Annotated in this window: 38 protein-coding genes and 1 pseudogene (1 of these 39 only partly in view); 14 read left to right on the top strand and 25 right to left on the bottom strand. The window is 42.4% G+C overall.

The window, feature by feature from the left end; translation table 11 throughout:
* Positions 1-219, bottom strand: a 219-nt coding sequence (locus JZ787_RS13105; protein ID WP_346312553.1) for a CoA-transferase, incomplete at its 3' end; no start/stop codon positions are given.
* Between the two features lie 275 nt (positions 220-494).
* Here JZ787_RS13105 and pcaU point away from each other — a divergent pair.
* Positions 495-1,319, top strand: coding sequence for an IclR family transcriptional regulator PcaU (pcaU, locus tag JZ787_RS13100; RefSeq protein WP_062034306.1), 825 nt, complete (start codon positions 495-497; stop codon positions 1,317-1,319).
* A gap of 105 nt (positions 1,320-1,424) precedes the next feature.
* On the opposite strand, the gene JZ787_RS13095 is transcribed toward pcaU, so the two are convergent.
* The 11 genes from JZ787_RS13095 to JZ787_RS13045 form a co-directional block, all read right to left on the bottom strand.
* Complete coding sequence (locus tag JZ787_RS13095) at positions 1,425-2,237, bottom strand: DUF4198 domain-containing protein (protein WP_218288144.1); 813 nt, start codon at positions 2,235-2,237, stop codon at positions 1,425-1,427.
* A gap of 92 nt (positions 2,238-2,329) precedes the next feature.
* A complete protein-coding gene (locus JZ787_RS13090) occupies positions 2,330-3,139 on the bottom strand; it encodes a hypothetical protein (protein WP_346312552.1) in 810 nt (269 codons plus the stop codon).
* A 64-nt stretch (positions 3,140-3,203) separates the two neighbouring features.
* Positions 3,204-5,450, bottom strand: a complete 2,247-nt coding sequence (locus tag JZ787_RS13085; RefSeq protein ID WP_168158578.1) for a TonB-dependent hemoglobin/transferrin/lactoferrin family receptor — start codon at positions 5,448-5,450, stop codon at positions 3,204-3,206.
* A gap of 564 nt (positions 5,451-6,014) precedes the next feature.
* Complete coding sequence (alr, locus tag JZ787_RS13080; RefSeq protein WP_346312551.1) at positions 6,015-7,241, bottom strand: alanine racemase; 1,227 nt, start codon at positions 7,239-7,241, stop codon at positions 6,015-6,017.
* Positions 7,242-7,297: 56 nt separating this feature from the next.
* Positions 7,298-8,797: an amino acid permease gene (locus JZ787_RS13075; protein WP_346312550.1), complete on the bottom strand. Its 1,500-nt coding sequence runs from the start codon at positions 8,795-8,797 to the stop codon at positions 7,298-7,300.
* A 403-nt stretch (positions 8,798-9,200) separates the two neighbouring features.
* A complete protein-coding gene (gene astE, locus JZ787_RS13070) occupies positions 9,201-10,178 on the bottom strand; it encodes a succinylglutamate desuccinylase (RefSeq protein ID WP_346312549.1) in 978 nt (325 codons plus the stop codon).
* A 21-nt stretch (positions 10,179-10,199) separates the two neighbouring features.
* Positions 10,200-11,540, bottom strand: a complete 1,341-nt coding sequence (astB, locus tag JZ787_RS13065; protein WP_346312548.1) for an N-succinylarginine dihydrolase — start codon at positions 11,538-11,540, stop codon at positions 10,200-10,202.
* Positions 11,541-11,563: 23 nt separating this feature from the next.
* On the bottom strand, positions 11,564-13,033 hold the full coding sequence (astD, locus tag JZ787_RS13060) for a succinylglutamate-semialdehyde dehydrogenase (protein ID WP_346312547.1): 1,470 nt from the start codon (positions 13,031-13,033) through the stop codon (positions 11,564-11,566).
* Positions 13,033-14,064, bottom strand: coding sequence for an arginine N-succinyltransferase (astA, locus tag JZ787_RS13055; protein ID WP_346312546.1), 1,032 nt, complete (start codon positions 14,062-14,064; stop codon positions 13,033-13,035). Before astA ends, astD begins: the two co-directional genes overlap by 1 nt.
* A 13-nt stretch (positions 14,065-14,077) precedes the next feature.
* The gene (locus JZ787_RS13050) at positions 14,078-15,295 is read right to left on the bottom strand and encodes an aspartate aminotransferase family protein (protein WP_346312545.1); all 1,218 of its coding nucleotides are present in this window, start codon (positions 15,293-15,295) and stop codon (positions 14,078-14,080) included.
* Positions 15,296-15,372: 77 nt separating this feature from the next.
* Positions 15,373-16,647 (bottom strand): Glu/Leu/Phe/Val dehydrogenase, encoded by a 1,275-nt coding sequence (locus tag JZ787_RS13045; protein WP_171253722.1) that lies wholly within the window; start codon positions 16,645-16,647, stop codon positions 15,373-15,375.
* Between the two features lie 203 nt (positions 16,648-16,850).
* Here JZ787_RS13045 and JZ787_RS13040 point away from each other — a divergent pair, with 203 nt between their 5' ends.
* The 3 genes and pseudogenes from JZ787_RS13040 (at position 16,851) to JZ787_RS13030 (ending at position 18,308) form a co-directional block, all read left to right on the top strand.
* Positions 16,851-17,273 (top strand): Lrp/AsnC family transcriptional regulator, encoded by a 423-nt coding sequence (locus tag JZ787_RS13040; protein WP_004981435.1) that lies wholly within the window; start codon positions 16,851-16,853, stop codon positions 17,271-17,273.
* 178 nt (positions 17,274-17,451) lie between these two features.
* Positions 17,452-17,790: pseudogene (locus JZ787_RS13035) on the top strand (hypothetical protein); the annotation flags it as partial.
* A 92-nt stretch (positions 17,791-17,882) separates the two neighbouring features.
* Positions 17,883-18,308: a hypothetical protein gene (locus tag JZ787_RS13030; protein ID WP_218288151.1), complete on the top strand. Its 426-nt coding sequence runs from the start codon at positions 17,883-17,885 to the stop codon at positions 18,306-18,308.
* 219 nt (positions 18,309-18,527) lie between these two features.
* Here the strand turns inward: JZ787_RS13030 and JZ787_RS13025 are convergent, their stop codons facing one another.
* Positions 18,528-19,976, bottom strand: a complete 1,449-nt coding sequence (locus JZ787_RS13025; RefSeq protein ID WP_346312561.1) for an NAD-dependent succinate-semialdehyde dehydrogenase — start codon at positions 19,974-19,976, stop codon at positions 18,528-18,530.
* 16 nt (positions 19,977-19,992) lie between these two features.
* The gene (gabT, locus tag JZ787_RS13020) at positions 19,993-21,255 is read right to left on the bottom strand and encodes a 4-aminobutyrate--2-oxoglutarate transaminase (RefSeq protein WP_346312544.1); all 1,263 of its coding nucleotides are present in this window, start codon (positions 21,253-21,255) and stop codon (positions 19,993-19,995) included.
* Positions 21,256-21,833: 578 nt separating this feature from the next.
* On the opposite strand from gabT, the gene JZ787_RS13015 reads away from it, so the two are divergent.
* A complete protein-coding gene (locus tag JZ787_RS13015; RefSeq protein ID WP_346312543.1) occupies positions 21,834-23,336 on the top strand; it encodes a PLP-dependent aminotransferase family protein in 1,503 nt (500 codons plus the stop codon).
* Between the two features lie 414 nt (positions 23,337-23,750).
* Entirely contained in the window at positions 23,751-25,196 is a 1,446-nt protein-coding gene (locus JZ787_RS13010; protein WP_058952237.1) for an amino acid permease, read from the top strand.
* Between the two features lie 116 nt (positions 25,197-25,312).
* On the opposite strand, the gene JZ787_RS13005 is transcribed toward JZ787_RS13010, so the two are convergent.
* Positions 25,313-26,539 (bottom strand): heparin lyase I family protein, encoded by a 1,227-nt coding sequence (locus tag JZ787_RS13005; protein ID WP_346312542.1) that lies wholly within the window; start codon positions 26,537-26,539, stop codon positions 25,313-25,315.
* A 500-nt stretch (positions 26,540-27,039) separates the two neighbouring features.
* Between JZ787_RS13005 and JZ787_RS13000 the strand changes: the two genes are divergently transcribed.
* The 5 genes from JZ787_RS13000 to JZ787_RS12980 all read left to right on the top strand — a co-directional run bounded on the left by JZ787_RS13000 (position 27,040) and on the right by JZ787_RS12980 (position 32,365).
* Positions 27,040-27,735, top strand: a complete 696-nt coding sequence (locus JZ787_RS13000; RefSeq protein ID WP_346312541.1) for an alpha/beta hydrolase — start codon at positions 27,040-27,042, stop codon at positions 27,733-27,735.
* A 549-nt stretch (positions 27,736-28,284) separates the two neighbouring features.
* Entirely contained in the window at positions 28,285-29,745 is a 1,461-nt protein-coding gene (locus JZ787_RS12995; protein ID WP_262470453.1) for a cytochrome ubiquinol oxidase subunit I, read from the top strand.
* Positions 29,738-30,742: a cytochrome d ubiquinol oxidase subunit II gene (gene cydB, locus JZ787_RS12990; protein ID WP_346312540.1), complete on the top strand. Its 1,005-nt coding sequence runs from the start codon at positions 29,738-29,740 to the stop codon at positions 30,740-30,742. Before JZ787_RS12995 ends, cydB begins: the two co-directional genes overlap by 8 nt.
* A 14-nt stretch (positions 30,743-30,756) precedes the next feature.
* Positions 30,757-30,879 carry a hypothetical protein gene (locus tag JZ787_RS12985; RefSeq protein ID WP_004694789.1) on the top strand — a complete coding sequence of 41 codons (123 nt, stop codon included), beginning with the start codon at positions 30,757-30,759 and terminating at the stop codon, positions 30,877-30,879.
* Positions 30,880-30,958: 79 nt separating this feature from the next.
* A complete protein-coding gene (locus JZ787_RS12980; RefSeq protein ID WP_346312539.1) occupies positions 30,959-32,365 on the top strand; it encodes a PLP-dependent aminotransferase family protein in 1,407 nt (468 codons plus the stop codon).
* Between the two features lie 133 nt (positions 32,366-32,498).
* Here the strand turns inward: JZ787_RS12980 and JZ787_RS12975 are convergent, their stop codons facing one another.
* The 6 genes from JZ787_RS12975 to JZ787_RS12950 form a co-directional block, all read right to left on the bottom strand.
* Entirely contained in the window at positions 32,499-33,425 is a 927-nt protein-coding gene (locus tag JZ787_RS12975) for an HPP family protein (protein WP_346312538.1), read from the bottom strand.
* Positions 33,426-33,443: 18 nt separating this feature from the next.
* Positions 33,444-34,154, bottom strand: a complete 711-nt coding sequence (locus JZ787_RS12970) for an LrgB family protein (protein ID WP_346312537.1) — start codon at positions 34,152-34,154, stop codon at positions 33,444-33,446.
* Entirely contained in the window at positions 34,147-34,563 is a 417-nt protein-coding gene (locus tag JZ787_RS12965; protein ID WP_234951298.1) for a CidA/LrgA family protein, read from the bottom strand. Before JZ787_RS12965 ends, JZ787_RS12970 begins: the two co-directional genes overlap by 8 nt.
* Before the next feature lies 1 nt (position 34,564).
* Positions 34,565-36,217, bottom strand: a complete 1,653-nt coding sequence (locus JZ787_RS12960; protein ID WP_346312536.1) for a nitrite/sulfite reductase — start codon at positions 36,215-36,217, stop codon at positions 34,565-34,567.
* A 69-nt stretch (positions 36,218-36,286) separates the two neighbouring features.
* Complete coding sequence (locus tag JZ787_RS12955) at positions 36,287-37,108, bottom strand: hypothetical protein (protein ID WP_234965404.1); 822 nt, start codon at positions 37,106-37,108, stop codon at positions 36,287-36,289.
* Between the two features lie 294 nt (positions 37,109-37,402).
* Positions 37,403-37,864, bottom strand: a complete 462-nt coding sequence (locus tag JZ787_RS12950) for an Lrp/AsnC family transcriptional regulator (RefSeq protein ID WP_346312535.1) — start codon at positions 37,862-37,864, stop codon at positions 37,403-37,405.
* Between the two features lie 108 nt (positions 37,865-37,972).
* Between JZ787_RS12950 and rarD the strand changes: the two genes are divergently transcribed.
* Complete coding sequence (gene rarD / locus JZ787_RS12945; protein ID WP_346312534.1) at positions 37,973-38,878, top strand: EamA family transporter RarD; 906 nt, start codon at positions 37,973-37,975, stop codon at positions 38,876-38,878.
* A gap of 159 nt (positions 38,879-39,037) precedes the next feature.
* Here rarD and JZ787_RS12940 read toward each other — a convergent pair whose 3' ends face one another.
* On the bottom strand, positions 39,038-39,949 hold the full coding sequence (locus JZ787_RS12940; protein ID WP_346312533.1) for a LysR family transcriptional regulator: 912 nt from the start codon (positions 39,947-39,949) through the stop codon (positions 39,038-39,040).
* Positions 39,950-40,045: 96 nt separating this feature from the next.
* Here JZ787_RS12940 and JZ787_RS12935 point away from each other — a divergent pair, with 96 nt between their 5' ends.
* Positions 40,046-41,299 (top strand): MFS transporter, encoded by a 1,254-nt coding sequence (locus tag JZ787_RS12935; RefSeq protein WP_346312532.1) that lies wholly within the window; start codon positions 40,046-40,048, stop codon positions 41,297-41,299.
* Positions 41,300-41,312: 13 nt separating this feature from the next.
* Entirely contained in the window at positions 41,313-41,648 is a 336-nt protein-coding gene (locus JZ787_RS12930) for a gamma-glutamylcyclotransferase family protein (RefSeq protein ID WP_346312531.1), read from the top strand.
* 127 nt (positions 41,649-41,775) lie between these two features.
* Here the strand turns inward: JZ787_RS12930 and JZ787_RS12925 are convergent, their stop codons facing one another.
* The 3 genes in view from JZ787_RS12925 to mdcG are tightly spaced (each overlapping or abutting the next) and all read right to left on the bottom strand, a layout consistent with a single transcriptional unit that may run on beyond the window.
* Entirely contained in the window at positions 41,776-42,693 is a 918-nt protein-coding gene (locus tag JZ787_RS12925) for an acyltransferase domain-containing protein (protein ID WP_346312530.1), read from the bottom strand.
* Positions 42,671-43,549, bottom strand: coding sequence for a triphosphoribosyl-dephospho-CoA synthase MdcB (gene mdcB, locus JZ787_RS12920; RefSeq protein WP_346312529.1), 879 nt, complete (start codon positions 43,547-43,549; stop codon positions 42,671-42,673). The genes JZ787_RS12925 and mdcB overlap by 23 nt, the downstream gene beginning before the upstream one ends.
* On the bottom strand, positions 43,527-43,826 hold the 3' portion of the coding sequence (gene mdcG / locus JZ787_RS12915; RefSeq protein WP_346312528.1) for a malonate decarboxylase holo-[acyl-carrier-protein] synthase. The gene runs 381 nt beyond the window's last position; the window shows 300 of its 681 coding nt (coding positions 382-681); its start codon lies beyond the right edge, outside the window — the gene reads right to left on this strand; it ends in the stop codon at positions 43,527-43,529. Before mdcG ends, mdcB begins: the two co-directional genes overlap by 23 nt.

Genomic DNA, 43,826 nt, shown 5'->3' with positions numbered 1-43,826 from the left:
TTTTTTCACGGCACCTGCTTTGAGGAGCTTGGCTAAACCATAGTCACCATTACCAGCATTGTTGCTAACGATGGTGAGATCTTTAATGCCGAGTTGAATTAAGCCATCGATCAGTTCAGCAGGCTGTCCTGCTGTACCAAAACCACCAATCATGATGGTTGAGCCGTCGGTGATTTGGGAGAGCACTTCCGCGAGGGATGCCGCGCTTTTATCTATCATTAGATAACTCCATTGTGCATCATGCAAATTTGAAAAGGCGCGGAAAACTAACTTATACTGGAGGATGATTCAGCTAAAACCACATTCCCTAGTTTTTTAGTTCGATTTCCTTATCTGTTCATTTTTTATAATTTCTCCACTTTAGGATAGATAGTGATCATAGGTTTTGTTCGATGATCGAACAAAATTCCCGTATATCGAACAAAACCTGATTATTTCACTCTGATTTCACGTTATAGTAAAAATAATAAATAAAAATGGATAAAGGGAACACGATGGAAGAAGCAACTGAGACAACAGAAAAGTGTCTTCAACACAAAGACAATAAAAAAACCATTCGACATGAAGATTTTGTCGCAGGTATTAGTAAAGGCATGGCCATTCTCGACAGCTTTGGTACTGATCGACATCGTTTAAATATCACTATGGCAGCAGAACGCACAGGCATGACCCGTGCTGCAGCGCGACGCCATTTACTCACCCTTGAATATTTAGGCTATCTAGAATCTGATGGTCATTATTTTTATTTAACCCCTAAAATTCTTAAGTTTTCAGGCTCTTACTTAGGTGGAGCACATCTTCCTAAAATTTCACAACCTTTGCTGAACCTGCTCACCAATCAAACCTCACTCATTTTTTCCGTTATGGTTCTCGATGGCTATGAAGCCATTACCATTGCACGCAGTGCCGCGCACCAGCAAACGGATCGTGTCAATCCTTATGGCCTGCATTTGGGAAATCGTTTACCTGCACATGCGACATCGGCAGGCAAAATTTTACTTGCCTATCTAGATGATCAGGAACAGTGTGAATGGCTGAATCAATATCCGTTACAACGCCTAACCAAATATACCCATACCAACAATGAAACGTTTCTGGCCTTATTGCATGAAATTCGAGAGCAAGGTTGGTGCTACTCATGTGAGGAACATGAATTGGGCGTACATGCTCTTGCCGTTCCAATTTATGGGCAACAGTTAAAGGTGGTTGCAGCCTTAAATATTGTTTCCCCTACCATGCGCACAACCAAAGAGTATTTGATTCAACACATACTGCCATTACTACAAGAAACCGCACGCGAACTACGTAATATTCTTTAAGGTTTAAAAGAAAATCACGCAGTCCTTATCATATATAAGTCTATGATTCAGCCGAGAGGAGCTAGAACAGCTTTCTGTGAATTTCCTCTTTGTTTTAGCTTAATTTTAAGGGTTTACGTATAAGCTCAAAATCGTTCTATAGATCTGAGCATTGGGTCGAATCTTTTCAGACTGTTCTGGTGAGGTAATAGTGACAAGGTACTGCCCGACCGCTGAAAATGGCAAAGTGACTTCACCTGAACCATTGGTCTGCAACTGGATCGCTTTTTCAGCCTTTCCCAATGTTGTGGCTTGTTTTTCTAGTGTGACCTGAAAACCTGATGCAGCTTTATTACCCAAATTCAATTTCACTCTGAATGGAGTTTTTAATGAAATTTGATTTGGATGTCCTGAAAACTCCAATATTAAACCTTGTTGCGTGGGGTCTTGCTTCACCGCACTATATTGTTGCTTAGAAAAATAACTCAGCAACTGATCAAAACGTTGCACAGTAAACTGCTGGGTTTTCGCTTGTACTTCACTTGGAGTCATAAAGTGACGTTCAGCCAGTGGCGCTAAATCTTCAGCTTTTGCATCTAAGACACGTAACCAACGCTGCCCCACTTTTGCATATTTAAGCTCGCCTGTTCGGAGCCCAGTAACTGTATAAGTTCCTGCTTGATCCGTTTTCACATCAGCCAAACTTAAAGCTTTACTATGACTCAGAGTTAACTCTTGAGTTTCACCCTTCGGCGTGAGTACTTTAAAGTTAAAGCCTTTAATCGCCACTTCCGAGTCAAAGGCTTGCTCTGCAAATCCTGCCAAAATTGCAGTGTTCCCACCTTCCACCACATAACTGCTTGGCGCCACAAAGGGTGCATGTGCCCAACCATTTGCGACCAAGATACTCAGTAAGCAAGCCAAACCTATTTTTTTCATCGTTGATATTCCATTGATGTATCATTGTCCATCGTCAACCAAATCAGTTTTCCCTTTAAGCCATTCATAGATGGCTTAAAGGTATGGCCTGTTTATTGAGCTGAGGCTTGCCCTACTTTTTTCGCATACTGTTTAATATCGTTTGCTTGAATGGTGGTTTTACCCTTTGCAATGGCTTTGAATTGCTGTCCTGCAATCTCCTGCATTTGAGTTGTACCCGTCGCCAAATTACGGTCAAAACGTTGCATAAACTCATCGACATATTCTTGTTCAGTCACAATCAAATCTTGATTGGTATCGGTCTCGAAATATTGTTTATCGCGCGCTGTTAGATAGTCACCCAAAGTCACATAATTTTTACCCTGACCATATTGCGCGATAAACTCATTCACATTACTTGGCATCGGCATTGAAATCGGTAATTTGGCACGGAAACCATCATGTGTTCCTGTATTTGCCCCAGCCAACTTTGCATCTTCAGCATTAATCAAACCATCTTGGTTCTGATCGAAACCATCAAAAGTCTTTTCACCAGAGGCTTGGAACTCTTTCAACGTCAACTTTTGATCCTTGCTTTTATCTAAAATACCATAACGGACATGCGCCTGTTTTAATGACATTTCACGTCGTTGCTTAAGTACAGGGGCTAAACGTGCCTGTTCAAATTGTGCAAACTGTTCGGCTGTCACTTTTTTAGTATTCGCAAAAAGTGCGGCATAATCCTGCGTATATTGCTGTGTTACCAGTGCAGCACTCGGTTGTTTATTTTCTGGGTGATAAAGCGCATGAATGGCATAAGCTTGTTGGTATGTATCCGTTTGTGCTGTTTTGTCTGCAGCTAAAATACTCGCTGAAGCACTGAGCATAACGATGCCCGTTGCCAATGTAGTCATAATTTTCATGGTGATTTCATTTCCTGAAGGTTAAATTTGCTAGACGGAATCTCAGTTCTATCTAGCTTTGAAATTAGTATTTAAATTCGATACTTGCGACAATATTACGACCCGGTTCTGCAGCACGATCGATCAGACTGGCTTGGTTCGTTCCTGTAATGGTGCCCACTGCGGCATAGTCCCAATACGTCTTATCAAAGATGTTATTCACCGCCACGTTCAACTTAGTGAACTTATTCATATTCCAGTAAGCTGAGAGATCAAACACGGCATAACCTGCAACAGGTTGATACTCCACGTCATCTTGGTAGGTACTCACATCTTTAGATGCGATTTTGTCCCCGACCGCAGTTGCAGTTAGACCTAAACCAAAGACTTTATCTGGGTGGTCATAAGCAAAGGTGAGGCTGCCCTTTTCAGGTTGTACTGAATTCACCCCACTTTTCAGGCCATCTTTATTTTTTGCGGTGCCTTTGGTTTTACCTGCCACTAAAGCGAGGCTAAATCCATCCGAGTGTGGAATAAATTGACCCAAATCAATACGTGTAGACAGCTCACCGCCCCAAATTTCGGCATTGGCTAGGTTTTCTGCACGGTAGTAACCATAAGGATATTGTGGTGTGGTGTCATAGTTGTGGTAATCGATGAAGTCACTGTATTTGGTATAAAAACCTGTGACATCAAACTTGATACCATCAATTGAAGTATTTCTCAGTCCAATTTCAAATGCATCACTGGTTTCTTCATCAAGATTCGAGTTACCAATCACGATATAACTTGGATTGCCTGCGGTGGTTTGATAGATGCCGCCTATCTCAGTAGGTGATGGAATACGTGTACCGCGGGTGTATTTAAAATAACTGTAGTTTTCAGGAGTAAATTGATAGCTGGCCGCAAAACTCGGCGAAACATAACTAAAGTCACGTGCTTGGACATCACTATAGCTCGAAGAATCTGGTCGATACTCCTGACGTTCAAAACGAAGCGATGGTGTTAGGGTTAAGTCATGACCAAAGAGCCCCAAACGAATTTCATCTGAGAAATAGGCTGCATAACGCTTTAACTCAGAATCCAGTAAGTAACCATCTTGATAGAGGGTTGGCAGTGTTGCACCATTGCGTAAATCGACTTTGGTACTGGAATAATCTTTTTGGTCGACCGCAAGGCCATATTTTAAAGTCTGCTGCTCTAAGTTCTTCGATGCATCAAACTTAATCCCTGTATTTTTTTCTTTATAAGTGGTTGAGAAATCACGTTTCGTATTCGCATTATTCATGAATGAAGTCGCGGTTTCGTTATTTGATTCCTGATACCAAATTTTGCTTTTCAGCTGATCAAATAGCACCAATGTCTCAGGTTTATAAATATGTTCAAGACTAAATTGGGTACGATCTATGTCCTGCTGCTGGGTGGCATCGCTTTTATAATTACTAAATAAACTGGCACTAATGTCTGTGGTATCGGCACTTTTACGATAGAAATCTCCTGTCAAATTAAACTGATGCTGATCGGAGAGCGCCCATACAACTCGGCCCAATACTGCATCAGAGCTCCAATCCGTTGGGAATGCTTTGGTTTTCGAGTTAGGTTTTGTTTCATGTCCATCACGATGAGCATAAGCAACTAAGGCTTTCACCTCATCGTTGCCTACCGCCCCTGTTACCGAACTTAACCATGCTTCATCCGCAGAGCTATAGCCTGCTTTTGCAGTACCCGCAATGGTTTTTCCATCCACCAAATAATCTTCTGGAGATTTGTTTTTAAATGAAACGCGTCCACCGATTCCGTCAGTAGATGCATCTGTTGTTCCGGAAACAATATCTACCGAGCTAAACATTTCAGGCTCGATATAATCACGACCTGCACCACGTTGACTCATACTATTAGGCGGAACATAAGAGCTGACAGTCGCTTCGGCAATATCAACCCCATCAATATCTAAGCCAATACGGTTGGCATCAATCCCACGAATGTTATAACCACTGGTTCCAGTTCCATCGAAAAATGTGCCACTGCCCGCAACTGAAAATGGCGCTTGTACCAAAGGCAAGTACTTCACGATACTTGCCATATCGGTCACCCCAGTTTTATCTAAATTTTCCCGATTAATCGTTGTCTTAGAAACTGGGGCTTGATCTTCATGTTCAGCATAAACCGTAATCTTTGGAAGTGAGGCTGAAACTAAAACATTGTCTTGTGCAAAGCTCTTAGAACTCAAACCTGTGGTCATGAGCACAGCCAAACATAATGATAAATAGCAAGGTCGGAGGTTCAAACTTTTAACTTCGTCGCCCGAAAATTGCGACTGATATTGCTTCATACTCATGCGGTTAAACCCACCTCTTAAATGATATTGATAATCATTACACACAATTCAAATTACTTTTCCATGCACTCAAGGACGGAGGCTAGGAAAGATAATTGATATAGGGACACTTAGTGGATGCGAATCATAATCAATTAGATTATTATTTACAAATAGTATTTGCTTTTATTTTATTTTTCCAGCGAATCAGACTGTTCAAAAATAGTTTTTGATTTCAATGCTTAACTCAAGCCGAGTGGCTTCTCGATCGATTTGTATACAAAAAAAAACCTCAAACTTTAAACCCAATATCGAGCGTTTAAAGCAAAAAATAATGGGGCGCTATCATCAAATCCAAGAATCTCAATACAGTTCAACTCCACCCTTAAACTTCAAATCATCGATGCTAGAAATGAAAAGGCAGTGCATATCAACATATGCACTGCCTTGAATAAAACCGTCAGTTCATTCTTAAAAACAATATTTTAATCATTATTAGACACTGGAATAATGCCCAAACCAAACGATGATTTTGTCAGTAAGGCGGTCAAAACAACAGAGTCTCCCCCCTCTTTTACTCTACCGAACCACAACTTTCGGATTCGAGTTACCCCACATGGTGTAGACATCTGCCAGCAAAGCGCCATTATATTCTTCCAAATCACTTTGCTTCACTGTTGCACCCCCTTGTTCGCCAAACAGGACCACTTCATCATTGGCACGAATATCTGGAAAATCAGTGACATCCACCATGGTAGTATTCATGGAGGTGCGCCCGACTACAGGCACTTTATGCCCACGAATCAGTACGTAGGCTTTATTACTAAATGCACGTCGATAACCATCTGAATAACCAAGCGGCAAGTTCGCCAATAGTGAATCTCGCTTCAAGGTATACGTTTGGTCATAGCCAACTGTTGTGCCTTTCAAATATGCATTGACTGTTGCCACTTGAGTTTTAAAGGTCATCAGCTTTTTATATTCAACTCGATCTGGCAGGCTGTCACCATAAATCACACCGCCTGCACGCACCATATCTAGATGTGACTCTGGAACCGTTAAGGTCGCAAAAGAATTTGCAGTATGTAAAGTCAGCGTTTCTTGCTTTAATTTGGCTTTTTTAATCAACCAGTCCGTTTGCTGGTTAAAGACCGCCAAACGTTCACGTACATATTTCTCATCTTCCACAGCATAATGCGTCATGATGCCCACCAGCTTTAAATTTGGCAGTTTGGTCATGCGTAGCGCTTGCTGTTTACCTAGTGCACTGTTCAGCTCTAAACCGTTTCGATCCATCCCCCCTGCATTTAAACCCAAATGATACGCAAGGGTTAAACCTTGCTGTTTGGCCCATACTGAGAGGCGCTGTGCTTGTTCATAGTTCCCCAACAACTCTTCCATATTTAAGGAAGTAGCATTTTGGATTTCTTGATCAGTCGCAGCACGTAGTCTTAACAGCCTTCCCTGATAACCAGACTTGCGCACCATCGCTGCTTCGGCATTACTGGTGATGCCGACACAGGGCACATTAAGCTTAATAATACTCGGCATCAACAGTTCAATCCCGTGACCATAAGCATCGGCTTTCATGACCGCACAAATCTGGCTTTTGTCCTGTAATTGCTGTTGTAAGGTCTGAATATTCTGCTCGAAGGTCTGCACATTAATTTCGACCCATGCATTGGCCTGTGGTGCTGCCACTTGTGTCGCTGAAAGATGTGACGTCAATAATGGTGCGGCAAAACTGCTCTGTATATGTAGTAATCCAGCACCCAGCATGCATGCCCAAAGTGTCGCTTTTTTCAAAATAAATCCCTCTGTTTTTCGATAAAAATAAAGGGGGAATATTCCCCCTCTGCTCCTTAATTATTTTCTGGCATTTCATCCTGTTCAATGCGGCGACCATGGGTCAAAATCCAGTTACGCTCAGCATATTTTTTCGTTTTATAGTAATAAGCAATACCCAGTCCAATAAACCAAATTGGTGAGAACGCCAATGAAATCATGGTGTCATGATCGAGCGCCAAAATCGCGACCACAAAGATTAAGAACAACAAGGTAAACCATGCCATAAAACGTCCACCTGGCATTTTATACGCCGACTGTTCATGCAGTTCAGGCGCTTTTTTGCGATAAGCCAAGTACGACAAAATAATCATGGCAAAGGTGAAAATACACAAAATCGAAGTGAAGGCTGAAATGATGATAAATGCCGTCATGACATCAGGCACAATGAACAAAATTGAAGTACCCACCACCACACAGAACATCGAGAACATTAAGCTCAATACAGGCACTTTGCTTTTCGACAGTCGAGCAAAGCTTTTCGGTGCATCTTTTTCTACCGCTAAACCGAACAACATACGACTGGTGGCAAACACGCCACTGTTCGCTGAAGACATAGCAGAGGTTGCCACGACAAAGTTGACAATACTGGCTGCTGCGGGCAAACCAATTAAAGTAAACATTTCAACAAATGGACTCTTGTCTGGTGAAATCTGCGACCAAGAAGTGACTGCGATAATACAAACCAAAGCACCGATATAGAACAATAAAATACGTAATGGAATTGAGTTAATCGCGCGTGGTAAAGCATGATGCGGATCTTTGGTTTCTGCTGCTGTAGTTCCCACCAATTCAATACCGACAAAGGCAAATACCGCAATTTGGAAACCAGCCAAGAAGCCCGTTAAACCATAAGGGAACAGTGACTCTTTCTCGACCACATGGGCTAAAGACGCTTTCACACCATCTGGAGAGACGAAACCAATCGTAATCAGATAGACACCGACCAACAGGAACATAATGATCGCGATAATTTTAATTAAAGCAAACCAGAACTCCACTTCACCAAACAGTTTTACCGCAACAAAGTTCAATAAAGTCAAAATGGCAATGGAGGTGAAGGCGGGTATCCATGCGGGGAGATCGGGATACCAAAACTGTGCATAACCTCCAATCACAATCACATCTGCAATTGCGGTGACAATCCAACTGAGCCAGTACGACCAACCCAAAAAGAACCCTGCCCACGGCCCCAAATAAGCTGTTGCAAAGTCTGCAAAAGATTTGTAATTGGTATTAGAAAGCAGTAGTTCCCCCATCGCACGCATGACGAAGAAGAAGAAGAAGCCAATAATGAGGTAAGTTAAGATGATCGAAGTACCTGACACAGCGAGTGTCTTGCCCGACCCCATAAAAAGACCTGTACCAATGGCACCACCAATCGCAATCATCTGAATATGACGATTGGTCAGTGAGCGTTGCAGTTGTTCTTCCTCAACTGACTCGTAATGATGTCCACCCAGTAAATCACCGTCTAAAGGCTCTTTTTGTTGATGGGTCTGTTTTCCATTCATCATGTTTTTACTCCAATTTACAACCCAATAGGTGTAAATATGGGACTCAGATTTAGATAATTCCTTATTTCATCTCAGTCCAAAATTAAGCTACATATTATTTTTCAATAACATTAATTTTTATTATTCAGCGCCACACTATTTATCTCTTTATGGCGGCAAAATAATACTCACACAGGCTGCAAAACCTATGCCTAATTTAATTATTTAATATTAAAAAACAATAGCTTAATAAAAACACAACGCAAAATCATCCATCGATTATAAGTACCCTTATGATCGACAGATGAAAATATTGAATTAATATTTTTCTCAATATCCATATATTCAATTCCATTGAAAATTAATTTAACGACTTAAGTTCGATAAACCACCATCATCACATTTAATAAATTGACTAAAATCATCAAGGATGAACCTCAGTTAATATCAGCCCTGCTCTTAATCCCTTTTTCACTTGAGTATTCGGAAATAAAATTCGAACCTGCTCAGGTGCAGTCACATACGGTTTGCCCTGTTGCAGAGCAATCACGGCATCGGTTTCGAACACGGAAAAATTAGGCGCAGAATCTGCCAAATTAAGCTGGAAGTCATCTTCAGTTTTGATGATCGAATCAACGACTCGAAAAGTTTGAATTGCTTGTTTTTGACGGATAGGTAAGGACTGTTCACTCACCACGGTGCGAAGCACATGATTAATCGCGGCGAAAGCTGCCAAATCATTTTGTCCAAAGGGTTTGGCATGACCAAGTTCGAGTGTCGAACTGGCTGCTTGAAACTGAGCGCTGCTAAAGTGCGTAAAGGTGCGACCTACTGCATTGTGATACACCAAGGCATCCAGTTCCGCAGCTTTTAGGCTGTCCAGCATCACCGCATCATAGTCATGGATTTGATATGGAAATAAGGCAAAAGTCGGCAACAAAGATGGGCGAATTGCAGTGTGCAAATCGTAATGATAGCGTCGCACTTGAGCTGGACTATCATTAAAAAAAGCGGTGACGATCTGTTCTAAGACCGCCACCCGCTGCGCTTCAACTGTGTCGTTAAATTGTTGATAAGCCCCGCAGAACATGCGGTTTATATCATTTTCAACATAACGTTGCCCTGCGCGAATCGCGATAGGGTTACCTAAAATCAGTAATAACTTAACCTTGAGCTCTACTGCCCCTGCAAACAAATCTTGACTCAGCTGCGCCAACAACTCGATTGGCGCAGTTTCATTGCCATGCACACCTGCGGAAAGCACGACCGCTTTTTCATAAGCCTGTTTCGGCGTAAAAGATAAAACACCTTCAGCCAACCATTCCCAACGAAAATCATGCTGTACGCCCTGCGCTACAGTCGGGACACGTTGTGCTAAAACATCACCTAGAAAATCTATCATCTGCTTTCCCTGCACGATTGCTTAACGTTGGAAGTGATACACCGAACCTAAGTTCAAAATTTGCGTCAGTTCATCTAACGCAGTACGGCTTTCAATCAGTAATTGCGGGTCAGCCAAATCTTGCTGAGCCAGCTGGTCGCGGTAGTACTGATCCACCCACGTATTTAAACGGGTAAACAAGGCATCATTCATAAACAGGTTTGGATTGATCGCGTTAAGCTCTGTTTCATTCACTGCTACACGTAAACGTAAACATGCAGGACCACCGCCATTGCGCATACTTTCACGCAGGTCAAACACCTTAATGTCATCAATCGGCGTACCCATTTGGATCATGTCGTTTAAATAACCCCACACTGCTGGATTTTGACGTGACTCTTCAGGCACCACAATGCTCATCCCGCCATCGGCACGCGTGAGCAATTGGCTATTGAACAAATAGGTATTCACCGCATCTTTCACAGATACACGCTGATCAGGCACTTCAATGGACACGAATTCTTGACCCAAGCGCGCCATTTTTTCGCGAATTTCTGCCAACGCTTCCGATTGATTCAAAAATGCATGCTGATGGTGAAACAGGACGTTTTGGTTACTTACCGCAATCACGTCGTTGTGGAAGACGCCTTGGTCAATCACATCGGGATGCTGCTGTACAAACACCGTTTGTTCCGCTTTGAGTTGGTGTAAACGTGCCACTGCCTCACTCGCCTCACGCGACTGGCGTGCAGGATAGTGTTTCGGACCAATACCACCACCGAGGAACTGCTGACCATAGACAAACACTTGCACGCTGGCTTGATCATAAGCACCGCCTAAACGGTTATGGTTCGCCGCACCTTCATCACCAAACAAAGCCACTGGTGGCAGCGCTTCGTGATGTGCGAAGTGGCGTTCATCCTTAAACATGGCCGCCATCACGCGTGATGTAGTATCGTGTTCAATAGAACGGTGGAATTTGTTGTTCAAATTCGCCGCTGTAAAATGTACACGACCATCTGCGCTGTCTGCCGACGGTGAAACCGTCGCCGCATTGGCTGTCCACATACAGGATGCTGAACTCAAAGCGGATAACAATGCAGGCGAAGTACGCATCGCTTGTTCAATCACGCTATGGTCATCCCCACGGAAGCCCAATTTGCGCAAAGTCGGCACATGTGGGCGTTCTTGTGGTGCAAATACACCTTGCTTTAAGCCCATGTCGGCCAAAGCTTTCATCTTTAACAGACCTTGCTTGGCAGCCAACTTTGGGTTGGAAAGATTATTTTGGTTTTTGGTTGATGCTTCGTTTCCAAAGGACAATCCCGCATAGTGATGCGTTGGACCGACTAAACCATCAAAATTAATTTCATAGCCTGACATTTCTAAACTCCCTTTTTGTCGACTTACAGCACAATGCCTGGCGATAATTTTTCAGGTAAACTTACCTGCTGACTTTCCAGTGATGCCATTGGCCATGCGCAGTAATCTGCGGCATAGAAGGCACTGGCACGATGGTTTCCTGATGCACCTACACCACCAAAGGGTGCAGCACTTGACGCGCCTGTTAATGGTTTGTTCCAGTTCACAATGCCTGCACGCGCTTCAATCAATAAACGATCAAACAGCTCACGGTCAGGTGAAACTAGACCCACCGACAAACCGAATCGAGTGGCATTCGCTAGTGCCAAAGCCTCATCGAAATGGTCATAACGATAGATACAGCTCAATGGGCCAAAATATTCTTCATCTGGCACATCGCTGACATGGGTCACGTCTAAAAGACCCGGACTTAACAAGCTGCTGTTGGCATCCACTTGAGTCACGGGGAGCAGAACTTGAGCCCCTAAATCGATCAAGCGTTGTTGTGCTTGTAAAATTTGCTGTGCAGCATGTAATGAAATCACACCACCCATAAACGGTTGTGGCTGAGCATCCCACTGACCCACGACCAAGTTACGGCTGACTTCAACCAAACGTTGAATGAAGGCATCACCTACAGCACCATTTTTAATGATTAAACGGCGTGCACAGGTACAGCGCTGACCCGCTGAAATAAAGGCAGATTGAATAGTTAAGTTCACCACCGCATCAATGTCGGTAATCTCGTCGATAATTAATGCGTTGTTACCGCCCATTTCTAGAGCGAGAATTTTTTCTGGAGCACCAGCCAATTGTTTATGCAGGTGGTAGCCTGTATTGGCACTGCCTGTGAACAGCAAGCCGTCAATCTCATGTGATTGCGCAAGTGCCTCACCTGTACTACGACCACCTTGCACCAAGTTCAACACACCCGCAGGCAAGCCTGCTTCTTGCCATAACTTCACGGCTTCTTCTGCGGTCCACGGCGTCAATTCACTTGGTTTAAAGACCAAAGTGTTCCCTGCAATCAGCGCAGGGACAATGTGACCATTCGGTAAGTGACCTGGGAAGTTATATGGGCCGAATACAGCCAACACACCATGCGGACGGTGACGTAAAGACGCTGCACCATCTGGCATTTCCGTCAGACTTTCACCTGTACGTTCGTGATAAGCACGCACTGAAATCGCCACTTTAGCAATCATCGACTGAACTTCAGTCAACGTTTCCCAAATCGGCTTACTGGTTTCACGACTAATAATCGTTGCAAGCTGTTGTTTGTTTTGTTCTAACAAGCTGGCAAATCGTTGAATAATTTCAAGGCGCTCAGCTAAAGGACGGCGTGCCCAAGCGGAAAAGGCTGCACGTGCAGACTGACAAGCCTGTTCAACTTGCTCAGCCGTCGCTTCTGCACCGTGCCAAATTGTGTCTTGCGTAACTGGATCGAGTTTGTCCCATACTGCACCTTGCGCTGGAGACCATGTCCCGTTTATATATAAATTCCCTTGTGACATTATTTTTGCTCCATCTTATCTAAAGGCAGCATACGAATACTTTGCCCTGCTTGCACACCAAGGGCATGCGCTTGTTCTACCGTTAAACTTAAACTGTCAGACTCAGCCGCATGCTGAATTAAAATCGCGCGATAGTCTTGATAGCGATCATTCGCCACCAAATAACGCCCTGCACCTTCTGGTACGCTATCGACAATTTTGACGGCACAAGTGTGACTTTCTTTGACTGCACGCAGGCTACTGACTTCCGCTTCAAGCGTCGGGCCTGCATCGAAAATATCGACATAACCTTGGTAACACAGCCCTTCTGACTCCAACACACGAGAGGCAGGAACAGTCTGAGGATGCACCTGTGCAATCACTTGTTGCGCGGCCATCGGCAGTAAGTCGATATACACAGGAAAACGTGGCATCAACTCTGCAATAAAGACTTTTTGCCCAATACCGCTGAGATAATCCGCAGTCGAGAAATCCATATTGAAAAAGTGATGACCTAAGGCATCCCAAAATGGCGAACGACCATTTTCATCCGAATAACCACGCATTTCTGCAATCAGCTTATTTTGAAAAGCCTGTTTGAAAGCTGCGATAAACAGAAAACGGATCTTCGACAGCAGTTTTCCATTTTGGTCTTTGCGGTACTCTGGATCTAAAAACAGCGTGCAGAGTTCACTACAACCAGTATGGTCATTGCTTAAAAACAGCGTATTTAAGGTTTTATAAACATTCAGAGTTTGTGAGGCATGGACTTGTTTGCCCACATGGTAGTTATAAAAAGGTTCAGTTAAACCCACTGAAACTTCAATGGCACTCACACCCACCACACGTTGTAACTGAGTATCTTCTAAAACAAATAAATACCCCTGTTCACTCGGTGCAGCTTGCCCCGCTAAAGTCTTTTGCGTGCGTGCAATACGAGCCGATAAGATCTCTTTATTTTGGGGTAAAGAAGTCAGGCCAATGCCCGACTTCCCCGCCAGAATGTAGATATCATCTAAATCTCGATGCTCTGCATGTCTAACAATCATCATAACCAGTGGCCTATCACGCGCCAACAAAGCGCGCGAGCGCACGCTCAAAGCGTTGTAAACCTGCTTCGATATCTGCTTCTGGAATAATTAATGATGGCGTGAAACGAACGACATTTGGACCTGCAACCAGGGCCAATAATCCTTCTTCGCCCGCTAAAGTCACGATGTCTTTGGCTTTGCCTGCATATTCAGATTTTAGTACACAGCCAATGAGTAAACCTTGACCACGAATTTCTTCAAATAGGCCATAGCGTGCATTTAACTGATTTAAACCATCGGCAAAAATTTGCGCACGTGTACGTACACCATTCAACACTTCTGGGGTATTGATCAAACCAAATACGGCATTGGCTACAGCAGACGCCAATGGGTTACCACCATAAGTCGTACCATGGTCACCCACCACAAACATGTTGGCAAACTTATCTGTTGTGATCATGGCACCAATGGGGAAACCGCCGCCGAGAGCTTTGGCTGTGGTTAAAATGTCTGGGGTCACGTCAGTGTTCATATATGCATATAAAGCACCTGTACGACCAACACCTGTTTGCACTTCATCAAAAATGAGTACCGCACCATGTTGGTCACACAGTTCACGTAAGCCTTTTAAAAACTCAGGGCTTGCCGTAATGACCCCACCTTCACCTTGAATCGGCTCAACAATCACCGCACACGTGTCTGCATCAATCGCTTCACGTACTGCGTCTAAATCATTGAATGGTAAGTGGTGAATACCTTCTGGAAGTGGTGCAAAATCTTGTGAATATTTCGGTTGACCACCTGCCGTAACCGTAAATAAAGTACGACCGTGGAAAGCATTTTTAAATGCAATAATTTTATTTTTGCGTGCAGAGCCTGAAAGTAGGCCCACTTTGCGCGCAAGTTTCAAAGCCGCTTCATTGGCTTCTGCACCAGAGTTACAGAAGAACACTTTATCTGCAAAGGTGTTATCAACTAATTGCTTTGCAAGTGCAAGTACGGGTTCATTGGTATAACCATTGCCAATGTGCCAAAGCTTTTGACCTTGTTCAACCAAAGCTTTAACCGCCACAGGGTGAGCATGTCCAAGCGCATTGACCGCAATACCACCTGCAAAATCGATATATTCCTTACCTTGCTGATCCCATAAACGAGAACCTTCGCCACGCACAGGAATAAACTGAGCGGGTGCAAAAACTGGCACCATGTACTGATTAAAATCTTGGCGATTTGGTTGACTATTCTGGTTCATGGTTTGTTCGTCCTTAATAAATCTGATGTTGTTCTTTCTAATAATGTGGTGTGCCCCGAAGGGCACGGAAGTTCCCCTTAACCTGGGAAAATTCCTCGTTCTTTACGTGCTTTTAAGATACGTTTACACGCCAAGATGTATGCTGCTGTACGTAGGCTGCACTGCTTTTCGCTTGCAGTGAACCAAACGTCTTCAACTGCTGACATCATGAGTTTGTCTAATCGTTGGTTAATTTCTTCTTCTGTCCAGAAGTAGCTCGCCATGTCTTGAACCCATTCGAAGTAACTCACGGTTACACCGCCTGCATTACACAGTACGTCAGGTACAATCGTGATTTTACGTTCTAACAGAATGTCTTCTGCATCTGGATACGTTGGACCGTTCGCACCTTCCAAGACTAATTTTGCAGTCAATTTTTGTGCACGTTCAGGCGTAATCTGACCTTCTAAAGCCGCTGGAATTAAAATATCCATTTCAACCGACCAGAACGCTTCGTCTTCAATTAAAGTGGCATCTGGGAAACCTGCTACACCTTTATGAATCGCAACGTAGTCTTGTAACTGCTTAACGTCCATGCCTTCAGCATTAAAGATCGTGCCTGTATGGTCTTGTACACACACCACTTTCGCATTGGCTTTATGGAATAAGTAACCCGCTTCGCTACCCACGTTACCGAAACCTTGGATTGCTACACGACTGCCTTCAAGTGCGAGATTGATTTTCTTAGCAACTTCTAAACCAGTCACAAATACGCCACGACCTGTTGCACGCACACGGCCTAACGAACCACCCAAGTGCACAGGCTTACCTGTTACTACACCTGTTACGGTATGACCTTTGATACTTGAATAGGTATCCATCATCCAACCCATGATGTCTGCATTGGTGCCTACATCTGGAGCAGGAATATCGACCTGCGGGCCAATCACTAGGCTAATTTCACTAGTAAAACGGCGAGTTAAGCGTTCAAGTTCACGTGGAGACAATTTGCGAGGGTCTACACGAACACCACCTTTGGCGCCGCCATACGGTAAGTTCAATACCGCAGTTTTAATCGTCATCCACGCTGAGAGTGCCATGACTTCATTGAGTTCTACGTCTGGATGATAACGAATACCACCTTTACCCGGTCCACGCGACAAATTGTGCTGTACACGATAACCTTCGAAGTGCTGGATCGAACCATCGTCCATCACGATTGGTACATCAACAATCAAAGCGCGCTTAGGACGCTTTAAAGTATCGATGAATGGAATTAAGTCGTCTTCCAGATATGGCGCAACACGGTTAATCTGTGCAAGATAGGTCTGCCAAGCGCCACTATTGTCCATTTCATATGACAAAGACATGATGTTTCCCTTTGAAAATTTGGTGAATCAAATCCATTAAATAGATATGAGACATCACCCGCAGAACACATCGCCTCAGCTCGATGTAACGTTCATGTGAATACTGCTCAATATGCATAGTATGAAAAATCAAACTGCGCCGAAAAAGTTGTAATTTTGATTAAAATGAAATAAATTTCATCAAATTGATAACAGGAAAAATCAAAATGAATGACACGGACAGTCAAATCCTCGGCTTACTGCAAGACAATGCGCGTATCTCGATTACCGAGATTGCCAACAAGCTCCGTATCTCTCGAAATACGGTACAAAAGCGTATTGAATATTTGGAAACCAGTGGCGTCATTACAGGCTATACGGTGAGAATTAAACCGGGGACTGAGAAAAATAGTATCCGTGCTTGGATGAATATTATGGTCGAAGGCACCAAGACCAGTGCAGTCGTCAAAGAGCTCCGAATCGACCCTGCTGTGCATACCTTGCATAGCACCAACGGCAAGTGGGATCTGTTGGTAGAGTTGAAGTCTGACAGCTTAGAAAATTTTGATCGGATTTTAGAACGAATTCGAAATATTTCAGGTATTTATAACACTGAAACCAGCATTTTGCTTTCTACCTATAAAGTTTAAAGTCGATAAAGGCAATCAGGGAAATTTATACTGTGTATCTCTAGCCTATTGCCTTCAAAGTCAAAAGACGCTGTAAATTGGATCCTGAACTAAAAATGTATAATCCATAAGGATCAAATTCTGCTTGGTTTGAGCGGTTGGTGTGAATCTCCAATATTATTACCCTAATCTATCATGTTGTTTTATAGCAGATAAAATAGTGTACACTACCCCACTAGACGCATTTGGCTATTATAAAAATCCTTTGATAGGCTCGACACATGGTTGTCGTTTCTCCGCCCATATTTAGTCTAGACCACTGACTTAGTCTGTGAAGGTTTGAATGGCATGACACTTCAAATATTCTCATTTTAAAGCGTGGTGAGCCTTTATTTTATTGTCAGTTTGATGGGGTTGATCCTTCTCGAACAGTGAACATCATTCAAGCAGAAAAAATACCAGAACAATGCAATATATGGAGCAGATTTCAGGTGTAGTGAATTATATGAGTCAAGAATTTTCACTTTTACAGCATTAAGTTAATTATATTCGCTTATAAAAAGTTAATTTTAAAAATATATTCATTTAATTGAATTTTACTTACCTCAAGATAATAGGTTGGTTTTTAGCATGGGTGACCTCTATTTTATTCTAATTATTATTTGTTTTTTTGTTGTTATATTGTCTTTAGTTTTGGTTGTTTTATTTGATAGACAGATATATTTACTTGGCATCTTATTTTTGATACCAATGCTTTTTTTTGGGTATAAATATTTGCCATACTCCCCTTCATTTGATTATCTTGAGGAAGAAGAGTTATGCGGGATTTATGTGTATGAAGATTATGTTATTTCATCAAGACCTCCTTATCCAAAGGAATATTTTATAAGGTTTGATCAGTATGGTATATTTGGATTCAGAAATAATACCTACCCTGATAGAGTGCGTTTTGATAATCTAAAAAAAGGGCAAAAAGTTTGTTTGATTTTAAAGCGCAGGAAAGATAAAGAAAACGATTTGAGTCAAGCAATTTTAATTTTACTAAAAAATGAATAATAAGGGTTTTTATGAATATAAAACCTCTTTCATAAATCAAAAAAGTGATCTTATTGGGTTAATCAAACATTATCTCACATAACTATAATTTTCAGGATCAGGCCAATATTAGATCTTGCAATATTTTAAAATAAATCGACTCTTCCCCAATATGCACCCATAAAAAATCAGCCTTGAATGGGCAAGGCTGATTCTTTTACTGATGGTTACTGGACTGACTTAAACTGATAAGTCCACGCACAAATATTTCATTTCAAGATATTCGTCGATACCAAATTTAGAGCCTTCACGACCTAAGCCAGACTGCTTCACACCACCAAACGGAGCCACTTCGTTTGAAATCGCCCCCGTGTTGATGCCCACCATACCGTATTCAAGCGCTTCACCAACACGCCACTGACGTGCGGTATTTTGCGTAAATAAGTAAGTTGCCAGACCAAACTCGGTGTCATTAGCCATTTGAACCGCTTCTTCTTCCGTTTTAAAACGGAATAGCGGTGCCAATGGACCAAAGGTTTCTTCTTTCGCGACTTTCATCTCTTGCGTCACTTCAGTTAAAAGTGTCGGTTCAAAGAAAGTTCCGCCTAGGCTTGAGCGTTGACCACCCGCTTTAACCTGTGCGCCTTTGCTGATAGCATCGGCGATATGCGACTGTACTTTTGCAATCGCAGCTTCGTCGATCAAAGGCCCTTGGGTTGAAGTCTCAACTCGGCCATCACCCACTTTTAAGTTCGCGACAGCAACTGCCAGTTTATCAACCAAAGCATCGTAAATACCGTCTTGTACATAAATACGGTTGGCACATACACAGGTCTGTCCGCTATTACGGAACTTGCTGGTCATAATGCCTTGTACCGCTTGCTCAAGATTGGCATCATCAAAAACCAATACTGGTGCATTACCGCCTAATTCTAAAGACAGTTTTTTGATGGTTGGCGCACATTGTTGCATCAAGATACGACCAACTTGAGTTGAACCTGTGAAGCTCAACTTTTTCACCGTGTCGCTTTCACACAGTGTTTTACCCACTTCGCTTGAATCACCACTGATGTGTAATAACACGTCTTGTGGCAAACCCGCGCGTAGCGCTAACACTTCTAAAGCATAAGCCGTTAAAGGCGTTTGCTCAGCAGGTTTCACAATCATCGAACACCCTGCTGCAATGGCAGGTGCGGCCTTACGTGTGATCATTGCTGCGGGGAAGTTCCACGGCGTAATTGCTGCCGTAACACCAATCGCCTGTTTGATCACCAACAAACGTTGGTTCGGCAGTGTGGGTGTTAAAACTTCACCATCGATACGGCGGGCTTGTTCAGCAAACCAACGAATAAATGAAGCCGCATAGCCAATTTCACCACGTGCTTCAGCTAAAGGCTTACCTTGTTCAGCAGTCAAAATCTGAGCCAATGACTCTTTATTTTCCTGCATCAAATCAAACCAAGCCCAAAGCACATCAGCGCGTTGTAGCGCTGTTTGCGCTTTCCACGCAGTTTGTGCCTTTTGAGAACGAGCAATCACTTGCTCAACTGACGCTCGGTCATGGGATTTCACCCATGCCAAGGTGTCATGTGTTGCCGCATCTTTGACTTCGATGTAACCGCCATTTTCAGGCACATCAAAACGAATATCTGGATGCTGTAATAAATCTTTATATTGCGCTTGAAGCATGGTCATTACTCTTCAATTATGCTGCAGCAGAAAGTGCAAAACCTTGTTTTAAAATGTTTAAGCCAGCACGGAATTGTTCTGCAGGAATCGTTAAAGGATATAAGAAACGGATCACATTACCATAACGACCACAGGTCAAAATAAGCAAGCCATTTTGCATTGCATAATTTTGAATTGCTTTCGCTTGATCCGCCGTTTCCAACTCAATCGCGACCATTGAACCCAACGCACGAATTTCTTGGACTGTAGACGAAGACTGTTTGAGTTCATTCAGAACTTCAACCAACTCTGCGCCCAATACATTTGCACGTTCGCAAAGACCTTCTTCTTCAATCACGTCTAGTACGGCATGTGCAGAAGCTACAGCCACTGGGTTACCTGCATAAGTACCACCTAGACCACCTGGGTTTGGTGCATCCATCACTTCAGCACGGCCAACCACGCCAGAGATTGGGAAACCACCACCAAGACTTTTCGCCATCGTGATTAAATCCGCTTTGGTCTCGTAATGATCCATGGCAAATAACTTACCAGTACGTGCAAAGCCTGTCTGTACTTCATCTGCAATAATCAAAATACCGTGTTGATCACATAGCGCACGTAAACGTTTTAAGAATTCAGCAGGAACAACGTTGAAACCGCCTTCACCTTGAACAGGTTCAAGCACAATAGCGGCTACATCATGTGCCGCAATATCTTCTGCAAAAATGTCTTCAATGCTTTCAATTGCAACATCGACAGTAATGCCTTTTGACTCTACTGGATAGCGCGCATGGAAAACACCTGAAGGCATCACACCAAAGTCACGTTTATACGGTGCAGTTTTACCCGTCATTGCCATGGTCATAAATGAACGACCGTGGAAACCGTTACCAAAAGTCACAATACCGTGACGACCTGTGTAAGAACGTGCAATTTTCACTGCATTTTCTACAGCTTCAGCACCAGTAGAGAAGAATGTTGTTTTTGCTTCACCAGCAATTGGCGCACGTGCATTAATACGTTCAGCTAAACAAACATAGCTTTCATACGGTACAACTTGGTACGCTGTATGGGTGAATTTAGTCAATTGTTCAGTAACAGCAGCAATAATTTTAGGATGACGGTGACCTGTGTTCAGTACCGCAATACCGCCCGCGAAGTCTGTATATTGATTCCCTTCAGCATCCCAAATGGTGGAATTTTCTGCTTTCTCCGCATACCATTGACACATGACACCAACGCCACGAGGAGTCGCTTTTAGTTTACGTGCGTTCAGTGCAGAGTGTTTACTGTCCATTTTGTATCCTCATTCTTGATTCATACATTTATAAAATTTCAGCGTCCCGATCATGCTTTTTGCTGATTTACAAAGGACGTGGGGTTTATTGCATTTTGCGCTTTTATTGGCACTAGACGAGAGCCACTTTTCATCAGACAGATGGAGCCAATTCACCCGACCCCTTTATAATTATTTTCCACATAAAATATTTATTTATTAAAAATAAATAACTTAAATAATATGAATTTTAAAAAGGCATACTTATTCAAGAGGGCCATTACGGTATTCAACCGAATCACCCAAAATGCTAAAGAAGCCCAAAATTCAGCAAATGACTATGCCAACCTAGAAACCATTTATGTCCTTCTTTAATCTTTTCTAATTGTATTTTCAAGCCGTTGTATTCGATTATGTAAATCATCTAAAAAAACTTTTGCTTTGGATGCGACTTGTGTATATTTCCAGCCCCTTAGTCTCGGGCATTTGCTCCCAACGTCTACAAGCGAAATGCTTTACAACGGCTGCCTGACGAGATAATTTTGCATTTATGGTAATCACTCACGAAAAGCCATTTTAATATTGTAGGAGAGAGCCAATTGCGTAGCTTGCTTGGAGATTATTTACTGCAACGATTACAGCAAGATATTGACGGAACCCTACAATTGCGGTTGTTTCGCTGCTTACGCAACGCCATTATTGACAGTGTGCTCGCACCCAAAACTCGCCTACCTGCATCGCGTGATTTGGCCAAAGAAATTAAAGTCTCACGCAATACCGTACTCAGTGCATATGAACAACTACAAGCACAAGGCTATGTTGAAGCACGTACAGGTCAAGGCACGTGGGTCGCTGAACAACTGCCTGAATCCTTTTTGGTCAAAGCTGAAAATACCAATAGCCAAACTCAAGAAAAAAAGACCCAGCAGAATTATAATTTGTCGCAACGCGGTTCCTATCTCATCGGCTATTCAGCTGCATCGCCTTACCAATGGGGCGCGTTTGTGCCCGGTGCACCGGATGTCACAGAGTTTCCGCACCATATTTTTAGCCGTATTCAGACCCGCCTCAGCCGTGAACCTGAAATTAATAGTCTCATTTATAGCAATGCGGGCGGTTGTTTAGAGTTGCGCCAAGAACTGGCTGAATACCTCAAAATTGCGCGTTCGGTGCAATGCGATGCAGACCAAATCATTATTACCGAAGGGACACATCAGGCGATCGATTTGGTTTCACGGACCTTAAGTGACCCAGGCGATGAAGTTTGGATTGAAGATCCTGCTTATTGGGGGGCACGTAATATTTTACGCATTAATGGCGTAAATCTACGCTCCTTGCCTGTCGATCAAGAAGGTATTATCCCTGACCTAGACCCGAAAACCCCACCTAAACTAATTTTTGTGACGCCTTCACATCAGTACCCTTTAGGCTCTCACTTAAGTTTAGAACGTCGTAAACAACTGATTGCCATCGCGCGCCAGCATAAAAGCTGGATTGTAGAAGATGACTATGACAGTGAGTTCCGCTTCTCGGGTCAGCCCTTCCCTTCTTTGCAAGGTTTGGAGCCTGATGCACCTGTCATTTATATGGGAACCTTCAGTAAAACCATCTACCCTGCATTGCGCATTGGCTATTTAGTGGTCCCTAAAAAGTTGTTTTCACCACTACGTATTGTGGCATCGGAGTTGTATCGGGGCGGGCATTTACTCGATCAAAAAGTCTTGGCAGAGTTTATCCGTGAGGGCCATTATGAAGCACATATTCGTCGTATGCGTTTACTCTATAGCAAGCGTCACGCCTTTTTAATCGACCTGATTACACGTCATCTTGGGGCAGACTTCCTGCATGAATACAATACCGCTGCTGGTTTACATTTGATTTTAAAGCTGCCGAGCAACATGGATGATGTGTTGATTGCCAGCAATGCACTTGATCAAGGCGTAAAAGTTCGAGCACTGTCACAATACTATACCAAGCATTATTCAACACGGCAGAAAGGACTGCTATTGGGCTTTGCCTGTGTCCGTGAACAAGAAATATTGGTGGCTTTTGGTGTGTTACTCAAATGTCTGCGAAATGCAGGAGTTCGTACGCTGAGTTGATTATTTTTATAAATTAGATACTTAAGTTTTTTTACAACCATTCGACTTACGACTAAAGCCGCAGTTACAAAGCTGAGTTTTGCTGCTTCATTCTATAAATTATTGAGATGAGAGTAAACATTGGCTCCCCAGCTTTTCACATTTTAGCTGCAATTGGCTCCTTCCAAATGCTAAAAAATGGCTCTCGTTTACTGAGAACAAAAAAGAGAGATTAGGTGCATACATAAACAACATGTAACCGTTTTGTAGCCAAAGTGTGATTTTTCACGCTTTGACAGGAATATCAGATTTATTCATTTTTGCCTTAATAATGATAAAGCCTCTGATCATTCGGTTACAGTTTTAAAGGATGAGTAGTCCGAAAAAGGCTTTGCCCCCTTTTGAAGCTACCTCCTTAAGATTAAGGAAAATTATATGGAAGCACCTAAACAAAGCGCTGTGCCGGATGCATCTCAAGGCTTAAAAAATGGACTTAAGTCGCGTCATCTCACCATGATCTCGATTGCGGGTGTCATTGGTGGTTCACTGTTCATCGGCTCGGGAAATGTTATCTATTCGGCAGGCCCTGCTGCAGTTTTGGCCTATGCGTTTGGTGGATTACTCATTCTGTTAATCATGCGTATGCTGGGTGAAATGGCTGTTCTCAATCCAGACAGTGGGTCGTTTTCAACCTATGCTGATCGTGCCATTGGCCGTTGGGCTGGTTTTACCATTGGCTGGCTGTATTGGTGTTCTTGGGCTTTGCTGATGGGTTGGGAAGCCTATGTCGCAGGTAAAATTCTCAACAGCTGGTTTCCCTTTATCCCAATCTGGGGGTACATGCTGGTCGTAATTGTGTCCTTAGTTTTGGTTAACTTACAAAATGTCAAAAACTATGGTGAATTTGAATTTTGGTTTGCACTCATCAAAGTAATTGCGATTGTGATTTTCTTAGTGATTGGTAGCTTGGCTATCATGCATTTATGGCCATGGGGTCAAGCAACTGCCTCAGGAATCACGCATTTAACTGCGGACGGCTTCATGCCGAACGGTTTCTCGGCAGTGATCACCGCCTTACTTGGGGTTATGTTTGCCTATATCGGTGCTGAAATTGTTACGGTTGCGGCAGCAGAATCAGAAAATCCTGCCCGTGAAATCCGTAAAGCGTCTAACTCTGTGGTTTGGCGAATTATGTTGTTCTATGTCGGTTCAATGTTTATTACCGTCTGCCTAATTCCACATAACAATCCACTGTTAAAAGATCCCACTTGGGGAACCTATAGTGTGACTTTGTCAGCACTTGGCATTCCAGAAGCAAAACACATTGTTAACTTTGTAGTCCTAACCTCGGTATGTAGCTGTTTTAACTCGGCTCTCTATACCTGCTCACGGATGTTATTTTCACTGTCAAAACGTGGCGATGCACCGAAAAGCTTCGGTTCAATCAACCGTAATGGTAGTCCGTGGATGGGCGTTCTGGTCTCGTCATTATTTGCTCTGGTGGCAACGTACCTTACTGCAACTGAAAGTATGAATGTCTATGACATCTTCATGTTAGCAACAGGTACAGCAGCGCTGTATGTCTACCTGACCATTGCCTTCTCACAATTACGTATGCGTAAGAAATTAGAAGCCGAAGGACAAGTGATTGACTTTAAAATGTGGTTATTCCCTTGGCTCACTTATCTAGCCATCGTCTTTATCATTGGTGCACTCATTACCATGCTTGTGGAAGGCACCTACTTCAAAGAAGTGACTTACACCAGTTTACTTGCCTTGTTTATTGTTGGATTAGGCATCTGTGCACAGAAGTTTAACTGGGGAAAGCATGCTCAAGATAAGCCTATGAACACTCAAGCCGATTTGAGCAATAACCTTTAATTTTAAAATAATGTGGTAATGATCTAAGGTTACACCAGATTAAACCGATGGCTTTCAAGTGAGAGCCATCGGTTTTTTAATGATACGAAATGACCACTTAGATGAAACTCAAAATCTTAATTAAGATCTTTAATCACCACATTTTTATGGTAAGCCTCGACAGGCTGCCCCACGATAACACGGTTCTTCAGTGCTCCTTCTCGCCAACTTGAACGGTAAATGCCCATTTGGAAATAAGGTGACCACTTTTGATGGTAATTATTGACCCCACTGATGTTGGCTACTTCTTTCCCATTATGTTTCACCACCACTTTCCCGGGAATCAGTTGATTGTTTGCATCAAGTTCTGACCATTGGATATCAAAATTCCAATCATTCCACTGGTTATATTCCACGGGCACATCTAAGACATAACGCTTTAAAAGCGTTTCTGGAACCGCCAATGGTGAACTCATTGGCTTTAACTCATATAAATGTAACTGCCATTCCGGTTTTAGACCTGAAAGCACCAAGGCTATTGGAGGATTCAAATCCTTTCCATTTAGGTTAAAACCATGCCACTGCGCCAGTATTGTTCCATACTGAAATGCTGGCCATGTTGAGGGAATATAATGAGAAAAAGAATAGTTGTAATGACCCCAACCAAATTGCTTTCGTTGTATTTCTGCGCGATAACATTGACCATCATCAGGTACAACAAATTTGGCAACATTCTGTCCTGTACCAGCAGGATCTTTAACTATCATTGCTGAACTACGATTTTCAAAGTGGAGAGCCATTGCATTCCACGTCGACAAATCATTGCTGTATTTGTCGACACGAATCGTCCCCGTCTCAAAGCCATCACGAAAAATGACCTTAGCCTTTTCTTCTGTATTGTCGACCAATTCATCATCATTTTCAGAGTCTGGTATTACATCAGATGGATTGACAACCTGTTCTGTATTTCTTGCAAAGACTTGTAGTTTGACCGTAGTGGTTTGACTGTCTTGTTGACCATCATTCACCACTAAACTCAGTTCATAATCTCCTGTACGGTCTGGAATAAAATGAAATGTTTTATCCGTGCTAGCACCAAGACTGGGAAAGCTATTTTCAGGCTTTTTAACAACCGACCAACGATAGTTCAATGTCGTCGCGCCATCATCGGTACTTTCAGAACCATCTAAAAGTATACTATCCCCGACCATAGCACTGTCTTGCGTTGACTGAATTACGGCTACAGGCATTTCATTTTGAACATCTTTTACCGTTGCTGTTGTTGACTGGTCGCCTTCACCGCCCCCGCAAGCACTCATCCCCAAAACTGTAACTAAAACTAAAAAACATCTAATTTTTTTCATGCAAATGCACTCTATTTATACCCACCCAAAATCTGCCATGTACCTCATCTCCCCCATTTCTCGTTGAGAATTGGAAGCAATAGAACATGGCCAAATTCAACTTTTAAAACCCTAATGAGGTTCATTTGAAACAATGAAACGTACTACTTTAGTTATTGATAAATGATCAATTTCCCCCAAAATCAAGCATTCAGCACAGCCTGCTCATCTTATAACATTATGAAAATGCAGCTCTTCTTTTTTTATGGCTGAATACCTCAAAAAATGATTATTAGTAATGAATATTTTAAAAAAGCTAAAAAATAGCAGTAAGGAAAAATAAAATATTAATCACACAAAATGCCCACTTTTTAACGTAATTGGCATTTTTTTTCAGTCTTTTATCTATATTTTTTAAACTTACAATTAGTTAAATTATCTTGCATCGATAATCATTAGCCCAACCTAGCATGACCACTTTTTTAACTATAAGATGATACTTTTACTCTAGGGATAAGAAAATGAATAAGAAGCCAACAATTATTTTAGTACATGGATTTTGGGGCGGCGCTGCCCATTGGTCTAAAGTCATTACTGACCTATCTCACCGAGGTTACGAAGCCCTACGTGCCGTTGAACTGCCGCTCACCTCTTTGGCGGATGATGTCGAACGAACCCGCAAAATGATTGCACAAGTGCAAGGAGATGTACTTTTAGTTGGCCACTCCTATGGGGGGGCAGTCATTACCGAAGTGGGTAATCAACCCAATGTTGTTGGTCTAGTCTATATTGCAGCTTTTGCACCCGATACTGGTGAAAGTCCAGGTGGCATTACGCAACAACATTTACCCGTTGGTGCACCCAACTTAGAACCCGACAGTGACGGATACCTTTGGGTCAAAGCCGATAAATACCATGAAAGCTTCTGTCAGGACTTAACGAATGATGAAGGACTGGTCATGGGCATCACCCAGAAAGCCCCTGTTGCGAGTACTTTTGGCGATATCATTTCAAACCCAGCATGGAAAAACAAACCATCTTGGTACCAAATTTCAACTGAAGACCGCATGATTCACCCTGAAAACCAAGCCATGATGTCTTCACGCTTAAATGCTCAAAAAGTCATTTCTTTAGATGCCAGTCATGCTTCACTCGCGTCTCAACCCAAAGCCGTTGCTGATTTAATTGATGAAGCCGCAAGTTTCCTTGCGCGTTAAACTATCTATATTGAAGGGAGTCTACAGACTCCCTTTTTAGAGCTATTTTAAGTATCAAACGACTTCGAATCACAATAGATAGCGCAATATCATTATCCTGTAGGTGTAAATATTCGCACATACTCGGTTCGATGGCTGTCAGCTAGACTTCAGCTTTTACTACTGACCTTATCATTCATAATGAAGCTCCCTCGTTAAAAGTTTTATTCAAACTACGCTATTTCAAACCATGTGTTATGCGAGTTTTGAATAACATTTTTTAACTAACTCAGCATCAAAACTTTCTGTATATTTTAATTAAGCAATAAGAATGAATAGATCATAAAAACAGTTCAAAAAATATAACAGACTAAGTGCAATTTTCTATTTTGTTATATTTTTTCTCTCCAATTCTTGTACCTACATCTTCTAGACATCCTGATGCAAGATCATCATCAGTATTTTAAGTAGGTAGTTTTTAATGAAACGATCTATGCTTTTTTATCATTCCGATTTAGACAGCAACTGGGTATCGAACCGTCGATATTCCTGCCAGCCATGGAGGATGCAATGAGCCTCGGATTAACCGCACTTGAGTTGGCAAGAATTCAATTTGCCTTTACTGTTTCCTTTCATATTATTTTTCCTGCAACCTCTATTGGTTTAGCCTGCTTTCTTGCCATGCTGGAATGGAAGTGGCTGCGCACTCAAAATCCAATTTATAAAGACTTATTTAAGTACTGGATTAAGATTTTTGCCGTGGCATTTGCTATGGGGGTTGTTTCGGGCATTGTCATGGCCTACCAGTTCGGGACCAACTGGAGTGAATTTTCACGCATCGCAGGCAGTGTCACTGGGCCACTGCTCACGTATGAAGTCATGAGCGCCTTCTTTTTAGAGGCCGGTTTCTTGGGCATTATGCTATTTGGTTGGGGACGGGTCAGCCCTAAAGCCCACTTTTTTGCCACTTTAATGGTCGCTATCGGTACCTGTATTTCCATGTTCTGGATTTTATCCTCCAACAGTTGGATGCAGACACCTCAAGGCTTTGCCATCGAAAATGGCATTATTGTCCCCACAGACTGGTGGGCAATTGTGTTTAACCCATCTTTCCCCTATCGATTTGCCCATATGGCAGCAGCGGCCTTCCTAGTCTCATCACTTTTAGTGGTCGGCACCGCAGCATGGCATTTGCTGAAAGGTCGTCGTGATGCGTTGGTGAAAAAATCTTTTTCCATGGGCTTATGGATGGTCCTGGTCACGTCTTGCTTACAAGTTGTGATTGGGGACAACCACGGTTTAAATACCTTAAAACATCAACCTGCAAAATTGGCAGCCATTGAAGGCCATTGGGAAACCAATCGTGATCATGGCATGCCTTTATTATTGTTCGCTTTACCGAATATGGAAACAGAATCGAATGATTTTGAGCTTGGTATTCCCAATCTGGGCAGTTTGATTCTGACGCATTCCCTAGAGGGTCAGGTCACTGGTTTAAAAGACTTCGCAGCTGAAGACCGTCCGAATGCACTGATTGTATTCTGGAGTTTCCGGGTCATGGTTGGCTTGGGCATGTTGATGGTTTTACTCTCGTTAACAGCACTGTGGCTACGTAAAAAAGGCTCTCTATACGAAAGCAGTTGGTTTCATAAATTTGCCATCATCATGGGGCCTACAGGTTATATCGCGCTCCTAGCAGGTTGGGTCACAACAGAAGTTGGCCGTCAGCCTTGGGTGGTGTATGGTGTGATTCGAACTAAAGACGGTTTATCGCATACAGTCACCGCAGATCAAGTCGGCTTGAGCCTGATTATTTTTGTTTTGGTCTATACCGTCGTCTTTGGCGCGGGTATTTACTACATGCTGCGCTTGATCAAATTAGGCCCTGCTTTTTCTACGCCTTTAGATGCCGTGCAAGATACTGGCCCGGGGCATTTTAAAACCCCTTTACGTCCACTCAGTGCTGTTGAAGAGTCTATCGAGACCACTGATCCTTCTGCTCAAAATAGTAAGGAGAAACCACATGATTGATCTCGCTTTGGTTTGGGTCGGTATTATCGGGCTCGGGGTACTCATCTATGTGGTTATGGATGGTTTCGACTTAGGCATTGGCATTCTGTTTCCCTTTATGAACGGAACGCAAGAACGTGATGTGATGATGAATACCGTCGCGCCCGTTTGGGACGGTAATGAAACATGGATGGTCCTAGGTGGTGCTGGCTTATTCGCTGCATTTCCTTTGGTCTATTCAACCGTTTTATCGGCACTATATTTACCCATTATCTTTATGGTGGTTGCCTTAATTTTCCGCGGTGTGGCCTTCGAGTTCCGTTTCAAAGCCACGCGCACCAAATACCTCTGGGATCTCGCATTTATCTGGGGTTCTATCTTATCGAGCTTTTTCCAAGGCGTGATTTTAGGGGCTTATATCCAAGGTATTCAGACCACCAATGGTATTTACAGCGGTGGTGGATGGGACTGGTTCACACCATTTACATGTTTTACTGGTCTAGGGGTCGTGGTCATGTACGCCACTTTAGGCTGTGGCTGGCTCATTTGGAAAACCGAAAAAGAGATACAGCAGCGGATGTTTCATCTGATGCCTAGGCTGATTATTGCTTTACTCATCATCTTCGGTGCCGTGAGTTTGTATACGCCGCTGACCCATCCTGAAATTGCGCAGCGTTGGTTCTCTCTGCCGAATCTATACTATTTTAGCCCAGTGCCAATTTTAGTCTTACTGTTTGTTGGCTTGATTCTATCCTCATGCAAAAAGCAGCATGAACTAAAACCGTTTATCTATACTTTGGCTTTAGTCTTTTTGGCTTTTACTGGCTTCGTCATCAGCTTATGGCCCAATATTATTCCGCCATCGGTCACTATTTGGCAGGCCGCTGCACCTGAGTCAAGTTTGAAGTTTACTTTGGTGGGAGCTGCAATTTTAATCCCAATCATCATTGCCTATACCTTCTTGTCCTATTGGGTGTTCCGTGACAAAGTACGTATAGGGGATCAGGGTTATCATTAATTGAGGAGATAGACATGAAAAAATTTGTTGATCGACTCAGCCCACGATTATGGTTTATTTTATTGTGGTGCTTTGGCTTTATTTCTCTCGCACTGATTGCGGGTTTCTTTAAGCTGTTGCTGAGTTTTGCTTACTAAAGCCAGCCAAGCATTTTTTATGAATTAGGCACGGGACTTTCAATACATGTCCTGTGCCTTTTAATTGCAGCGAACCCATATGTATAAATCAGAAAAACTTGCGCTCAGCCTGAAACATTTGATTGAAAGTGGTTTTTGGAAAGCCCACGATAAACTGCCCTCACTTCGTCAACAAGCTGAAACATCGGGTTTTAGCCTAATGACGGTGATGAATGCCTATCAGGAACTCGAAGCGCAAGGGCTGATTTATTCACAAGAAAAACTCGGTTACTTTGTTACAGGCGATGCGCGCTCAGAAAGCAACTCCAATAGTGTCATTCTCAACGAAAAAATTGAAATCAACTCTAAAATTTTCAGATATTTAAAATCGATCCAATCTGAACAAATGGTTCCCTTTGGCATTGCCTTTCCCAACAGTCAACTACTCTACTCTGCCAAACTGATGCAAACGTTAGGACAACGTGCCAAACACCGTCTTAGTTATGAACAGATGCCAAGTTTACCTCCCGGGAACTTTGAGCTGCGGAAACTGATTGCGCAGCGCTACTGTATGCAAGGGATTCCAACAGACCCGTCCGATATCGTAATTACCTCGGGCGGATTAGATGCTTTAAACCTCTCCTTACAAGCCATGACCCAACCGGGTGACTATATTTTACTTCAAAAAACAATATTTTATGGTGCATGGCAAGCGGCTGAACATTTGGGACTGAAAGTCATTAGTATTCCTGAACATGAAGAACACGGTATTGACCTTGAGGCTTTTAAAGATGCGATTGAACGTTACCCAATTAAAGTCTGTTTGCTGATGCTCAACAGTCACAACCCTATTGGTTTTACGGTCAGTGACGACATCAAATACCAACTGGCAAAGCTATTGCATGAGCGCGATATTTATTTAATTGAAGACGATGTCTATGAAGAGCTTTATTTTGATCATAAAAAGCCGCTGTCGATGAAATACTTTGATCAGAAAAATTTGGTTTTACACTGCTCTTCTTTTTCAAAAACTTTAGGTGCGGGTTTTCGGATTGGTTGGGTATATGCGGGTAAATTTTCGGAGCATATTCAGCATTTACAGCTGATGAGCACGCTTTCCGTCAACTCGTTTATTCAAAATGCCTTGGTCGATTATTTATCGCATCGACACTATGAAAAGCACTTAAAAACTTTGCGTAACACCTTAAAACGTCTCAAAAATCAGTATTACACTTATTTATCTGAACATTTGTCTGAAGATTATCAAATTCATTATTATCCATCGGGCTATTTTCTTTGGATTACCTTGCCCGAGCAGATCAATGGCAATTTGATTTATGAGCAGCTCTTAGAGAAAAATATCAGCATTGCGCCCGGTTCATTATTTTATCAAACGGATAATATCCCACATCATATTCGAATCAATTGTTCATTTGAAATCAATGAGCGTATTCAAAATGCCTTAGATGCCTTGATCCAATGTATTTACCCAGAAGCCTTTGAATAAAAGTTGAATGCTTTAAATCAAGGCTGATTTAAAGCATCTTTTTCTTTGAAGAGACTCACTGCCCATACGGTAAATATCACCATCCCAGAGATAAAATGACATGATCAGATCGGATCATGTCATTCCTCTCAAGCTAGGTATAGGATTTTTCAGCACCCATATTTTGAAAATAGGTGCGATAGACATAGACACAACCAAGTGAAAAACCAGCCATCAGGCCAGATGCCATAGGTAAATACATCACACTGTCTTGTGGAAAGACAAAAACCAAAAATGGAAAGGCGTATACCGCAGGAATGCGCATATCAAAGAGCTTAAGCAAAAGAAACATCAAGGGCATATATATAAGGGTGAGCAGTATCCAATCTTGAATCCACAACTGCATAAGCACGGCCATTGAAATCGACAGTGTCAACACAGCAAACTGCTTAAGGCACATTTTCAACGAATACATCATCATATTTAATGATTCATACAGCACCACTGTAATGGGTGGAATCAGTGCCATCGCTTCAATCTTGAAAATAGCAGCGAGTGCAAAACCGATTAAAGTAATACTGGCATACACACCTATTTTTCGTCGATCAAAATTGCCTTTTCTCTCCACGCCTTGGTTCAATTTAAAGAGCACAACACCCAACATTAGGATAAAACTGGTGGCAAAAATCGAAATCAAAAACGATATTTCATAGGCTTGGGTCACAATCGGCAAGAAACCCGTGGCCAGTGCGGGCGGTAATATATAGTTAAACATCCGCATCACGAGCAACATAGCACAGAGAACCAAAACCAGTTTGAACAGATATGAAATCGGCATCAAATTAATACAGAAGCCGATAACAGCAGTCAGACTCGGTAAAATAAAAATTTTATCTGGCTGATTGAGCCACTGTTTATCTCGATAGACCCACAGTCCAACGGCCATCGCCGCCATTTCAGGCAGAATAATTTCACGATCATTCAGTCCATAGGCAGCCGCCACCATGAGTACTATAAAGACAAAGGCCGCGAGATAGCTTTTGGGACTTAAGATTGTCTTTGCATGTGACATAGGATTCATATTCGATTCCTTATTGATTTAAAAAGATATAAAGCCAAGTAAATACTTCGTCACTACAATCAGCGATGGCGCAAATAGCACCATAATGATTCCTGAAATAATCATCGAGAGACTGGCAATGACGCCTTCCAATTCATGCCGCTGTCTTGCCCGAGCTATGCCCATAGCATGTGCGGCATTACCCAGTGCTGCGCCCGAGGCAAGGTGATTTTTATATTTGATCCAAAGCAAGAGGAGGTCTCCCAACAACATACCGACCAAACCTGTAATTACGGTAAAGAGCGGAATCAGGCTGATGGAGCCCCCCACTTTTTCAGTGAGCACCAAAGCAAAAGGAATCGAAATGGAACGCGCCAACAGGCTATTTTTAACGATGTCATCAAAGTCCAATAGGCTCGCCAAAAACCAACTGCTGAAAATACCCACCAACATGGCGAGGCTGGAACTGAAGAGCAACACTTTAAAATGTTGCTGAATCATGCGGCGATAACGAAATACAGGAATCGCAAAAGCCACCGTAATTGGGCCGAGCATGGCCACCAAATATTGGGTATAAAAGTAATAGTCTTGGAACTGATGCTGTAAAAGAAAGATCAGTATGATGCTCATGCTAGGAACAACAATAATGGGGGATAAATAGACTTTTTGTGTTCGAACAAAAAGCTGCTTTGCCATGAAATAGCACAGCACAGTCCAAACCAAGTAAAAAAGCCCCCAGCATTCAGTCATACTGATCTTCCTGTTTTGATTCTTGATTTAGCACTGGCTGCTTTAACAACAACCGCACGCTATATACAGAAACCATCATTACCAAAGCGGTGCTGATTAAAATCACCAGCAGAATTTTCCAACCACTGGCAATCAATAAATCCTGATATTGAATCACGCCAACCACTGGCGGAATGAAAAACAGCAGCAGTTCAGCCAGTAACAGATCAGCACCGCGTTCAACGTGGGCTAATTTCAACCATTTCATTTCAAGTAAGAACAACAGCAGAAAAAAACCAAGTACCCCTGATGCCACAGGTAAATTCAACAGCTTTTGCAAGACATAAGCACAGCTCCAAACAGCCAAAATAATGATGATTTGGCAGCTCGCAGTTTTTAACTTCTTCAGCCGAGTTCGGTCGTCCAACATCTCAATTTATGTCCGCATAAGCCCGATCTTTAAACGGCTGGATCGAGACACGTTTGTAGGTTTCTAAAAAAGATTCATGCTCCAAACGCAAATCCAGATAAGTATTCAGAATTTCTTCAAGCACATCGGGAATATCTTCTGCAGGAAATGATGGCCCTAAAATATCACCGATGGACGCATCATGATCTGAGTTACCGCCTAAGCTAATTTGGTAATATTCAGCGCCTTTTTTATCGACACCTAAGATGCCAATATTGCCGACATGGTGGTGTCCACACGCATTCATACAGCCTGAAATGTTCAAATCAACCTTGCCTAAATGATATAAAGCATCCAAATCATCAAAACGGCGAGCAATTGCTTCATACACCGGAATGGATTTGGCATTTGCCAAGGAGCAAAAATCGCCGCCCGGACAGCAAATCATGTCAGTCAGAAAGCCAATATGCGCACGAGCCAAATTGCCACGATCTAAGACTTGCCACAGTTCAAACAGATCCTTTTGGCGTACATCGGTTAAGGCAATATTTTGCTCATGCGTGGTTCGCAGCTCACCGAAAGTATATTGGTCAGCCAAATCTGCAATTAAACGCATTTCATCGGAAGTCATATCGCCCGGTGCTACACCCGCCCGTTTTAAGCTGATTGTGACTATGCGGTAGCCCGCGACTTTATGTGCATGGGTATTGATATTGAACCAGTGTTTAAACTTCGGATACTGTTGGAACAACGCCTCAAAATTTTCCGCATCTAAAGCTTCATAGGCAAACGGTCGAAATACGGCATCCATTTGCGCTAAAACACTGGGCTGAACTTTGAGCAAAGTCTGAGTATGTGCAAACTCAGCTTCCACTTTTTCTGCAAAGCCCGCTGGAGTCAGGGCTTTCACTAAAATTTTAATACGTGCTTTGTATTTATTATCACGGCGACCATGCAAGTTATAGACACGCATGATCGCATCTAAATAGGCAATTAAATCTTCACGGGCTAAAAATGGCTTAATGACATGTCCCGCTAAAGGGGTGCGTCCAAGCCCACCACCGACTTTAATTTGATAACCCAACTCCCCCGCTTCATTTTCTACCAGATAGACCCCAACATCATGGAAAGTTGTGGCAGCACGATCTTGTTCAGGGTGTGCACAAACCGCAATTTTAAATTTACGTGGTAGGAATGAAAACTCAGGATGGAAGGTACTCCACTGGCGAATCAGTTCACAGGTGGGACGCGGGTCTTTAAGCTCGCCCTCAACTACACCTGCATACTGGTCTGTGGTGGTGTTTCGAATACAGTTGCCACTGGTCTGAATAGAATGCATGTATACCGTAGCGAGTTCCTGCAAAATATCGGGGACATCTGCAAGCTGCGGCCAATTCAATTGAATATTTTGACGTGTTGAAATGTGCGCATAACCACGGTCATACGTCTGCGCAACCTCAGCTACCTTTCGCAGTTGTGCTGAGTTCATTAAGCCATAAGGCACTGCCAAACGTAGCATTGGTGCATAACGCTGAATATATAAACCATTTTGTAAGCGTAATGGACGGTATTCTTCTTCGGTCAGTTTTCCCTCTAAATAGCGCTGGGTTTGGTCGCGAAACTGTGCGACACGTTCATTCAATAAATTTTGATCAAAGTCTGTATATAAAAACATGGGGATGACCTAGGTATATGCATCAATATGAAAGAAAAGCTGTTTTGAATGGCGCATCAAAAATGTAAGTTAGGCGAAAAAAGTCGCCTGCTTTCGGGACACGCCATGTTGTAAACAGGTCTGCATATACTCGGCATAGACCGATAACTTTTCATAAATATGCTCGGCATAGAACATATCTTCAACCAACTGGGTCGCTTGCTGCTGGTTATAACTGCCATAACTCAACAGTAACTGCGCATTCAATGTGGCGAATTTTTCACATAAATCGATATATTGCTGATCTTTGTTTTTAAAGAACAATTTCCGCATATTCCATTCACTACTGTCGATAATGGCATCTTGTGGATGGGTAGAAATATAGTTAATTTTGACTTTAAAAAACTGTTCCAGCTCTGTGAGTTTTTGTGTATTGAGCACCAATGATGTCACTAAAAAAATCTGAGAGACATCAGTTCGACATAGTGCTTTGATCAATGAAAAATAGAAAAAATCGACATCATTAAATACGCTGTCACTCAAATCTAAATAAACATTGAGTGCCTCAAGCACATCATCTATTTTTAGGTTTTGTTTTTGCTCTGCTTGATAGTAACGATTGAGGATATTGAGTACGGTTGGCGTTGCAGGGCTGCTATAAATCACAGGATGGTTCAAATTTGCCAAGATAAAAGGCGCAAATAAAAATGCGACCTCCGCGTGTTCTGCTTGAATGGCAGACTGCACGATATACTGAACTTTAGCGCTTGAAAAATCTCGTAAAACTTTAGCACGCAGCAAAGTCGCTTCTAAGTTTAAATACTGCTGCGCAAGTAGATGTTGCAGTTGATCCGAAAGACCCTGCCCCTCAACCAATTCAGAAATTGTATTTAGTTGCTGTGTTATAAACATTACGCCACCATCAAGATTGTGATCCCTTCTTGAGTCAAATTTTCAGCTAGTTTGGTGTGAATGAGTAGCTACAGTAAGGCTTGAAAAAACTATAACAGCGTGCCACCTTCTCAAGTTTTACGGGTACAAAGCCATCAAAATTAGAAAATAAATTCGCTATTTAAATAGAAGCCAATCCCATCATGGCGTTATTTTGAGTGCATAAAAATTTAGAAACGACTCTTCTCTTTTCCTATTTCAAGCAAACCCTTTAGCCATTTAATATAAGGTGTAATATACAAAGGAGAATAAAAGTTATGGCTGACAAGACACCTCTAAAGTTGTTTTGATCCGTTCTAACACAACAGTGGTTTTAAACCATTGCACATTGGCATTATGATGAAAAAGCTGATCACATAAGGCTTGAAACCGACTCATACTTGACACCAAGAGTACCAACATAAAATCCGCCTCACCTGTTACGTAATAGCACTGCTGTACTTCTGGAATTGAAAAACTTGCTTTCAACTCGTCAAGGTCTGTCACGTGGGTTTGATTGACACGAACCTCGACAAAAATCGTAATCACTTGTCCCAATTTGTCTGGATCAAGCACCGTGGTATTGCCAATAATATAGCCACTGTCTCTTAATTTTTGAATGCGACGTTGTACCGAGGCCGTTGATAAATGCACTAAATCAGCCAATTCTCGGAGTGGCGTTAAGCAATCTTTTTGCAAATGCTCCAATAAAGCGAAATCAAATTTATCCAATTGCATGAGTAGCGTCCTACGAGAAATTTTCTCATTCAAGCTAATGATTACAAGCTATTTTATCAAGAGTATTGCAATAAAATATCATACATTGATACAGCTTAAGAACCGCCTATGTCTACGCATCCTAATACAGCACTTGGCATTAGCTTAAATATCACGGCCTCGGTATTATTTGCTTTAATGTTTGCCTATACCTCACTTTTGGGCACGCTGGCAGGTACAGAAATTTACGGCTGGCGCATTGTATTGACTATTCCATGTCTAACACTTTTTATTTGGCTCAAAGGCAATTGGTCTCAGGTGGTTGTTATTTATCGCCGTTTCTACCAAGAGCGCTTTTTCTTTTTAACGCGAATTTTATCTTCGTTTTTAATTGGAATTCAGTTGTGGCTGTTTATGTGGGCACCCAGTCATGGCTATGGACTGGATGTTTCACTCGGTTATTTTATGATGCCGATTAGCATGGTGATTGTCGGTCGGATTGCCTTTAAAGAGCGAATGTCACGCTTTCAGCAACTGTCCTGTATTTTTGCAGTGCTCGGGATCTTGAATCTCTTGACCATTTCTCAAACACTGAGTTGGCCCACTCTGCTGATTTGCTTAGGCTATCCAATCTATTTTTGGCTCAGACAAAAAACGAAGACGAATAATATAGGCGGACTTTGGTTTGACATGATGTTGAGCCTCCCTGTTTGTATTTTCTTTATCATGCAAGGCAGTATCGTCACAGAAAGCCTATCTGAAAGCTCACATACGCTTTGGCTCATTTCAGGACTTGGACTAATCAGTGCACTGGCTTTGGCATTTCAGTCCTTATCTGCCCCGCATTTAAACTTAAGCCTGTTTGGACTGTTGGTTTATGTTGAACCGATATTGTTAGTGGCCGTTTCAATCGCCTTAGGGGAAAGCATTACTTCAGCAGAATGGCCAACCTATATCTCCATTTGGCTCGCAGTTTTTACCCTCATGCTTGAAGGATTACGCAGCTTTAAAAAGAATCGTAAATTAGTGATATAGGCATTTTTTATGCATATTTTCCTCTAGATCGCTTAAATTTAGCCGTCTAGGCATGCTTTGGTGCTGAATCGAGTACTGACTTTCTGATCCTATTTAAATGGCTATTTGACTCCGCGAGTGACGTGCTGACACTTCATATTTAAAACGACATAGAGTGAATTACAGCGAACCTTTTAAATGATGATGCTGCCTCACAATACTATTCAATAAACTGGAAAAGTTGATTGCAGGTTGGCTATGCAAATCCGCCTTGAACGCAATACCGAGTCCAATCGTCGCGGTCTTATTCTTCAGGTATTTATATTTAATCCCTTCAATTTTGAGCTGTTGGGTAGATTCAGGCACCAAAGAAATGCCCAAATTCGCCGCAACCAACGATAGAATCGAAACAATCTGAGGGGCTTGCTGTCCAATTTTGGGCGTGAAGCCATGCTGTTGGCAGCTATTTAAAATCGCGGCATACAGCCCCGCACTCACCTCTGGTGGTGAGACAATAAAGTTTTCATACTTAAACTCTGCCAAATCTATCACCTCATCTTTTGCGGGATATTGAATCGGCAAGGCTGCAATCAATTTTTCATCGATCAAATTACGAATCGTAATGGCTTTAGGAAACTGCGCAGGTGGTCGCACAATCGCAATGTCTAATTCATTATTCAACAAACTCTCAATCAAAATCAAAGAATTGGCTTCTTTTAATACCAAATTCACCTGAGGGTATTGCTGCTGAAATGCTTGAATGGCTGTTGGAATTAAAGAGTTTAAAATTGAGGTGCCTGTAAAGCCGAGCCGTAGTTCTCCCAATTCGCCATTGGCCGTACTTTGGGTCAATTTCACCGCATTTTTCAGTTGGTTCTGAACGGGCAAGACCATTTTAAGAAAAGTTTCCCCTGCTGGTGTCAGAGCTACACCATGAGAGTAGCGATAAAAAAGTTCTACACCAATTTCCCTTTCCAATTTTTTAATTTGCATACTCAACGGCGGCTGACTTATGCCGAGACGTAAGGCCGCTTTAGAGAAACTTTGCTCTTCCGCGATAGCAATAAAATATTGAATATTACGCAGCTCCATATATTAAAGCTATACCATTATTGAGTTATATATATTATACATATATGCATGTAGTTCTTAAAATACAGCTTCTCTCCATTTTAAATCAGCCAAGTCATGAAACTGAGCTCTTCATTAGAAGAAGATTGGTCTACCCCTCAACAGCCGATTCCACAGACCATCAGCAAAGGTACAGTTGAATATAAAAGAGCGGGCATGGCGCTGTTTTTGTTGGGCTTTGCCAGTTTTTCACTGATCTATTCCGTACAACCCTTACTACCGAACTTAAGTCAGAGCTTCCATATTGCACCCAGCGCAAGTGCGCTAGCACTGTCCTTAACCACAGGCTTTTTAGCCATGTCGATCGTGCTATCCAGTGCTTTTTCACAAACATTGGGCAGAAAAGGCCTCATGTTTTTCTCTATGCTTTTGGCTTCTATACTCAATGTGGTATGCGCGGTTTCACCGAGTTGGCATGTGCTCATGGTTTCAAGAAGCTTAGAAGGTTTTGTCCTAGGTGGAGTTCCTGCTGTTGCGATGGCTTGGATTGCAGAAGAAATTAGTCCCAAAAACCTAAGTAAAACCATGGGACTGTATATTGCAGGTACAGCATTTGGCGGCATGATGGGACGTGTTGGCATGGGCATTTTGACCGAGTTTTTCTCGTGGCGTATTTCCATGGCCATTCTCGGCGTCATCTGTCTGTTCTGTGCGTTTGGTTTTTTGAAACTCTTACCCAATTCACGAAATTTCATTGCCCAGCAAGGTCTCTCTTTTAAGTTCCATCTACATGCATGGTATGCACACTTAAGTCATATACGGCTGTTAAAAATCTATGGGATTGGCTTTTTACTCACCAGTGTATTTGTCACGCTGTTTAACTATGTGACCTTCAGACTGTTTGCAGCACCGTATCATTTAAGCCAAACCCAGATTAGCCTGATTTTTTTATCTTATAGTTTGGGTATTATTTCCTCTTCGATTGCAGGCAATATTGCAGACCGAATAGGCAAAAAGCAGATGATGATCCTGGGCTTTTCATGCATGCTCTTAGGCGTGCTACTTACCCTTTCTGCCTCATTGTTTTTGATTATTCTCGGGATTGGCTGTGTGACCACTGGCTTTTTTATTGCTCATGCCATTGCTAGCAGTCGAGTTGGAGAACTCGCGACATCCAATAAAGGTCATGCCACTTCCTTGTATCTGCTTTTTTATTATTTAGGTTCAAGCATTGTGGGTGCGTATGGCGGAAATATCTGGCAAAGCCATGGCTGGAATGGCATCGTTATATTAAATATTTTTCTGATTCTAATTGCACTCATCGTTATTTTTTCAATAAAACCGCTTCGTTCTCCATCTGTTACCCATTAGGAATATTTACATCATGCAACAACACTTATTTGTCTACGGTACTTTAGGGCCAAACAAACCGAATGCTCATATTTTAGAAGTGATTGCCGGTACATGGAGCAAAGGTTCTGTGAAAGGTTTGCTTAAGGAAGCGGGTTGGGGTGCAGAACTTGGCTTTCCTGGGCTAATGCTAAGCCCAGATGGACCAACTGTTGATGGATATATATTTAGTTCAGAGCAATTAGATACGCTGTGGAACAGCTTAGATGAGTTTGAAGGAAGTGAATATCAGCGTGTTTTAACTGAAGTCACTTTAGAAAATGGGAAAATACAACAGGCCTATGTCTATGCGTTGAACCCAAATACATAAAAAGCATGACATCATATCGTTAGCGTATAAATGTTGTGCATACATCGAAAAATTGTGTGGTATTTGAATGTTATTCCTAATATTCAAGTACCGCTAATTTTTGAATCCTTGATACGCATTATCAAACTCATACAAAGTTCTGTTTTTCTAACCATGCCTGCAACCCAGACCAACTTTTAAAATCATCCACCGCACGTACGATACAATTTGGATTGCGTTCTAATAGCATTTTACTTAAGGCGCTGCCCGGCCCAATTTCTAACACGACATCAGGCTGATTTTCTTGTATTGCACTTAAACAGGCATCCCAATTAATCGCATGATTCATTTGGTGAATCAACGCATTCACTGCATCTGTAGTCTTAAAAAACTTATGTCCGCCCGAACCGCTAATCATGGCCGTGCATAAACGAGCAAAGTCTTGCTGCTGTAAAACTTGCCGATACGGCTGAACCGCAGCATCCATACATACGGTATGCGATGCAATAGTAACATTCAAGCGTTTAACAAATCGTGTTCCTCGCAATACGAGTTGCTGAGCCAGCTGCTGTAAATTAGCATCAGCCCCACCCACGACAAAACTACTATCACTCAGTTTGATGGAAAGTGCAGTTGAGGTTTCAGTCAACAACGCTTCAAGCGTATTGAGATTGATACCCTGAATAGCCATTAAGCCACTTGCGTGCTGAGTGGCTGAAGACATCAACGAGGCACGCTGCTGGGCTAAATACAGGCCTTGCTCCAAACCAGTTTGTGTTGCACAAATGAGTGCACTTAACTCTCCGAGTGAATAACCCGAGAAGCTCATAAGCTCTTCAATCTCAGGTTTTAACTTTTGCCAACGACACCATTGCAAAGCAAAAATAAAAGGCTGCGCGAACTCATTCGGATACAGATCCGCTTCGGTTAAATCGGAACAAAAGAGTTGCGGCAAATGCTGCTTTAAAATATCTGATACATGAAGCTCATCTGCCAGAGTGAGCAGCTCTTGAACATGCGCTAAGCTTTGGAGTCCTTGCCCACTAAATATGATTGCAAAATTCATGTTCCACCTTCAGCATGAATAAAGTCACCCCCAATAAATCAGCACTCCCCCCCGGACTTAAGCGATGCTGAACGAAATAATCTTCCACTTTAGCCACCTCTTGCATCCAATTGTGTTGTAGCACACCGCCACGGACCAAAAACTGCTTAGCTAGATCCTGCACAATATATAAGGCAGATAAACCACCGCGCCAAACAATATTGGTATCTTGTACATAAGCCATAAGACTGAATAAAGTCTGAATTGAAGCCTGCTGTGCATTGGCCGTTTTGGTGTAAATGTCGATATACGTTGGCAAGGCAACATCCATCACCGTTTTAAAACCTGAAGCCACTTCTTCAATCGCCCCTGTGATGCCATATTGACTCCGCATGCGTTGCCCATGACTGTTGGGATTTCGCTCTAAATGATGTAACAGCTCATCCTGCCAAGTGCTTTGAATTTTTTGACTGATTGAGCCTGCATTCAACGAACTATCCGCTATTAAGCATTTCCCTACTGCGGCGCTAGCAAAACCCAAATTAAAAATTGCCCCTTTATGCGTATTGATCTGCTGAGTGGCAGTCATCATTTTTTGTTCAGCTAAAATGCCACACTGTCGAATCTCTTCAAAATCGGCATCGCGATACCCATTTAAACATTGCGCCTGAAAATAGCCCTGTAAAGCATCCACACTACATTGGAACAAGCTAAAGTCCATATCACAATGACTACCCTGCGAACTTGGACAAACCAAACCGGGCTTATGTTCTAAACTGGCTTCATCCAATAACGCCATACATGCCAAATGGTCTAATGTTTCAGCAGTACTGATAATGTTCGGACATAAAACTTCATGCGGTTGTAGCATTTGCATATTCAAGCTTCCCTTCGAATAATTGTTCTAATCTCAGCATCTCCACACGCTGAATTCCTTTGACAATCACTTGCTGGTTCTTTTCAGGAAAAACAGCAATTAATTCATTAAATGACACATGCCAGTCCGGATGGATTTGAATCTCGCCATCCAAGCGCATAGAACTCTGGGTTTGGACTCGTTGAATGCACTGTAAAATTTCTGGTACATCATGTTGATGCTGTGGATACAACAACAGATCTAAGTCTGAAGTCGGCCTGACATAAGCCTCCTGCGT

This window comes from Acinetobacter sp. BWR-L5, from assembly GCF_039655985.1.
Lineage (GTDB): Bacteria > Pseudomonadota > Gammaproteobacteria > Pseudomonadales > Moraxellaceae > Acinetobacter > Acinetobacter johnsonii.
The sequence above is the reverse complement of the archived record's forward strand: the minus strand, read 5'-3'. Positions and strand labels throughout refer to the sequence as shown.

What these genes read in the sequence shown, in the direction of transcription:
- pcaU (WP_062034306.1), top strand. Translation starts at nt 495, where the DNA reads ATGGAAGAAGCAACTGAGACAACAGAAAAGTGTCTTCAACACAAAGAC.
- JZ787_RS13095 (WP_218288144.1), bottom strand. Translation starts at nt 2,237, where the DNA reads ATGAAAAAAATAGGTTTGGCTTGCTTACTGAGTATCTTGGTCGCAAAT.
- JZ787_RS13090 (WP_346312552.1), bottom strand. Translation starts at nt 3,139, where the DNA reads ATGAAAATTATGACTACATTGGCAACGGGCATCGTTATGCTCAGTGCT.
- JZ787_RS13085 (WP_168158578.1), bottom strand. Translation starts at nt 5,450, where the DNA reads ATGAAGCAATATCAGTCGCAATTTTCGGGCGACGAAGTTAAAAGTTTG.
- JZ787_RS13075 (WP_346312550.1), bottom strand. Translation starts at nt 8,797, where the DNA reads ATGATGAATGGAAAACAGACCCATCAACAAAAAGAGCCTTTAGACGGT.
- astE (WP_346312549.1), bottom strand. Translation starts at nt 10,178, where the DNA reads ATGATAGATTTTCTAGGTGATGTTTTAGCACAACGTGTCCCGACTGTA.
- astB (WP_346312548.1), bottom strand. Translation starts at nt 11,540, where the DNA reads ATGTCAGGCTATGAAATTAATTTTGATGGTTTAGTCGGTCCAACGCAT.
- astD (WP_346312547.1), bottom strand. Translation starts at nt 13,033, where the DNA reads ATGTCACAAGGGAATTTATATATAAACGGGACATGGTCTCCAGCGCAA.
- astA (WP_346312546.1), bottom strand. Translation starts at nt 14,064, where the DNA reads ATGATGATTGTTAGACATGCAGAGCATCGAGATTTAGATGATATCTAC.
- JZ787_RS13050 (WP_346312545.1), bottom strand. Translation starts at nt 15,295, where the DNA reads ATGAACCAGAATAGTCAACCAAATCGCCAAGATTTTAATCAGTACATG.
- JZ787_RS13040 (WP_004981435.1), top strand. Translation starts at nt 16,851, where the DNA reads ATGAATGACACGGACAGTCAAATCCTCGGCTTACTGCAAGACAATGCG.
- JZ787_RS13030 (WP_218288151.1), top strand. Translation starts at nt 17,883, where the DNA reads ATGGGTGACCTCTATTTTATTCTAATTATTATTTGTTTTTTTGTTGTT.
- JZ787_RS13025 (WP_346312561.1), bottom strand. Translation starts at nt 19,976, where the DNA reads ATGCTTCAAGCGCAATATAAAGATTTATTACAGCATCCAGATATTCGT.
- gabT (WP_346312544.1), bottom strand. Translation starts at nt 21,255, where the DNA reads ATGGACAGTAAACACTCTGCACTGAACGCACGTAAACTAAAAGCGACT.
- JZ787_RS13010 (WP_058952237.1), top strand. Translation starts at nt 23,751, where the DNA reads ATGGAAGCACCTAAACAAAGCGCTGTGCCGGATGCATCTCAAGGCTTA.
- JZ787_RS13005 (WP_346312542.1), bottom strand. Translation starts at nt 26,539, where the DNA reads ATGAAAAAAATTAGATGTTTTTTAGTTTTAGTTACAGTTTTGGGGATG.
- JZ787_RS13000 (WP_346312541.1), top strand. Translation starts at nt 27,040, where the DNA reads ATGAATAAGAAGCCAACAATTATTTTAGTACATGGATTTTGGGGCGGC.
- JZ787_RS12995 (WP_262470453.1), top strand. Translation starts at nt 28,285, where the DNA reads ATGAGCCTCGGATTAACCGCACTTGAGTTGGCAAGAATTCAATTTGCC.
- cydB (WP_346312540.1), top strand. Translation starts at nt 29,738, where the DNA reads ATGATTGATCTCGCTTTGGTTTGGGTCGGTATTATCGGGCTCGGGGTA.
- JZ787_RS12985 (WP_004694789.1), top strand. Translation starts at nt 30,757, where the DNA reads ATGAAAAAATTTGTTGATCGACTCAGCCCACGATTATGGTTTATTTTA.
- JZ787_RS12980 (WP_346312539.1), top strand. Translation starts at nt 30,959, where the DNA reads ATGTATAAATCAGAAAAACTTGCGCTCAGCCTGAAACATTTGATTGAA.
- JZ787_RS12975 (WP_346312538.1), bottom strand. Translation starts at nt 33,425, where the DNA reads ATGAATCCTATGTCACATGCAAAGACAATCTTAAGTCCCAAAAGCTAT.
- JZ787_RS12970 (WP_346312537.1), bottom strand. Translation starts at nt 34,154, where the DNA reads ATGACTGAATGCTGGGGGCTTTTTTACTTGGTTTGGACTGTGCTGTGC.
- JZ787_RS12965 (WP_234951298.1), bottom strand. Translation starts at nt 34,563, where the DNA reads ATGTTGGACGACCGAACTCGGCTGAAGAAGTTAAAAACTGCGAGCTGC.
- JZ787_RS12960 (WP_346312536.1), bottom strand. Translation starts at nt 36,217, where the DNA reads ATGTTTTTATATACAGACTTTGATCAAAATTTATTGAATGAACGTGTC.
- JZ787_RS12955 (WP_234965404.1), bottom strand. Translation starts at nt 37,108, where the DNA reads ATGTTTATAACACAGCAACTAAATACAATTTCTGAATTGGTTGAGGGG.
- JZ787_RS12950 (WP_346312535.1), bottom strand. Translation starts at nt 37,864, where the DNA reads ATGCAATTGGATAAATTTGATTTCGCTTTATTGGAGCATTTGCAAAAA.
- rarD (WP_346312534.1), top strand. Translation starts at nt 37,973, where the DNA reads ATGTCTACGCATCCTAATACAGCACTTGGCATTAGCTTAAATATCACG.
- JZ787_RS12940 (WP_346312533.1), bottom strand. Translation starts at nt 39,949, where the DNA reads ATGGAGCTGCGTAATATTCAATATTTTATTGCTATCGCGGAAGAGCAA.
- JZ787_RS12935 (WP_346312532.1), top strand. Translation starts at nt 40,046, where the DNA reads ATGAAACTGAGCTCTTCATTAGAAGAAGATTGGTCTACCCCTCAACAG.
- JZ787_RS12930 (WP_346312531.1), top strand. Translation starts at nt 41,313, where the DNA reads ATGCAACAACACTTATTTGTCTACGGTACTTTAGGGCCAAACAAACCG.
- JZ787_RS12925 (WP_346312530.1), bottom strand. Translation starts at nt 42,693, where the DNA reads ATGAATTTTGCAATCATATTTAGTGGGCAAGGACTCCAAAGCTTAGCG.
- mdcB (WP_346312529.1), bottom strand. Translation starts at nt 43,549, where the DNA reads ATGCAAATGCTACAACCGCATGAAGTTTTATGTCCGAACATTATCAGT.